Origin of the sequence: Bradyrhizobium canariense (assembly GCF_018130465.1) — a bacterium.
Lineage (GTDB): Bacteria > Pseudomonadota > Alphaproteobacteria > Rhizobiales > Xanthobacteraceae > Bradyrhizobium > Bradyrhizobium canariense_C.
Map to the genome: position 1 here is coordinate 227728 of NZ_JAFCKJ010000006.1, position 57671 is coordinate 285398.

General features: G+C 62.9%; 49 protein-coding genes, 1 tRNA gene and 2 pseudogenes (2 of these 52 only partly in view). 27 read left to right on the top strand and 25 right to left on the bottom strand.

The window, feature by feature from the left end; translation table 11 throughout:
* From JQ591_RS18525 to JQ591_RS18540, 4 genes are all read left to right on the top strand, one after another.
* On the top strand, positions 1 to 919 hold the 3' portion of the coding sequence (locus JQ591_RS18525) for a DUF1501 domain-containing protein (protein ID WP_211397446.1). The gene continues 332 nt to the left of window position 1, outside the view; only the last 919 of its 1251 coding nucleotides appear in the window; its start codon lies off the left edge, out of view; it ends in the stop codon at positions 917 to 919.
* Positions 920 to 949: 30 nt separating this feature from the next.
* Entirely contained in the window at positions 950 to 1174 is a 225-nt protein-coding gene (locus JQ591_RS18530; RefSeq protein WP_211397447.1) for a hypothetical protein, read from the top strand.
* A 94-nt stretch (positions 1175 to 1268) separates the two neighbouring features.
* Positions 1269 to 1787, top strand: a complete 519-nt coding sequence (locus JQ591_RS18535) for a septal ring lytic transglycosylase RlpA family protein (protein ID WP_211397448.1) — start codon at positions 1269 to 1271, stop codon at positions 1785 to 1787.
* Positions 1788 to 1903: 116 nt separating this feature from the next.
* Positions 1904 to 2059 carry a hypothetical protein gene (locus JQ591_RS18540; RefSeq protein WP_014493103.1) on the top strand — a complete coding sequence of 52 codons (156 nt, stop codon included), beginning with the start codon at positions 1904 to 1906 and terminating at the stop codon, positions 2057 to 2059.
* A 67-nt stretch (positions 2060 to 2126) separates the two neighbouring features.
* Here the strand turns inward: JQ591_RS18540 and JQ591_RS18545 are convergent, their stop codons facing one another.
* The 3 genes from JQ591_RS18545 to JQ591_RS18555 all read right to left on the bottom strand — a co-directional run bounded on the left by JQ591_RS18545 (position 2127) and on the right by JQ591_RS18555 (position 5610).
* Positions 2127 to 2432 (bottom strand): hypothetical protein, encoded by a 306-nt coding sequence (locus JQ591_RS18545; RefSeq protein WP_211397449.1) that lies wholly within the window; start codon positions 2430 to 2432, stop codon positions 2127 to 2129.
* Positions 2433 to 2521: 89 nt separating this feature from the next.
* Positions 2522 to 2794 carry a hypothetical protein gene (locus JQ591_RS18550; RefSeq protein WP_211397450.1) on the bottom strand — a complete coding sequence of 91 codons (273 nt, stop codon included), beginning with the start codon at positions 2792 to 2794 and terminating at the stop codon, positions 2522 to 2524.
* A gap of 125 nt (positions 2795 to 2919) precedes the next feature.
* Positions 2920 to 5610, bottom strand: coding sequence for a flavin-containing monooxygenase (locus JQ591_RS18555; protein ID WP_211397451.1), 2691 nt, complete (start codon positions 5608 to 5610; stop codon positions 2920 to 2922).
* Between the two features lie 189 nt (positions 5611 to 5799).
* On the opposite strand from JQ591_RS18555, the gene JQ591_RS18560 reads away from it, so the two are divergent.
* Both JQ591_RS18560 and JQ591_RS18565 read left to right on the top strand, forming a co-directional pair.
* Positions 5800 to 6048 carry a hypothetical protein gene (locus tag JQ591_RS18560; RefSeq protein ID WP_211397452.1) on the top strand — a complete coding sequence of 83 codons (249 nt, stop codon included), beginning with the start codon at positions 5800 to 5802 and terminating at the stop codon, positions 6046 to 6048.
* A gap of 80 nt (positions 6049 to 6128) precedes the next feature.
* Complete coding sequence (locus JQ591_RS18565; protein ID WP_211397453.1) at positions 6129 to 7589, top strand: carboxylesterase/lipase family protein; 1461 nt, start codon at positions 6129 to 6131, stop codon at positions 7587 to 7589.
* 17 nt (positions 7590 to 7606) lie between these two features.
* On the opposite strand, the gene JQ591_RS18570 is transcribed toward JQ591_RS18565, so the two are convergent.
* Entirely contained in the window at positions 7607 to 7786 is a 180-nt protein-coding gene (locus tag JQ591_RS18570; protein WP_211397454.1) for a hypothetical protein, read from the bottom strand.
* 160 nt (positions 7787 to 7946) lie between these two features.
* On the opposite strand from JQ591_RS18570, the gene JQ591_RS18575 reads away from it, so the two are divergent.
* A complete protein-coding gene (locus JQ591_RS18575; RefSeq protein ID WP_211397455.1) occupies positions 7947 to 8744 on the top strand; it encodes a DODA-type extradiol aromatic ring-opening family dioxygenase in 798 nt (265 codons plus the stop codon).
* A gap of 45 nt (positions 8745 to 8789) precedes the next feature.
* Here the strand turns inward: JQ591_RS18575 and JQ591_RS18580 are convergent, their stop codons facing one another.
* From JQ591_RS18580 to glgC, 3 genes are read right to left on the bottom strand one after another with little or no spacing between them, the layout of a single operon-like run.
* Positions 8790 to 9050: a SemiSWEET transporter gene (locus JQ591_RS18580; RefSeq protein WP_211397456.1), complete on the bottom strand. Its 261-nt coding sequence runs from the start codon at positions 9048 to 9050 to the stop codon at positions 8790 to 8792.
* A gap of 37 nt (positions 9051 to 9087) precedes the next feature.
* Positions 9088 to 10542, bottom strand: coding sequence for a glycogen synthase GlgA (gene glgA / locus JQ591_RS18585; protein WP_211397457.1), 1455 nt, complete (start codon positions 10540 to 10542; stop codon positions 9088 to 9090).
* Positions 10539 to 11801, bottom strand: coding sequence for a glucose-1-phosphate adenylyltransferase (glgC, locus tag JQ591_RS18590; protein WP_211397458.1), 1263 nt, complete (start codon positions 11799 to 11801; stop codon positions 10539 to 10541). The genes glgA and glgC overlap by 4 nt, the downstream gene beginning before the upstream one ends.
* Positions 11802 to 12145: 344 nt before the next feature.
* Between glgC and JQ591_RS18595 the strand changes: the two genes are divergently transcribed.
* A complete protein-coding gene (locus JQ591_RS18595; protein WP_211397459.1) occupies positions 12146 to 12604 on the top strand; it encodes a hypothetical protein in 459 nt (152 codons plus the stop codon).
* Positions 12605 to 12833: 229 nt separating this feature from the next.
* On the opposite strand, the gene JQ591_RS18600 is transcribed toward JQ591_RS18595, so the two are convergent.
* Positions 12834 to 13814 (bottom strand): ABC transporter substrate-binding protein, encoded by a 981-nt coding sequence (locus tag JQ591_RS18600; protein ID WP_211397460.1) that lies wholly within the window; start codon positions 13812 to 13814, stop codon positions 12834 to 12836.
* 476 nt (positions 13815 to 14290) lie between these two features.
* Here JQ591_RS18600 and JQ591_RS18605 point away from each other — a divergent pair, with 476 nt between their 5' ends.
* From JQ591_RS18605 to JQ591_RS18645, 9 genes and pseudogenes are all read left to right on the top strand, one after another.
* Entirely contained in the window at positions 14291 to 15394 is a 1104-nt protein-coding gene (locus JQ591_RS18605) for an ABC transporter substrate-binding protein (protein WP_211397461.1), read from the top strand.
* Positions 15372 to 16394: an ABC transporter permease gene (locus JQ591_RS18610; RefSeq protein WP_211397462.1), complete on the top strand. Its 1023-nt coding sequence runs from the start codon at positions 15372 to 15374 to the stop codon at positions 16392 to 16394. Before JQ591_RS18605 ends, JQ591_RS18610 begins: the two co-directional genes overlap by 23 nt.
* Positions 16388 to 17188, top strand: a complete 801-nt coding sequence (locus JQ591_RS18615) for an ABC transporter ATP-binding protein (RefSeq protein WP_211397463.1) — start codon at positions 16388 to 16390, stop codon at positions 17186 to 17188. The genes JQ591_RS18610 and JQ591_RS18615 overlap by 7 nt, the downstream gene beginning before the upstream one ends.
* Positions 17182 to 18334, top strand: a pseudogene (locus tag JQ591_RS18620) (acyl-CoA dehydrogenase family protein). The gene JQ591_RS18615 and the pseudogene JQ591_RS18620 overlap by 7 nt, the downstream one beginning before the upstream one ends.
* 30 nt (positions 18335 to 18364) lie before the next feature.
* A complete protein-coding gene (locus JQ591_RS18625; RefSeq protein ID WP_211397464.1) occupies positions 18365 to 19465 on the top strand; it encodes an LLM class flavin-dependent oxidoreductase in 1101 nt (366 codons plus the stop codon).
* Positions 19462 to 20400, top strand: coding sequence for an ABC transporter substrate-binding protein (locus JQ591_RS18630; RefSeq protein WP_211397465.1), 939 nt, complete (start codon positions 19462 to 19464; stop codon positions 20398 to 20400). Before JQ591_RS18625 ends, JQ591_RS18630 begins: the two co-directional genes overlap by 4 nt.
* A 326-nt stretch (positions 20401 to 20726) precedes the next feature.
* Positions 20727 to 21572: a CmcJ/NvfI family oxidoreductase gene (locus JQ591_RS18635; protein ID WP_211397466.1), complete on the top strand. Its 846-nt coding sequence runs from the start codon at positions 20727 to 20729 to the stop codon at positions 21570 to 21572.
* Positions 21573 to 21674: 102 nt separating this feature from the next.
* Positions 21675 to 21989: a septal ring lytic transglycosylase RlpA family protein gene (locus JQ591_RS18640; protein WP_211397467.1), complete on the top strand. Its 315-nt coding sequence runs from the start codon at positions 21675 to 21677 to the stop codon at positions 21987 to 21989.
* A gap of 48 nt (positions 21990 to 22037) precedes the next feature.
* A complete protein-coding gene (locus JQ591_RS18645; protein WP_211397468.1) occupies positions 22038 to 23207 on the top strand; it encodes a Gfo/Idh/MocA family protein in 1170 nt (389 codons plus the stop codon).
* Positions 23208 to 23426: 219 nt separating this feature from the next.
* On the opposite strand, the gene JQ591_RS18650 is transcribed toward JQ591_RS18645, so the two are convergent.
* The 9 genes from JQ591_RS18650 to JQ591_RS18690 all read right to left on the bottom strand — a co-directional run bounded on the left by JQ591_RS18650 (position 23427) and on the right by JQ591_RS18690 (position 35518).
* A complete protein-coding gene (locus tag JQ591_RS18650; RefSeq protein ID WP_249137262.1) occupies positions 23427 to 23615 on the bottom strand; it encodes a hypothetical protein in 189 nt (62 codons plus the stop codon).
* 257 nt (positions 23616 to 23872) lie between these two features.
* The gene (locus JQ591_RS18655) at positions 23873 to 25183 is read right to left on the bottom strand and encodes an ABC transporter substrate-binding protein (RefSeq protein WP_211397470.1); all 1311 of its coding nucleotides are present in this window, start codon (positions 25181 to 25183) and stop codon (positions 23873 to 23875) included.
* Between the two features lie 186 nt (positions 25184 to 25369).
* On the bottom strand, positions 25370 to 27883 hold the full coding sequence (gene uvrA, locus JQ591_RS18660; protein WP_211397471.1) for an excinuclease ABC subunit UvrA: 2514 nt from the start codon (positions 27881 to 27883) through the stop codon (positions 25370 to 25372).
* A gap of 174 nt (positions 27884 to 28057) precedes the next feature.
* Complete coding sequence (locus JQ591_RS18665) at positions 28058 to 29299, bottom strand: ABC transporter substrate-binding protein (RefSeq protein ID WP_211397472.1); 1242 nt, start codon at positions 29297 to 29299, stop codon at positions 28058 to 28060.
* A gap of 41 nt (positions 29300 to 29340) precedes the next feature.
* Complete coding sequence (locus JQ591_RS18670) at positions 29341 to 30822, bottom strand: ATP-binding cassette domain-containing protein (protein WP_211397473.1); 1482 nt, start codon at positions 30820 to 30822, stop codon at positions 29341 to 29343.
* The gene (locus JQ591_RS18675; RefSeq protein ID WP_211397474.1) at positions 30822 to 31748 is read right to left on the bottom strand and encodes a branched-chain amino acid ABC transporter permease; all 927 of its coding nucleotides are present in this window, start codon (positions 31746 to 31748) and stop codon (positions 30822 to 30824) included. Before JQ591_RS18675 ends, JQ591_RS18670 begins: the two co-directional genes overlap by 1 nt.
* Position 31749: 1 nt before the next feature.
* Positions 31750 to 32625 carry a branched-chain amino acid ABC transporter permease gene (locus JQ591_RS18680; RefSeq protein WP_211397475.1) on the bottom strand — a complete coding sequence of 292 codons (876 nt, stop codon included), beginning with the start codon at positions 32623 to 32625 and terminating at the stop codon, positions 31750 to 31752.
* Positions 32626 to 32713: 88 nt separating this feature from the next.
* Positions 32714 to 33958, bottom strand: a complete 1245-nt coding sequence (locus JQ591_RS18685) for an ABC transporter substrate-binding protein (protein ID WP_211397476.1) — start codon at positions 33956 to 33958, stop codon at positions 32714 to 32716.
* Positions 33959 to 34279: 321 nt separating this feature from the next.
* Positions 34280 to 35518 (bottom strand): SMP-30/gluconolactonase/LRE family protein, encoded by a 1239-nt coding sequence (locus JQ591_RS18690; RefSeq protein WP_211397477.1) that lies wholly within the window; start codon positions 35516 to 35518, stop codon positions 34280 to 34282.
* Between the two features lie 239 nt (positions 35519 to 35757).
* On the opposite strand from JQ591_RS18690, the gene JQ591_RS18695 reads away from it, so the two are divergent.
* The 5 genes from JQ591_RS18695 to JQ591_RS18715 all read left to right on the top strand — a co-directional run bounded on the left by JQ591_RS18695 (position 35758) and on the right by JQ591_RS18715 (position 40351).
* Positions 35758 to 36066: a hypothetical protein gene (locus JQ591_RS18695; RefSeq protein WP_211397478.1), complete on the top strand. Its 309-nt coding sequence runs from the start codon at positions 35758 to 35760 to the stop codon at positions 36064 to 36066.
* Between the two features lie 451 nt (positions 36067 to 36517).
* Positions 36518 to 38080, top strand: coding sequence for a 2-isopropylmalate synthase (locus JQ591_RS18700; RefSeq protein WP_211397479.1), 1563 nt, complete (start codon positions 36518 to 36520; stop codon positions 38078 to 38080).
* 184 nt (positions 38081 to 38264) lie between these two features.
* The gene (locus tag JQ591_RS18705; protein WP_211397480.1) at positions 38265 to 39278 is read left to right on the top strand and encodes a TRAP transporter substrate-binding protein; all 1014 of its coding nucleotides are present in this window, start codon (positions 38265 to 38267) and stop codon (positions 39276 to 39278) included.
* A gap of 197 nt (positions 39279 to 39475) precedes the next feature.
* Complete coding sequence (locus JQ591_RS18710) at positions 39476 to 40087, top strand: Spy/CpxP family protein refolding chaperone (RefSeq protein ID WP_211397481.1); 612 nt, start codon at positions 39476 to 39478, stop codon at positions 40085 to 40087.
* 188 nt (positions 40088 to 40275) lie between these two features.
* Positions 40276 to 40351: transfer RNA gene (locus JQ591_RS18715), tRNA-Lys, on the top strand.
* A gap of 61 nt (positions 40352 to 40412) precedes the next feature.
* Here JQ591_RS18715 and JQ591_RS18720 read toward each other — a convergent pair.
* Positions 40413 to 40757, bottom strand: coding sequence for a tyrosine-type recombinase/integrase (locus JQ591_RS18720; protein ID WP_249137215.1), 345 nt, complete (start codon positions 40755 to 40757; stop codon positions 40413 to 40415).
* 1134 nt (positions 40758 to 41891) lie between these two features.
* Between JQ591_RS18720 and JQ591_RS18725 the strand changes: the two genes are divergently transcribed.
* Complete coding sequence (locus tag JQ591_RS18725; protein WP_211397482.1) at positions 41892 to 43271, top strand: OmpA family protein; 1380 nt, start codon at positions 41892 to 41894, stop codon at positions 43269 to 43271.
* Between the two features lie 102 nt (positions 43272 to 43373).
* Here the strand turns inward: JQ591_RS18725 and JQ591_RS18730 are convergent.
* Positions 43374 to 43592 (bottom strand): annotated as a pseudogene (locus JQ591_RS18730) (ATP-binding protein); the annotation flags it as partial.
* Positions 43593 to 43686: 94 nt separating this feature from the next.
* Complete coding sequence (locus JQ591_RS18735; RefSeq protein ID WP_211397483.1) at positions 43687 to 43878, bottom strand: hypothetical protein; 192 nt, start codon at positions 43876 to 43878, stop codon at positions 43687 to 43689.
* A 1048-nt stretch (positions 43879 to 44926) separates the two neighbouring features.
* Here JQ591_RS18735 and JQ591_RS18740 point away from each other — a divergent pair.
* Positions 44927 to 45436, top strand: coding sequence for a hypothetical protein (locus JQ591_RS18740; RefSeq protein ID WP_211397484.1), 510 nt, complete (start codon positions 44927 to 44929; stop codon positions 45434 to 45436).
* A gap of 229 nt (positions 45437 to 45665) precedes the next feature.
* On the opposite strand, the gene JQ591_RS18745 is transcribed toward JQ591_RS18740, so the two are convergent.
* Both JQ591_RS18745 and JQ591_RS18750 read right to left on the bottom strand, forming a co-directional pair.
* On the bottom strand, positions 45666 to 46694 hold the full coding sequence (locus tag JQ591_RS18745; protein WP_211397485.1) for a hypothetical protein: 1029 nt from the start codon (positions 46692 to 46694) through the stop codon (positions 45666 to 45668).
* A 499-nt stretch (positions 46695 to 47193) separates the two neighbouring features.
* A complete protein-coding gene (locus JQ591_RS18750; protein WP_211397486.1) occupies positions 47194 to 48981 on the bottom strand; it encodes an SUMF1/EgtB/PvdO family nonheme iron enzyme in 1788 nt (595 codons plus the stop codon).
* A gap of 203 nt (positions 48982 to 49184) precedes the next feature.
* Here JQ591_RS18750 and JQ591_RS18755 point away from each other — a divergent pair, with 203 nt between their 5' ends.
* The 3 genes from JQ591_RS18755 to JQ591_RS18765 all read left to right on the top strand — a co-directional run bounded on the left by JQ591_RS18755 (position 49185) and on the right by JQ591_RS18765 (position 52938).
* Entirely contained in the window at positions 49185 to 50666 is a 1482-nt protein-coding gene (locus JQ591_RS18755) for a caspase family protein (RefSeq protein WP_211397487.1), read from the top strand.
* A 26-nt stretch (positions 50667 to 50692) separates the two neighbouring features.
* Positions 50693 to 51919, top strand: a complete 1227-nt coding sequence (locus JQ591_RS18760) for an OmpA family protein (RefSeq protein ID WP_249137217.1) — start codon at positions 50693 to 50695, stop codon at positions 51917 to 51919.
* Between the two features lie 119 nt (positions 51920 to 52038).
* Complete coding sequence (locus JQ591_RS18765) at positions 52039 to 52938, top strand: DUF4399 domain-containing protein (protein ID WP_249137218.1); 900 nt, start codon at positions 52039 to 52041, stop codon at positions 52936 to 52938.
* Between the two features lie 79 nt (positions 52939 to 53017).
* Here JQ591_RS18765 and JQ591_RS18770 read toward each other — a convergent pair whose 3' ends face one another.
* The 3 genes from JQ591_RS18770 to tssG form a co-directional block, all read right to left on the bottom strand.
* Positions 53018 to 54604: a class I SAM-dependent methyltransferase gene (locus JQ591_RS18770; RefSeq protein WP_211397571.1), complete on the bottom strand. Its 1587-nt coding sequence runs from the start codon at positions 54602 to 54604 to the stop codon at positions 53018 to 53020.
* Positions 54605 to 54609: 5 nt separating this feature from the next.
* Positions 54610 to 57249: a type VI secretion system ATPase TssH gene (gene tssH / locus JQ591_RS18775; protein ID WP_211397488.1), complete on the bottom strand. Its 2640-nt coding sequence runs from the start codon at positions 57247 to 57249 to the stop codon at positions 54610 to 54612.
* A 98-nt stretch (positions 57250 to 57347) separates the two neighbouring features.
* A protein-coding gene (gene tssG / locus JQ591_RS18780) for a type VI secretion system baseplate subunit TssG (protein ID WP_211397489.1) crosses the window boundary here: on the bottom strand, positions 57348 to 57671 show its 3' portion. It continues 741 nt past the right edge of the window; the window shows 324 of its 1065 coding nt (coding positions 742-1065); the start codon falls outside the window, past its right edge; its stop codon occupies positions 57348 to 57350.

Here is a 57671-nt window from a genome sequence, read left to right on the forward strand (position 1 = left end):
GACGCCCTATCGCGAGCGTTCGCATTTCGATGGCCAGGACGTGCTGGAAAGCGGGCTTGTCAAGCCAGGCATGACCAGCTCGGGATGGCTCAACCGTGCGCTGCTCGCGCTGGAATCCGGCGGGCGTGTCGATCCGCGCGGCAGCCGCGCGCTCGGCATTGGCTCGGTGACGCCGCTGGTGGTGCGCGGTTCGGCGCCGGTCATGACCTGGGTGCCGCAGAGATTGTTGCCGGCGAGCGAGGACACGCAGAACCGCCTGCTCGATCTCTACCAGCACACCGATCCGAAGCTTGCGACCGTGCTCCAGGCCCGCATGAAGCTCGCTTCGCTCGGCGGCGCACCGGGCGCGAGCGATCCGATGTCCGGCGATCCGACGCTGGCGCCGCCCGGCATCGCGCGCGTGCGCGCCTATTTTGCCGAAGCCGCCGGCACCGCCGCGCGCTATCTCGCAAAGCCCGACGGACCGCGCGTCGGCGCCATGGGCTTCGTCGGCTGGGATACGCACATCGCCGAGGGCGCGGCCTCGGGCCAGCTCTACAATCTGCTCGGTGCGCTCGACGGCGCCTTTGCCGCGATCGAGAGCAACATGGGCGAGGCGTGGCGAGAGACGGTGGTCGCCGTTGTCACCGAGTTCGGGCGAACCGCGCGCATCAACGGCACGCAGGGCACCGATCACGGCACCGGTACGGTCGCCTTCCTCATCGGTGGCGGGCTCAGCGGTGGCCGCGTGATCGCGGACTGGCCGGGACTGAAGCCGGCGCAACTGTTCGAGGATCGCGATCTCAAGCCGACCACGGATTTGCGTGCCGTGCTGAAGGGCCTCTTGAGAGATCATCTGTGTGTCGAGGAGAAGGTGCTCGCAGAAGCGGTCTTCCCAGGCAGCGCCGACGTCAAGCCGATGGGAGGCCTCGTCGGCTGACGGCGCGGCTCTCGCAACCGGATCGGGTTCATGATGTGCACGCTGACACAACGCGAGCTCGACTTTCTCGCCAGCCTGAAAACCGGCTGGCGGCGGCTCTATCGGCGCGAGCTCGCGCGGCTCTCGAAGGGTGGCGCCGAGCCTGGCGAGGTTGAGCCGGAGACGCGTCCGATCGTCTGGCGCGTCGTATCGGGCTTATCCCACGAGTCTGTCTCGATTCAGGACAGGCCAGTGTGGTGGAATCGTCACAGCTAGACGCGAAACGGCTGCGGCCTCAGGCGCGCTTTTGTTCCGACAAGGTTCTGCCCTCATTGCCCACCGAAACTCCGGGCCGTTCGGAGGGCGCATCATGTCTTGCTTTGCACGTGCCGAAAATGCCCGGATTTCGCTGGCAATCCCGTGCCGGGTACTGCTCGTCATCATCGGCGCGGCGTCGCTTGCGGCGTGTGCGCAATCGCCGGTCGGCCGCCAGAGGGCCGATCTGGCCGGCACCGGCCGGCAGGCCACCATCGAGCGCCCGCACAAGGTCGCGGCCCTGCATCCGCGTCCGATCAGCCGGGCGCGCGTCCCCGACGGCGACGCAAAGCAAAGCGTCTCGCACGGCGTCGCCAGCTTCTATTCGGATACGGAGACGGCGAGCGGCGAGAGGTTCGACAAGAACGAATTGACCGCGGCCCATCCCAGCCTGCCGTTCGGCACAAAGCTGCGCGTCACCGATGTCTCATCCGGTCGCTTCGTGACCGTCAGGATTAACGATCGCGGGCCGTATGTCCGCGGACGCGTGGTCGACATCTCTCCCTCCGCGGCCGAGGCGCTCGGCATGGTCGACAAGGGTGTCACCAATGTCCGGCTCGACGTGGTGCAATAAAGCGCAGTTCTCGTCGATCCGAGACGCCGCGCTTAACCGGCTGTTAGCCGCCTCCAGCGCACGATGGATACCCAAACAATTCGGGACTCCAAATCGGAGCTCTAGGGGGGCGGCGCTTGAACACGATCCAGTATCTCGAAGATCAGGCCGCACGCGCCGAGCGGCTCGCCAAACGGATCACGGATACATTGACGATCGAAAAGCTCCTGACCTTCGCAGGCGAACGCCGCCGCGAGATCGAGGTCATCGCTGGCAAGTACCGGCGCGCCTGATCCTCGTCATCCATGCGCTGAACCCATTGCCTGGCTTCCTCGTCTGCGCAATTGAAACAACGCGCGCTCAGCTGTGGCTCTCGACGAAGTCGCTGAGATAGTCGGGCAGCGTCACGCCAGCGAAGTCGCAGCGCGCCTGGATTTCGTCGGCGACGTCGGTCGAGATGTCCTTCATCCAGTGCTCGAGCGTGTTGAACGAGATGACCTTGACGGGGTCGTTGAAGCAGCCGCCGACGAGTTCGCGGATCGTGGCATCGAGATCGCTTCGCTCGACACGGATTTCGGTCGCCTTGTCGAGGCGATCGATCACCACGAACAGGGTCTGGTCTGCGCCATAGGGCACGACCGGGGCTGGCACGCCGATTTCAAGCATGTGAGGCACTTTCGCCTTCGCTTCCGATCATCACCAACGGGAAAATCCGGAAGAAAGTTCCTGCGCTCAGGCGGTGCTTTTTGCGGGGATCAGAGAAACTCCCTCAGCCGCGATAGCTCGGTGATGTGCTCGGGCGAGAGGATGTCCGTGACCAGCGGCGGCTGAGCCATCGTGCGGATCTCATAGAGATGCCTGCTCGTGGCCGGCTTCTCCATGAACGCCGAGATGCATTCGTCGAGCGTGCCCTCGCTCACCTGGTAGGACTCTCTGTCCGAGCGCCGCTGGTTCGCAAGCGACGGCCATTTATACAGCACTGCAAGGACGCCAAAATCGACCTTTGACTCCCCAACCACGTCGCCCATCGTCCCGCCTCACGCAAAAAGAACCCCAGCACACTAGCGTGCCGGGGCCTACACCCATTGCTGCATCTCAATGCCACAGCATCCAACGCGATGACCGGGAAATAGTTCCCGCCAATTGTTCGCTGTCAGCTCGCGGCCGCCGCGATCCTGTGCCCTGGGCTGGTGTGGCGGTGGCTGGTCTCATCGCCGCGGCCAATTTCGGGCGGCAGCCCGGCGAAGCGCCGCAAGGCCTCGGCCATCTGCACCCGGCCGGAGACCCCGGTGATCACCACGTCCACCATGGTGAAGGACGAATGGAAATGGCCGCGCGCCTTGAGTTGCTCGACCGGGACGCCGGCGGCCGCCATCGCCTCGGCATAGGCGATGCCTTCGTCGCGCAGGGGATCGAATTCGCAGGTGACGACGAAGGCCGGCGGCAACCCCGAGACCTTGCCGCGGAGCGGCGAGACGCGGGGATCGGTGCGGTCGGCCGGCGAGCAATAGAGGTCCCAGAACCAGTACATCAGCGAGCGGGTCAGGAAATAGCCGGTCGCATTGTCGTTGTAGGAGGGGCGGTCGAAGGTGCAGTCGGTGACCGGGCAGATCAGGAGCTGGCCCGCGATATCAGGGCCGCCGCGATCGCGTGCAAGCTGACAGGTGACGGCGGCGATGTTGCCGCCGGCACTCCAGCCCGCGACCAGCACCGGGCCCGGCCTACCGCCGAGCTCGGCAGCGTGCTCGGCGATCCAGCGTGTTGCCGCATAGCCGTCTTCGGCTGCGGTTGGGAAACGATGCTCGGGCGCATGACGATAGCCGACGCTGACGAGCATCATTCCGGTCCGCCGCACCATGTCGCGGCAGAACGGATCGTCCGACTGCTCGTCGCCGAGCACCCAGCCGCCGCCGTGGAAATAGACCACCACCGGATGCGGTCCCGGCGTTGCCGGCCGGTACACCCGGTAAGGCAGCGGGCCGTCGGCGCCGGGCAGGGTGCCGTCGACGATGTCGCCGATCGGCCGTCCCGCCGGGCGGCCCTTGTTGAACTCGTCGACGAAGGCGCGGGCGCCGAGCGCGCCCATCGACTCGATCGGCGGCAGGTTGAGCGTAGCCAGCAGGTTCAGCACCAGCCGCACATCCGGCTGCAGGCGCACCACCTCGCCGTCATTGCATTGCGCGGCGACATTGGGGCCGGTCAGCTTGAAGCCGAGCATGCCGCGGCTGACAACCTCGTCGCAGATGCTGCGATAGGGTCCGACGCCGCCGGTATAGGGCATCAGGCCCTGCACCTTGCCGGGCACGTTGGCGCCCGTGTACCAGGTGTTGGCGAGCCGGTGCAGCGTCACCATCGAGCAGTCGGCCATGTGCCGGCCCCAGCCGGCCTGCGCCGTCTCGGTCGGCTCGATCGTGGTGAAGCCGGCGTCGCGCAATGCTTTGAGCCGGTCGACGACCCAGTCGACATGCTGCTCGATCGACACCGCCATGTTCGACAGCACCGACGGGCTGCCGGGTCCGGTGATCATGAAGAAGTTCGGGAAGCCTTCGACGGTGAGCCCGAGATAGGTCTGCGGCCCCTGCGCCCAGACGTCGGTGAGCGACTTACCGCCACGTCCGGTGATCGGATGCACGGCGCGGATCGCGCCGGTCATGGCGTCGAAGCCTGTTGCGAACACGATGACATCGACCTCGACGCTGCGCTTGGACGTCGTGATGCCGCTTGCGGTGATCGCCTTGATCGGCTCCTGACGCAGATTGACCAGCGTGACGTTCGGCCGGTTGTAGGTCGCATAGTAGTTGGTATCGAGGCAGGGCCGCTTGGCGCCGAAGGGATGATCGTGCGGCATCAGCGCCGCCGCCGTCTCCGGATCCTTCACGGCCGCCGAGATCTTCTCGCGGATCAGCTCGCCGATCAGCGCATTGCCGTCGAAATCGACGCCCTGATCGGCCCAGAGCTGGGTCAGGATGTGGATGAGGTCGCCGGCGGCCCAGGCGCGTTCGAAGCGCTCGCGGCGCTCGGCATCGCTCAATTGCCAGCTTACTACCGTCTGCTGCGGATAGGGCACGCCGGCCATCGACTGGCGCGCCTGCTCGCGATAGGCCGCACGGTCGCTTTCAAAGAAGGTCTTGCGATCCTCCGGCGCCGGACCGTTACCTGCAGGCAGCGCGAAATTCGGCGTGCGCTGGAACACGGTCAGGTGTGCGGCCTGTTCGGCGATCAACGGGATCGACTGAATGGCCGACGAGCCCGTGCCGATCACGGCGACGCGTTTTCCCGCGAGGTCGACGCCGTCATGTGGCCAGCGCCCTGTGAAATAGACCTTGCCCTTGAAGTCTTTCACGCCGTCGATTTCCGGCGGCTTTGGCGCCGAGAGGCAGCCGGTGGCCATGATGTAATGGCGGCAGGAGACCGGCGCGCCATTGTCGGTGGTGAGCTGCCAGCGTTCGGTCGCCTCGTCCCATTTCGCTTCCGTGACCTTGGTCTTGAAGCGGATGTCACGCCTGAGATCGTAGCGGTCGGCGACGAAGCCGAGATAGCGCAGGATCTCGGGCTGGGTCGCGTATTTCTCCGACCAGGTCCAGGCCGTCTCGAGGTCCGGATCGAAGGTGTAGCTGTAATCGATGGTCTGGATATCGCAGCGCGCGCCGGGATATCGGTTCCAGTACCAGGTGCCTCCGACATCGCCGGCTTCCTCGAGGGCGACCGCGGTGAGGCCGGCCTTGCGCAGCCGATGGAGAAGATAGAGGCCGGCAAATCCGGCACCGACCACGGCAACATCGACCTGCTGACTGGTTCCGCGCCCCGCGTCAGAGGCACGTGCAGCAACCATTGCATCAGGCATGGCATTTCCTCCCGTGTTTTGTTTTGCCGGCAGGCTAGCGCTGCAGGCTCGGCTTGTCATCAGAGCAAGTGCAATCTTCGGTGGTCGTTTGCGGCGTGATCGTGGCGGCGCGAACGTCGCTTCAATGCACGCATCGCGATGCACAATAGCCGTGATTTCCCGGGCTAATCATGCCCGATCCGTCTGTGTATGCTTGCGGCTACAAGCCACGCGTACCGACCGGGCGTCATGACAGAGTTGAGTGAGCGAACCAAAGCGAACATGGACGTCGTCCTGGAGGAGACGTGCCGCCAACTGCCGCACGGCGGCGATCACGACAGCCGCAGGTTCATCGCCCAGCGGCTGATCGAGGCGGCGCAGTCCGGTCACTCCACGCTCGGTGAGCTCGGCATCATCGCACGCCACGCACTGGCGGAGCTCGTCGCTAAGGGGAGCTAGGCGCGGCCACGACGCTTGCCTCGCACTGGGCCACGGACATAACCTGCCTAAACCCTTCCGCGCATCGAGATGCTCCGAAGATGCGGTCCGTGTTCGCGCTTTTTGCGACGTCTCTCGTCCTCTGTTGCGCCGGCTCAGCCGTGGCCCAGCCGGTCGGCCAGTTTCCGTTTGCGCTGACGCGGGAAGGACAGATGCTTGGCGCCGTCGAAGGCGAGGTGGCGTCGTTCAAGGGGCTGGCCTATGCGGCCGCGCCAATCGGGCCGCTGCGCTGGCGTCCGCCGCAGGCGACGCCTGAGAGTTCGGAGATGCGCACCGCCTATGCCTATGGCGCGCCGTGTCTTCAGCCGTCGCTGCCGGGGGCGAGCGAGGATTGCCTCACGCTGAACGTGTTCCGTCCGTTCGGGGTCGACGGCCCGCTGCCGGTGATGCTGTTCATTCACGACGGCGCTTTCGTCAGCGGCACCGCGAACGATCCGCTGTTCGACGGTGCCAGGCTCGCGCAGGCCGGCCTCATCGTGGTGACCGTGAATTTTCGCCTCGGCGCGTTCGGCTGGCTCACCGATCCCGCGCTGTCGGAAGGCGGTTCCGGCAATTACGGCCTGATGGACCAGATCGCGGCGCTGCATTGGGTGCACGACAACATCGCCGCCTTCGGCGGTGATCCGAACAACGTCACCTTGTTTGGCAGCGGCGCAGGCGCGACCTCGATCGCGCTGCTGATGCTGTCTGCGCAATCGCGCGCTCTCTTTCAGAAAGCCATTCTGCAATCGGTCCCCGGTCGTGCGCGCCTGCGCTCGGCGCAGGAGGCCGAGATTGTGGGCCGGCAATTCGTGGCGGCGCTGGGGCGACAGGCCGATTTGCGCGCCGCCGAGCCGCGACGCCTGCTTGCCGTCGAAAAACATCTGTTGGAAAAATCGCCGCGCAGCTTCGCGCCGACGATCGATGGAAGTCTGGTGAGCGAGGAGGTCGCCGCAGGCTTCGCGGCCGGACATGAGAGCCGCATTCCCCTGGTCATAGGCTCGAACGACGACGAGACGGGTTTCGACGGCGAGCTGGATATCCGGGAAGAGCTGGCATCGTCGGGCACCACGAGCGATGAGCTGCGCAGGCTCTATCCCGACCTCGCCAGACCTTCCGGCCGCGCGGCAAGGTTCTACACCGACAAGGTCTTCTCCGAGCCAGTGAGACTGCTGGCGCGCCTGCATGCCGCCAGCGGAGCGCCGACCTTTCGCTATCGCTTCGCCTATGTGCCGGAGGCACGGCGCGCAAACCCCGAGGGCGGTCACGGGCGGGAATTGCAGTTCATCTTCGGCGTAGAAGGCATGCCAGGCGCGGGCATCTTGTCACGAGGCGATCGCGAGGTCGCAAGTCGCATGCGCGCCTACTGGATCAATTTCGCCAAAAGCGGCGATCCCAACGGTGCGGACCTGCCGCATTGGGATGCGGCCGCAGGCAGCGATCGCCTGCTGCTGATCACGAACGATCGCATCGCGAGCGGAGACGACCCCTGGTCGGAGCGCCTGGACAGTTTCGGGCGTTAGGGCAGGATGAGTTGGACTTAAGCCGCGAGCTCGACGCGCGGCGCCGGGCTCAGCCGGTCTTCCTCCAGATGGTCCATCGCGCCATCCTTCTCGACGGCATAGAACTGCTGGCCTTCCTTGGAGCGGTAGGCGGCGCGAACGACGCCGCGACGGCCCTTGTCACTGTTGACGACGTCCCCCAGCGCAAACTTCTTCATCTCACGTCTCACTTGTCTTCAGGCCGACACCCTTCGGCCACCGCTGGATTGTGGGCGGCAAATCGTTAACGACTTGCTAACCATACCCGTTTGCCTATGCTTCGGCCGATCGCGCGGGCAGCTCGCACGCGCATGTTGCCAATGAAACGAGCCTTCTCCCATGGTGCGATTTCCGACCCTCTTCCTGTCGCATGGCGGCGGTCCCTGGCCGTTCATGGAGGACAGGCGGGTGCAATATGCGAAGACCGCCGAGGCGTTCGGCCGGCTGCCGCAGCTATTGCCGGAGAAGCCCAAGGCCGTGCTCGTCATATCAGGACATTGGGAGGCCGACGCCTTCACCGTGTCCACCTCGGCGCATCCGCCGATGGTGTACGACTATCACGGTTTCCCCGAGCACACCTATCACCTCAAATATCCGGCGCCGGGCCAGCCCGAGCTCGCCGCGGAGGTGAAGGCGCTGCTTGCGCGCGCGGGCGTCGATTGCCGGGAGGATCCCAACCAGGGTTTCGATCACGGCACCTTCGTGCCGCTCGGGCTGATGTATCCGAACGCCGACATGCCGATCGTGCTGCTGTCGCTGAGATCGAGCTATGACGCGGCCGAACACATCAAGGCCGGGCAGGCGATCACTTCGCTGCGCGATGAAGGCGTTCTGATCGTCGGCAGTGGGCTGACCTATCATAACATGCGCGGATTCGGCCGGGCGGAGTCGAAGCCGGTCTCGTATGATTTCGAGGCCTATCTGAACGAGGCGATCAGCCACAAGGATGCGGCGCGCCGCAACGCGATGCTGGTTGACTGGGAGAACGCACCGAGTGCGCGCCTTGCGCACCCCCGCGAGGATCATCTGCTGCCGCTGATGGTCGCTGCCGGTGCCGCCGGCAGCGATGTGGGCCATCGCGTCTTCGTCGACGAGGTCGCGAACGTCGCGATGGCGTCTTATGTGTTCGGCGGGTGATCTCCTCCCTCTTCCCGCAAGCGAGGAGAGGTGAAGAAGAGTGGCTCACCCGTACTTCAGCTTCATGTACAGAATCCCGCCGGCGAGCACCATGGTGATGGCGTTGGCGGCGACGAGGGGCGCATCGCCCGACAGCAGGCCGTAGACGAGCCAGAGCGCCAAGCCCAGCACCATGACCAGGAACATGCCGAGCGAGATATCGCCGGTGGAGCGGGTCTTCCACACTTTGATGGCTTGCGGCGCGTAGGCCATGGTGGTGCAGGTCGCGGCGGCAAAGCCGATCAGCTTGATCACGAAGGGGTCCATGGCCGCTCTATAGCATGGATTCGACGATGGTCGCGCCTCAGGCGCGCGCCGTCATGAGGCCGCGATAGAGTGCGGCATAGTCACCGGCGCGGTTACGCCAGGACACGTCGGTCGCAAGGCCGCTCAGTTGTAGCCGCCGCCAGGTCAGCTTGTCGTGAAAGGCGGTGTTGGCCTTGCGCAGCGTGCCGGCGAGGGCATCCGCGGTCACCGGACCGAACTTGAATCCGGTGGCATCGCGGCCGGACACATCGGCCTCGCCGATATCGACGATGGTATCCTCGAGGCCGCCGACGCGCGAGACGATGGGTACGGCGCCGTAGCGCAGCGCGCAGAGCTGGGTCAGGCCGCATGGCTCGAACCGTGATGGCACGATGAGCGCGTCCGAGCCGGCCTGGATCAGATGCGCCATGATCTCGTCATAGCCGATCACGACCCCGATCCGGCCGGGGTTCGCGCGCGCTGCGGCCTGATAGCGATCCTGGAGATCGCGGTCGCCGCTGCCGAGCAGCGCGAGCTGCATGCCTTCGCGCAAGATGGTCGGAATGGCCTCGAGCAGGAGATCGAGCCCCTTCTGCCAGGACAGGCGGCTGATGACGCCGAGCAATGGCGCTTCGTCCGAGGAATCCAGATTGAACTGCTGTTGAAGCACCGCCTTGTTCGCGGCCCGGAACGTGAGGTCCTCCGCGCCGAAGCGGTAGGCGATGTGCGGATCTGCTTGCGGATTCCACACCTCGATGTCGATGCCGTTGAGGATTCCGCTCAGCACGTTCGCGCGGGCGCGGAGCAAGCCGCCGAACCCCATGCCGCCTTCGTCGCTCTGGATCTCCTGCGCATAGGTCGGCGAGACCGTGGTGATGCGATCGGCGAATTGCAGGCCCGCCTTCAAAAAACTGATGCCGCCGAAATATTCGAGGTCGTCGACGCCGTAGGCGCGCCAGGGCAGGCCAATCGAACCGATCAGCTCGCGATCGAACTTGCCCTGATAAGCCATGTTGTGAATGGTCATCACGGTGGCCGGCCGCGGTCGGTTGTCATAGTGCAGATAGGCCGGCGCGAGCCCGGCTTGCCAATCGTGGGCGTGCACGACGTCGGGCACGAAGGCGGGAACGAGGCCGTGGCCGATATCGGCCGCGATGCGCGACAGCGCGGCGAACCGCACGCCATTATCCGGCCAGTCGACGCCTTCGGCCGTCACGTAGGGGTTGCCTGGACGCGCGTAGAGATGCGGCACGTCGAGCACGAATAGATCGAGGCCGTCATGCGAGCCGGCGAGCAGGCGTCCGGGGCCGCCGAAATAATCCGGCCAGCGTCGGATTTCGTCGGCTCCCCCCAGCATCCGCATCACGTCGGGATAGCCCGGCATCAGCGTACGCATCTCGACGCCATGCGTCTTCAGCGCGATCGGCAGCGCGCCCGCGACATCCGCGAGGCCGCCGGTCTTGACGATGGGATAGACTTCAGAGGCGACCGCGAGGACGCGAACAGGCATCATGTATTGAGCCTGTCGAGCATCGGCTGGGTGATGAGCGAAATGCCCTGCTCGGTGGTGCGGAAGCGCTTTGCGTCCAACTCGGGATCCTCGCCGACGACGAGCCCCTCCGGAATCTCGACGCCGCGATCGATCACGACGTTCTTCAAGCGCGCGCCGCGGCCGACATTAACGTAGGGCATGATCACGGCGTTCTCGACATTGGCGTAGGAGTTGATGCGCACGCCGGTGAACAGCAGCGAGCGCCGCAGCGAGGCGCCGGAAATGATGCAGCCGCCCGAGACCAGCGAGCTCACCGCCTGGCCGCGCCGGCTCTCCTCGTCGTGGACGAATTTTGCCGGTGGCGTGATCTCCGAATAGGACCAGATCGGCCAGGCGCTGTCGAACAAATCGAGCTCGGGTACCACGTCGGTGAGGTCGATATTGGCGGCCCAATAGGCATCGACGGTGCCGACATCGCGCCAATAGGCGCGCGGGTCACTGCCGGTGCGGACGCAGGAGGTCGAGTACTGGTGCGCCATGGCGCGGCCGTTCTTGACGAGGTAGGGGATGATGTCCTTGCCGAAATCGTGGTTGGAGTTCGGATCCTCGGCGTCGCGCTTGAGCTCCTCGAACAGGAATTTCGCGTCGAACACGTAGATGCCCATGCTGGCGAGCGAGACGTCCGGCTTGCCCGGCATCGGCGGCGGGTCGGCCGGTTTCTCCAGGAACGACTTGATCCAGCCGTTCTCGTCGATATGCATGATGCCGAAGCCGGAAGATTCCTGGCGCGGCATCTCCAGGCAGCCGACGGTGACGTCGGCGCCGCTCTCGACATGCTGGCGCAGCATCACCTCGTAATCCATTTTATAGATATGGTCGCCGGCGAGAACCACGATGAAGCGGCAGGCGTGGGATTCGATGATGTCGATGTTCTGGTAGACCGCATCGGCCGTGCCGACATACCACATGTTTTCGGAGACGCGCTGACTCGCCGGGAGGATGTCGAAGCTCTCGTTGCGCTCGGGACGGAAGAAGTTCCAGCCCATCTGAAGGTGCCGGATCAGGCTGTGCGCCTTGTACTGGGTCGCGACCGCGATGCGACGAATGCCCGAGTTCACCGCGTTCGACAGCGCGAAATCGATGATGCGGGATTTTCCGCCGAAATAGACCGCGGGCTTGGCGCGCCGGTCGGTCAGCTCCAGGAGCCGGCTGCCGCGTCCGCCGGCCAGGACGAACGCCAGCGCCTGGCGGGCAAGCGGCTCGGGTCTCGCGGCACTCATGTCATCCTCCCACAACTCTGGCGCTCGCGAGAAGCCTCCCGGCCGCGCACATTGGAACCGATAGTAACGGCACGAATAGTAAATCGGGAAGGTGGTTGTTGGTTGCGAATGCGCGGGAAGCTTAATGCTTTGCCGCCGTGATCGGGCCTCAGACACCGTCGTGCCGGTGTCACACGCGGCCAGGTCGTCGAGCCCATCGGACACCGGTTGATCACAATGGAGGCATGCGTCTTGTGCGGTGCACGCAAATTCGAGGCCGAATTTCTGGCTTTGACCTTGCGCCAGGATGCCCGATCATGGGCTGCGTCCATGTCCAAGCGAAACGTCAGAGAGGGAGTAAGACGATGAGGATCTGGAAAACGGCAATTGCCTGCTTGCTGGCCGGCGCGGTCATGGCCGGCCAAATCGAGCAGGCCGCAGCGGGCCCGATGCCAACCAATGTCGCGACCATGAAGGCCGCGGCCGGCGATGATGTCACGCAGGTGCACTGGCGCGGCCGAGGTTTTGGATGGGGCATCGGGGGCCTCGCGGCCGGTGCGATCATCGGCGGTGCCATCGCCAGCAGCTCGCCTTATGGCTATTATGGCGGAGGCCCGTATTACGGCGGCTACGGATATCCGGGGCCGGGTTACGGCTATGCGCCCGCCTATTATGGCGGCGGCTATGGACCGGGTTACGCCTATGGACCGGGTTACGGTTACGGGTATCGGTCCTACTACCGTCCTCGTCCTTATTATGGCTACCGCTATGGCTACTACCGGCCCCGGGCGTATTACCGGCCTTACTACCGCGGCTATTGGTGATCTTGTGGTGTCCTTGCGCGGCTAGAGCGAGAGCCACACGATCAGGCTCATGCAGGCAAAATGCGCGGGCACGATCGCGGCGAGATGCGGTGGGCCAGCCTTGAGACGGAGCCCGCGCATCCCGCCGCCGCCTGGAGCTTCAGTCCTGATTGGAATCAGAACCGAAGCTCTGGATTCCTTTTGACGCGTTTTCTTCACGCGAACGGGTATCCACTTCGCTTGAGACGCTCTAGTTCGATCCCGCGGCGGCAGCGGTGAAGCTGCGATCGACGGCTTGCCTGACGTCGAGCTTCTTCGGCAGGATGCCGTAGCGCGTCGAGCGGTCGGAGGCTTCCTGCACCTCCTTCACGACGTTCTCGTCGATCGGAATCGGGCTGGTGCGCTGCGCGGTGTAGGCCGAGAGCAGCACGTCCTCCGGCAGCCTGGTCAGTTCGGCGGTGCTCTTGGCATATTCGCCGAGGTGATCCAGCGACCACAGCCGCGCATTGTTCAGCCGCCGCACGAGGTCCTGCACCGCCGCGCGCTTGGTGGCGATGGCGTTGTCTGAGGCGACGATGAAGGTGATGGTCGGCGTCAGGCCCTCGCCGTCTGCGATCACGCGGGCCTTGTCCTTCAGCGTCGCGAACGAGACGTAGGGCTCCCACACCGCCCAGGCGTCGATCGAGCCCGCGACCAGCGCGATCTTGGCATCGACCGGGCCGAGCGGCGCGAAGGTCGCGTCCTCGAGCTTGATCTGCGCCTTCTCCAGCGTGGCGTCGATCAGGAACTGGCCCCAGCCGCCGCGCGTGCCGGCGAGGCGTTTTCCCTTGAGATCGGCGGCCGATTTGATCGGCGAATCCTGGCGCACGAGAATGGCTTGCGTCTTGGCATCCGACCTGGTGCCGCCGATCGCCTTGATCGGCGCGCCGGCCGCGTAGACCGAAAGGAACGAGAGGTCGCCGGTATAGCCGACGTCGAGTGCACCGGCGTTGAGCGCCTCCAGGATCGGCGCGGCCGCGGGGAATTCAGACCACTCGATCTTGTAAGGCAGATCCTTCGCGTAGCCTGAGATCTCGAGCAGCGAGCGGTTGCCGCCCTTCTGGTCGCCGACGCGCAGCACGACGGCGTCGGCTGCGAGCGACGCCGCGGCCGTCGACAGGGTGATGGCGGCGGCAAGCAGCGATGTCGCGAGCCGGCGGGTGATGGAATGATCGAGGAAGTTGATGCTCATGTGGCCTGTCTTGTTGCCTTGCCCACGACGCGTGAGCGAACGATGCTGCGAGACGGTCAAGTCTATGATCGCGCGATGCGCAGTCAATGAAATGGCCGACCGTATTGCGCGCGCGATGGGCAAGGACGTTTTAGCGAGGCGCTGATTTCGAGAACGTGCGGCATGCGCAACTGATGCTGCGCAAGAATGAAGCAGGGGAGGGGCGCGCGCCGCACTCTGCCAATCGATGCATCGGCGAAAATCCTTTCATCGTCTCCGTACGCGCCGATGGAGAGAATGACTTCGCTTCACGCCACATTCGAAATTCCATTTCATTGACGATGCGGCAAGCGCGCCGCATGATTTGCGCATCGCATCAACGCGGCGCAGCAACCGCCGGCGAAAAGATTTTCTCTCGACGCAGCTCCGCACGGAACATGCGCAACGCAAACCGTTGTGCCGATGGCGGAGCCGTGCCAGCGCAGGAGTGGAGACGGATGAACGACGACGACAAGCACGGCGGATCGAGGCTCGACCGGCGCCATTTGCTCCAGGCGGGGCTCGCGGCCGCATTCGCCGCGCCGCTCGGTGCCCTCAGTGCGGCACAGGCCTTTGCGCCGCGCGGGATTGTGCCCGGTGTCGACTTCTCGGAGTTTCCGCTGTGCCGGACGGCATCAGATGCGCCCGCGCTCACCGGTGCGCCGCGCAAGCTGAAGCTGTCGTGGAATGCCGGCGCGGTATGCCTTGCGCCGCTGCCGGTCGCCATCGAGCACGGCTTCTTCCAGAAGCAGAATCTCGACGTCGAGCTCGTCAACTATTCCGGCTCGACCGACCAGCTGTTAGAGGCGATCGCGACGGGAAAGAGCGATGCCGGACTCGGCATGGCGCTGCGCTGGCTGAAGCCGCTGGAGCAGGGCTTCGACGTCAAGATCGCGGCGGGCACCCATGGCGGCTGCATGCGCGTGCTGACGCGCGCCGACTCCAACGTGAGTAAGCTCGCCGACCTCAAGGGCAAGATCGTCGCGGTCGGCGATCTCGGCGGCCCCGACAAGAACTTCTTCTCGATCCAATTGGCAAAACTCGGCATCGATCCCAACAAGGATGTCGACTGGCGCGCCTATCCCGGCAACCTCCTCAACGTCGCCATGGAGAAAGGCGAGGTGCAGGCGTTCCTGTCGTCCGATCCGCTCGCCTATCTCTGGCTCAAGGACACCCAGTACAAGGAAGTCGCCTCCAACCTCGATGGCGAATACCGCGACAAGAGCTGCTGCATCGTCGGCTTGCGCGGCAGTCTCGTACGCGAGGAGCCGCAGGTCGCGCGCGCCATCACGCAGGCGCTGCTCGATGCCGCGATGTTCACCTCGCAGAACCCGACGGTGGCGGCAAAATCGTTCCAGCCCTACGCGCCGAAGACGGCGACGCTTGCCGATATCGAGGGCATGGTGCGCTACCACACCCATCACCATCATCCCGTCGGCGACGTGTTGAAGCGCGAGCTCAAGGCCTATGCCGACGATCTCAAGAGCGTTCAGGTGTTCAAGCAGAGCACCGACACGGCCAAATTCGCGGAGCGCATCTATGTCGACGTATTCGCTGTCTGACGGCCTTGCTTCCGGCGCGCCGCGTCTCTCGCGCGCACCGCTGCTTACGAGCTGGGTCCGGGAATCCGGTGTCGGCATCCTCGCCAGCGTGGCGTGGATTGCCTTCGGCCTGTCCTGCCTGTGGTGGGAGGACGTCGGCGACTGGTCGCGGACCCATTCGCTCGGCATTGCCGCGTTTGTCATCGCGGCCGTCGCGCTGTTCGGGACCGTCGGCGCCGACTACCTCGGCTCGGCGGGCCGCGCCTTGCGCCAGCGCGCGCCGTGGCTCGTCGTGCTCGGCGTCGTCCTGACGTTGTGGGAAGTCGCGACGGCGAAATTCGCCTGGCTGCCATTGCCGTTCTTCCCGCCGCCGCAGTCGATCATCGAGGTCTACACCGACGATCTGCCAAAATTGCTCGACAGCGTGCTCGCCTCGGTCAAGCTCCAGCTGGGCGGCTATCTGATCGGCGCGACGGTCGGCTTCCTGACCGGCGTATCGATCGGCTGGTCGCGCGCGGTCGGCTATTGGGTGCATCCGGTGCTGCGCTTCATCGGCCCGCTGCCGGCGACTGCCTGGCTGCCGATCGCCTTCTTCACCTTCCCGTCGAGCTGGAGCGCCTCGACCTTTCTGATCGCGCTGGCAACCGGCTTCCCGGTCACCGTGCTGACCTGGTCGGGTGTCGCGAGCGTGAGCAACGCCTATTACGACGTCGCGCGGACGCTCGGGGCAAAGCCATCCTTCCTGGTGTTGAAGGTCGCGATTCCCGCCGCATTGCCGCACGTTTTCGTCGGCCTGTTCATGGGCCTCGGCTCGTCCTTCGCCGTGCTGGTCGTCGCCGAGATGATCGGCGTCAAGGCCGGTCTCGGCTGGTACCTGCAATGGGCGCAGGGCTGGGCCGCCTACGCCAACATGTATGCGGCGCTGATCGTGATGTCGCTGCTGTGCTCCGGCGCGATCACGTTGCTGTTTTCGATCCGCGATCGCCTGCTGGTCTGGCAGAAGGGGACCGTCAAATGGTAGCCGCAACTGCACTGGCTGAGATCGACGCTCACTTGGCCGCCGGTGCTGCGCTCGACATCGAGCAGGTCAGCCACGCCTTCGACATCGACGGCGCCGAGGTGCCGGTGCTCAGCGACGTCAGCATCTCGGTCGAACCGGGCGAGTTCGTTGCGCTGCTCGGCCCCTCCGGCTGCGGCAAGTCGACCTTGCTGCGCCTCGTCGCAGGCCTCGACAAGCCCAGGTCCGGAACGCTCCGCGAGGACGAGGCTCGCATCACGCGACCGTACCCTTCGCGCGTTGTCGTGTTTCAGGATCCGACCTTGTTTCCCTGGCGCACGGTCTGGGACAACGTCGCGCTGGGCCTGGAGGCGCAGGGCATTTTGAAGAGTCAGCGTCACCGCGTCGATGCCGCGCTCGATCTTGTCGGCCTCGCGTCCTTCCGCAATGCCTATCCGCACCAGCTCTCGGGCGGCATGGCGCAGCGCGTAGCGCTGGCCCGCGCGCTGGTCAATGATCCCAAGATCCTCATCCTCGACGAGCCGCTCGGAAAACTCGACTCGCTCACCCGCATCACCATGCAGGCCGAGCTGGTCTCGCTGTGGCAGCGCAAGGGTTTTACCACGTTGCTGGTGACGCATGACGCCGAGGAGGCGCTGGTGCTCGCCAACCGTGTCATCGTGTTCAGCGACCGCCCGGCGCGGGTGAAGGCCGACATCCGTGTCGACCGGCCCTATCCACGCCATCGCGGCGATCCGTATCTGGCCGATTTGCGCCGCCAGATCCTTGGCCTGCTGGGATTGGACGCCACATGGTGACTTCGATAGCCAAGGGCCGCACGGCCCGTAGCGAGCCCGATTACATCGCACATGCCGAGGCTCTGGCCGAAGGCTTCGTCGCGCGCGCGGCCGAACACGACCGTACCGGCAGCTTCCCCTTCGAGAATTTTCGTGAGCTGTCCGAGGCAGGCCTGCTCTCGCTGACGGTGCCTGCCGCCCATGGCGGGGCCGGAGCGGGCGCACGATACGCCGCGCGCGTCATCGGGATCGTCGGCAAGGCCGATCCGTCGACCGCGCTGGTGCTGTCGATGCACTACATCAACCATCTGGTGATGGCACGGAGCCCGACCTGGCCGGCGCGGCTGTCACGCAAGCTTGCGCGCGAGAGTGTCGAAGGCCTTGCGCTCGTCAACGCGCTCCGCGTCGAGCCCGAACTGGGCTCGCCTGCGCGCGGCGGCCTGCCAGCGACCATTGCACGCCGGACCGAAACCGGCTGGCGGCTGTCGGGGCACAAGATCTATTCGACGGGATCGCCGATCCTGAAATGGTATCTGGTCTGGGCGCGGACGGACGACGCCGAGCCGCGCGTCGGACAGTTCCTGGTGCCGGCGGGCCTGCCGGGCACGCGCATCGTCGAGACCTGGGATCATCACGGCCTGCGGGCCAGCGGCAGCCACGACGTCATCTTCGACGACGTCGTGGTTCCTCTCGATGCCGAGATCGACGTGCGCAAGCCGGCCGACTGGCGCGTACCCGATGTCGCGCAGGCGACCGTCCACACGATCTTCGTCGCCGCGATCTATGACGGCGTTGCGCGGGCTGCACGCGACTGGCTGGTTGCGTTCCTGAAGGGGCGCGCCGCTTGCGACCTTGCCGCGCGCGCAGGAGATCCTTGGCGCGATCGAGGCACGGCTCACCGTCAATGCGCGGCTGATCGCATCCTTCGCCGGTGATTTCGATGACGGTGTCGAGCTTTCCGCGGCCGAGTCCAACGTCATCAAGCTGACCGTGACCAACAACGGCGTCGCCGCAGTCGAGGATGCCTTGTCGCTCAGCGGCTATCACGGCCTCTCCCGCGCCAATCCGCTGGAGCGGCACTATCGCGACGTCCTGTGCGGCCGCGTGCACACGCCGCAGGACGATTCCACGCGCACCGGCCTCGGCCGTGCCGCATTGGGCCTCTAGCTTTTTCGCCAAACAATCAGGGAGACGATTATGTCGATCGAGTTCATCGGCTTCATCAGCAACAACAATTCGTCCGAGACCGTGGTCCGCGAGGGGCCGATTCTCAACCCGACCCACATCGAGACGGTGGCGAAGGCGCATGAGAATGCCGGCTTCGATCGGGCGCTGCTGGCGTTTCATTCGACCTCGCCGGACGCGCTCCAGGTTGCCCAGCACGTGCTGAGCCACACCGAGCGCCTCAACGTGCTGATCGCGCAGCGCCCGGGTTTCACCGCCCCGACCCTGCTGGCGCGGCAGTTCGCGGCGCTCGACCAGTTCTCCCGCGGACGCGTCGCGCTCCACGTCATTACTGGCGGCAATGCCACCGAGCTGCGGCAGGACGGCAATACGCTCGACGACAAGGACGAGCGCTACGCGCGCACCTCCGAGTTCCTCGACATCCTCAAGCTGGAATGGACCAGCGACAAGCCCTTCACCTACAAGGGCAAGCACTATCAGGTCGAGAACGCCTTCTCGCAGGTGAAGCCTTATCGTCCCGAGGGCATCCGGATCTATTTCGGCGGCGCCTCGGATGCGGCGATCGACGTCGCCGGCAAGCATGCCGACACGTTCGCGCTGTGGGGGGAATCCTATGCGCAGGTGCGCGACGTCACCTCGCGCGTTCACAATGCGGCCGTCAGGCAGGGCCGTCCGACGCCGCGCTTCAGCCTCTCGGTGCGGCCGATCATCGCCCCGACCGAGAAGCAGGCCTGGGAAAAGGCGGAAGAGATTCTTGCGCGCGCCACTGCGCTGCAGGACAAGACCGGCTATCGCAAACCTGCCGATGGTCATGCCACGGCCGGCGCGCGGCGCCTGCTCTCGCTCGCCGACCAGGGCAGCCGCATCGACAAGCGGCTCTGGACCGAGATCGCAAAACTCACCGGCGCCAACAGCAACACCACCGCGCTGGTCGGGACGCCCGAGCAGGTCGCGGAAGTGTTCGGCGACTATTACGACCTCGGTATCACCCATTTCCTGATCCGCGGCTTCGATCCCCTGATCGACGCCATCGAATATGGCCGCGAGCTGATCCCGCTGACGCGCGAACTGGTCGCCAAGCGCCAGGCCGTTCGCGGCGAGGCGGCGGAATGATCCGCCTCATGCTGGCCGGCGCGCTGCTGTTCGGCTCGTTCGAGCTGGCGGCGGCGCAAACCACCCTGCGCGTCGGCGACCAGAAGGGCAATTCGCAGGCCGTGATGGAAGCGGCCGGCGTGCTGAAGGACGTCCCCTACAAGATCGAGTGGAAGGAGTTTCCGGCGGCAGCTCCACTGCTGGAAGCGCTCAGCGCCGGGGCGATCGAGACCGGGCTCGTCGGCGATGCGCCGTTCACCTTCGCCGCCGCCTCCGGGGCGCCGGTGAAGGCGATTGCCGCGATCCGGCAGACCCGCGAGGGGCTCGCGATCCTTGTGCCCGAGAACTCGCCAATCAAGAGTTTTGCCGATCTCCGCGGCAAGAAGATCGCAACCGGCCGTGGCTCGATCGGCCATCAACTGATCCTCGCTGCGCTGGAAAAGAACGGCTGGGCTGCAGCTGACGTGCAGATCGCGTTCCTGGCGCCTTCCGACGCCAAGATCGCCTACACGCAGGGCTCCGTCGACGCGTGGTCGACCTGGGAGCCTTATGTCAGCCAGGAGGAGGTGCTGTTCAAGTCGCGCCGTGTCATCACCACCGAGGGCCTGACGCCGGGGTTGAGCTTTCAGGTCGCGCGGCCCGACGCCATCCGCGACAAGCGCGCGGAGCTGACCGACTTCGTCCGGCGCCTCACCGCGGCGCGGGCGTGGTCGCTGAACAATCTCGACAGCTACGCCGCGACCTGGGGCCGACTGATGAATATCCCGACAGCCGTGCCGCAGAACTGGCTGTCGCGCGCAAAAATCCGGATCGCACCGATCGATGACGGCGTGGTCGCGGACGAGCAGAGCACGATCGATCTCTACTTTCGCTGGGGCCTGATCAAGCAGAAGCTCGATGCGGCCGAGATCGTGGACCGCTCCTTCTCGGATGCGATTGCGAAGGCGGTGTTGTAGGCCTCTCGTGTCCCGGACGCGCTGCAGCGTGCAACGCTGCTGCGCAGAGCCGGGACCCATGCCACACAGAACACACTCTCGGTTAGATGGGCTCCGGCTCTGCGGCGCACCACTGTGTGATGCGCCGCGTCCGGGGCACGAGACCTCACAAACATTCAAGCGTCCGTGAAGCGGAAAGACCGCGTTCCAATTCAAGCCGCTTCTTCGATACGTTCCTTCTGCATTTTCCGCTCGCGACAATACCCTCATTGCTATTTGCATCTCCCCCTTGCACGACGCTCGATCCCGGCAAAAGTCATAACGACGACCACATCGGGAGACCGGCCATGGGCCTGCAAGAAACAAAAATCGAATCGCTTCCCTTCGTCACCGCTGAACTGAACTATCTGGCACCGGTTTCTGGCAAACCGCGCACCTACGCCTTCGATCCACCGCCTGGCGAGCCCAAAAGCACGTCGCTGCCGGAGCCGCATCAGGTTCCGATCTTCGATGCGCGCCTGATCGCGCAAAATTTCTCGCTCGACCGCGAAGGCTTTGCGTTGGTGCGGCATCCAACCCAGGTGAAGGACTTCAGCAACGACGAAGAGGTGAAGGCGGTCTACTATCCCGCCGTCGAGGCCTTCCTGCGCGCAACGCTGAAAGCCGATCGCGTTGTCATCTTCGACCATACCGTGCGCAGGCGCGTCGAGGGCGCTGCGGACATTCGCCACGGTGGCCCGCGTCAGCCGGCAACGCGCGTCCACGTCGACCAGACCGCCGTCTCGGGCGCCAACCGCGTGCGCGAACATCTGCCCGATGAGGCCGAGGAGTTGCTGAAAGGCCGCGTCCAGGTGATCAATCTGTGGCGGCCGATCCGCGGTCCGCTACGAGATTCGCCGCTCGCGATGGCTGACGGCACGACGGTGGTGCCCGACGATCTCGTCGCCTCCGATCTGATCTATCCCAACCGTCGCGGCGAGACTTATTCGGTGAAATACAATCCAAACCATCGCTGGTTCTATTTTCCCGAGATGACGGCCGAGGAAGCGTTGCTGCTCAAGTGTTACGATTCCGCAACCGATGGCCGCACGCGCTTCGGGCCCCACACGGCATTCGTCGATCCGACCACGCCGTCGGATGCGGCGCCGCGCGAAAGCATCGAGGTCCGCACACTGGTCTTTCACAAACAGTAACAATGTGTGATGGCACTGCCGGGCGCGGCCCGGCAGTGGCTTGGAACCTCGGGGAACTGGGAACGATTGTAGCGTCGGGCAGGGCCAACCCGGAGCGGTGCCGTGCGAGGACAGACCACGCTATTTTGTTGCCTTGCGACTTTTTCGCTTTCAGCCTTTTCAGTTGCTCACGCCGAAAGCGGACTTGCTTCTTACTACGGATACGGAAAGGCGGGCAAAGGCAGCGAGTTGACCTGCGCGCACCGGACGCGCCCCTTCGGAAGCGTGTTGAGGGTGTCCTACGGGAGCCGCTCGATTCAATGCCGCGTCAACGATCGCGGCCCGTTCATCCGCGGCCGGATCGTTGACCTCTCCGTTCCCGCCGCCCGCGCGCTGGGCATGATGAGCGCCGGCGTGGTGCGGGTCTCGGTGGAATAGGCCTGCCAGCGCGCTATAGTGCCGTCCGAAGCAAGGGGAAGGGGCACTATGTCCAGGATCAGGGTGGGACTCGTCGGCTGCGGCTTCGTGTCGGAGCTGCACATGTATGCGTTCCGGCGCGTCTATGGAGTGGATGTCGAAGTCGCGGCAGTCGCTGCGCGTGGAGACCACGTCGTCGAATTTGCGCACCGCCACCAGATCCCACGGGTCTATCGCAGCTTCGCCGAGCTCATCGCAGACCGCGGGCTCGATGTCATCGACATCTGCACGCCGCCCAATCTGCATGCGGGGATGATCGTCGCCGCCATGCAGGCCGGCAAGCACGTGATCTGCGAAAAGCCGTTCGCCGGCTATTTCGGCCGCGACGGCGACCGGCAGCCGATCGGCAAGCATGTGCCGAAGGCGCTGATGTATGAGCGCGTGCTGGAGGAGATGGACGCCACGCGTGCCGCGATCGAGCGCACCGGAAAGCTCTTCATGTATGCCGAGGACTGGATCTACGCACCGGCCGTGACCAAGACCGCGGAGATCATCAAGGCGACGAAAGACAAAATCCTGTTCATGAAGGGCGAGGAGAGCCATTCCGGCTCGCATGCGGCGCATGCCGCGCAATGGGCGATGACTGGCGGCGGCTCGCTGATCCGGATGGGCTGCCATCCGCTTTCCGCCGTGCTTTATCTCAAGCAGGTCGAGGCCAAGGCGCGCGGCGAAACCATCCGCGTCGCCAGCGTCAGCGGCGATGTCGGCAACGTCACGGCCGTCCTGAAGCCGGAGGAGCGCACCTACATCAAGGCCAATCCGGTCGACGTCGAGGATTGGGGCACGCTGACCGCAACGTTTTCGGACGGCACCAAGGCCACCGTGTTCTCCGGCGACATGATCATGGGCGGCGTGCGCAATCTGATCGAGACCTATACGTCAGGCGGCTCGCTGTTCGCCAACATCACCCCGAACACGCATCTGATGAGCTACCAGACCTCCGAGGAGAAGCTCGCCTCCGTCTACATCACCGAAAAAGTCGACCGCAAGACCGGCTGGCAATATGTCTGCCTCGAAGAGGAGTGGACGCGCGGCTACTTGCAGGAGATCCAGGACTTCATGGAATGCGCCGCGACGGGGCGGCAGCCGCTGTCGGATCTGGCGCTGGCGTACGAGACGATCAAGGTGAACTACGCCGGCTATTGGGCGGCGGAGGAGGGGCGGCGGGTGGTGTTGTAGCGAGCGCTCTTACCGCCGGTACTCGCCAATGCTTCTCCCACGAGTGAAAGGGGAAGTCCGAGCGATACTGTCGCCTACCAGGCTCCGACGGCCATCATGATCACAATGGTCATGCAAGAGAGGCAGGCGATCGACGCGGTATAGAATTCGGGTGTGTTCAATGTTGCCTCCTGAAAAACTGCTCGCTTCCTGAAATGTTGCCGACGCCAGGAGAGGCGTCTATTTCTTGACACGCTTCAGCTCTGCCTCGTGCGAAGCGTCTGTCTCGCCAACGCCGTCCGGATCAGAGCGATTGTCCGCTGCCTGCAAGAGTTCGGGATGCTTGCCCGTGAGCAGAAGCTGTTTGCGCATCTCGGCGAGGCGGGCGCGGCAAAATTCCTTGTAGAGCAATTCGAATATGGCGGGCATTTTCACCCCCGTCGCTGGAATTCACGATCCGAAGATTGCTGATCTCTGCTGGTTGGCTCCGCAATGCGAGCCGGTCCTGTGCCTGATGATCGTCGGCCAATAATCGAATTATCGCGTGAAAACAGCGTGAAACGAAACGACGGCGGGTAAGGCAGCACCAATAGCGAGAGAGAGGTTCGCGCGTCGCGCGAACCTCTCTCTCGTTTTCGCTGGTCTGGCGAGTGAACCGGAAGGAGCGACCGCACGCGGTCGTCGCGTCAGGCTCCGTAAGTCGACCCCTTCGGCAGCGGAAACACCGGGTCTTGCGTCCTGATGTTCGTCGGCCACACCACCGAGATGTGCTCGCCGGCGTTCTGCATCACCACCGGCGTCGAGCGCTCGTTCTGGCCGGAGAGCGGCGTGCCCGGCGGGAAGAATTTCACGCCATAGCCCTGGATGGTGCCGCCGGCGGGAATGTCGACGTCGAGCGCGGCCTTGCGAATGGCCTCGGGCTCGAAGCTGCCGTACTTCTCCTTGGCGACCGGCAGCACGTTGTTGAGCAGCACCCAGGTCTGGTTGAAACCCATCGAGCAGTGCGGCGGCACGTCAGTGGCGCCGGTCTTGGCCTGGTAGCGCGAGACCATGGTCTTGGTCAGATCGCCGATGCCCGGCGCAAGCTTGGCGGCATCGAGCAGTTGCGCCGGCACCGGATCGATGTTGCAGAAATTGTCGATGTCGGGGCCGAAGGTCGCGCGCAGCTTGTCGAGCTGGCTGTAGCCGGCGCCCGCGCCGAACAGCATCTTGAAGCGCAAGCCGCTCTCGCGGGCCTGACGCAGGAACAGGGTGATGTCGGGGTTGTAGCCGGCATGCGAGATCACATCGACCTTGGCGCGCTTGAGCTTGGTCACAAGCACCGAGAGGTCGGGCGCGGAAGCCGAATAGCCTTCGCGCATCACCACCTGGATGCCCGCCTGCTTGGCATAGGCCTCGTCGGCTGCCGCGACGCCGACGCCATAAGGGCCGTCCTCGTGGATTAGCGCAACCTTGACGTCCTTCGGGTCCATGCCGAGCTTGCCTTGCGCGTGCTCGGCGACGAAGCCCGCGAAGGCCTGGCCGTACTGATCGGAATGGATCTGCGCGCGAAACACATATTGCAGGTTCTTGTCCTTGAACACGGCGGTCGAGACCGCGGTCGTGATCCAGAGAATCTTCTTCTGCTGCTCGACCTTCGCCGCCATCGGCACAGCATGCGCGCTGGAATAGACGCCGTTGATGATGTCGATCTTTTCCTGGCTGATCAGCCGCTCGGCCTCGTTGATCGCCACGTCCGCCTTGCTCTGCGAGTCCGCCGCGACCGGCACGATCTTGGTCTTGCCGCCGATGCCGCCCTTTTCGTTGACGAGGTCGATGGCGATCTGTGCGCCGACCGAGGAGGCGACCGAGCCTCCGGCGGCAAAGGGTCCGGTGAGGTCGTAGATCAGGCCGATGCGTAAATTCTCGGCTTGCGCCTGGGCCCGTGTCCAATCGAGGCTGAGTGCGGCGGCGGCAGCCGCCGAGCTCTTCAGCAGCTGCCTGCGTGAAGTCGGCATCCTATCCTCCCTCAAAATCGTTTTATGACTTGGTCTTGTTATCTTTTTTCGAAGTATGGGGAGCGGGGCGGCGGAAAGTCAACATCGCGAAAGTCGGGGTCTGACCTCTGCGATGCAGAACGCAATTGCGAAATGGGTGACGAGACCGCGCCGGGTGATGATCCAGGCAAAGCCACGAGACCCGCGCTATTGTTTCAAGCGACGGGCGAGATAGCCAGCGGTCTTCCCGCCGGCCTCGGCGACCTCTCGCGGTGTCCCCGACGCCACGATACGGCCGCCTTCGTCGCCGGCGCCAGGGCCGAGATCGATGATCCAGTCGCTGTGAGAGACGACATCCATGTCATGCTCGACCACGACCACGCTGTTGCCGGCGTCCACGATACGTTCGAGCTGGGCGATCAGCCGCTCGACATCCTTGGGATGAAGACCGGTGGTCGGCTCGTCCAGGACATAGAGCGTGTGACCGCGTTGTGGACGCATGAGCTCCGTCGCGAGCTTGATGCGTTGGGCTTCGCCACCCGACAGTTCGGTGGCGGACTGACCGAGGCGGATATAGCCGAGGCCGACCTCGCGGACGACCGATAGCGACCGGTTCAGTGTTGCATCTTCGCGGAAGAATTCGAAGGCCTCGTCGACGCGCATCGCCAGCACATCGGCGATGGATTTTCCACGGATCTTCACCTCCAGCGTCTTGTCGTTGTAACGCGCGCCCTTGCAGGTCGGGCAGGGCGCGTAGACGCTGGGCAGGAACAGAAGCTCGACGCAGACGAATCCTTCGCCTTCGCAGGTGCTGCATCGGCCTTTCGCGACATTGAAGGAGAAGCGCCCGGCATCGTAGCGGTGGGATTTGGCCTGCGGCGTTGCGGCGAACAATCGCCGGACATGGTCGAACAGGCCGGTATAGGTCGCAAGGTTGGATCGCGGCGTGCGGCCGATCGGCTTCTGATCCACCACGACGAGGCGATTGATCTGGTCGAGGCCGGCGACAATCTTGCCGCCCAATGTCTCGACCGCGGGTGCCAGGTTGTCGTCGTCGGCATCAGTGGTAAGCGTATGGCCGAGATGCCCGGCCACTGCGTCGACGAGAAATTGGCTGATCAGGCTCGATTTACCGGAGCCCGACACGCCGGTCACGCTGGCGAGAACGCCCAGCGGGATATCGACGTCGAGGCCACGAAGATTGTTGCGGGTCACACCCCGGACCTTCAGGTGCCCCTTCGGCTCGCGGCGGACCGTCGGCAGTGGATTGCGTGGATGCGCGAGATAATGGGCGGTTCGCGATTGCGCGACCTCACCGATCCCTGCGGGCGGCCCACTATAGAGAATCAGTCCGCCGCCTTCGCCGGCATCCGGCCCGACGTCCACCAGCCAGTCGGCATGCCTGATCAATTCGATCTCGTGCTCGACCACGAAGATTGAATTGCCCGCGCGTTTCAGCCGGTCCAGCGCCCGCAGCAACGCCTCGGTGTCGGCGGGATGCAAGCCTGCGGACGGTTCGTCGAGCACGTAGACGACGCCGAACAGGTTGGAGCGGACCTGGGTCGCAAGACGCAGCCGCTGCAACTCGCCCGGCGACAGCGTCGGCGTGCTGCGCTCGCAAGCGAGATAGCCGAGCCCGAGGTCGAGCAGGACGGCTAACCGCGCCGATAAATCCTCACAGATGCGCCTGGCGACGATGGTCTTCTCCGATGCCCCATCCGTCGAAGCCTTCGCGAATGGCTTCATCAATTCTTGCAGCTTCTTGAGCGGCAGATGAGACATCTCAGCGATATTGAGGCCGGCGAATTTGACCTTGAGCGCCTCAGGCTTCAATCGCGTGCCGTGGCAGGTCGGGCAGTCCTGGGTGATCATGAATTGCGCGACGCGGCGCTTCATCATCGCACTCTCGGACTTGGCATAGGTCTGCATCACGTAGCGCTTGGCGCCGGTGAAAGTGCCCTGATAGCTTGGTTCCTCCTTGCGGCGCAGGGCCCGTTTGACTTCGGCTGCGTCGTAGCCTGCATAGACCGGAACGGTCGGCTGCTCCTCCGTGAACAGGATCCAGTCGCGGTCCTTCCTGGGCAGCTCACGCCAGGGCTTGTCCACGTCGTAGCCGAGCGTGGTCAGGATGTCCCGGAGGTTCTGTCCCTGCCAGGCACTCGGCCAGGCCGCGATGGCGCGCTCGCGGATGGTCCTGGTGTCGTCGGGCACCATGGACTTTTCGGTGACGTCGAGCATCCTGCCGATACCGTGGCAGGTCGGGCAGGCGCCTTCCGGCGTGTTCGGCGAGAACGATTCCGCATAGAGCATCTTTTGTCCGCGCGGGTAATCGCCGGCACGGGAATAGAGCATCCTGAGCAGGTTCGAGATGGTGGTCACGCTGCCGACGGACGACCTCGTCGTCGGCGCGCCGCGCTGCTGCTGCAGCGCTACGGCGGGCGGCAGGCCTTCGATGTCGTCAACCTCCGGGATCTGCATCTGGTGGAACAGCCGTCGCGCGTAAGGCGACACCGATTCCAGATATCGACGTTGCGCCTCGGCGTAGATCGTTCCAAAGGCGAGTGAGGATTTCCCTGATCCCGACACGCCCGTGAACACGACGAGGGCGTTGCGGGGAATGCGGACATCGACGTTCTTGAGGTTGTGCTCGCGCGCGCCCCGCACGCGAACGAAGCCGTCGTCCTGCATCAGGCCATCGGGTTGTCTTGGTCGGTCGTCCATCTGGCTCCTCCAGCCGCACATGGGAGGTTAACGGCAGGATCGCAGGATGGGTCCTCCGATGCCAGCGTACCAGTTGCGTTCTGCACAAAGCGAAGGCCCGTCGGCGGTTGCCGCGACGGGCCTTGCAAGGGGGATGGAGGCGCGCGGTACCGAGCCGGCGCCCGGCCCGACGTGTTACTGCGACAGCTTGACGAAGCTCGGAAACTTCAGCTTGCCCTCCGCGATCTTCTCGGGCCAGACCACGACCTGCTTTGAGTCCTGCCACTGGAACACCAGACCGGATACCGTCGTCGGACCGGACTTGATGCCGTGGGTGAACTCGTCGTCCTTGCCGTAGAACTGGATGCGGCCGATCGTGCCCTCGTAGTCGGTCTTTTCGAGTTCAGTGACCATCTTGTCAGGATCGGTCGAGCCCGCACGCTTGATCGCCTCGGTGATGAAGTAGACCTCGTCATAGGCGGTGTAGCCGGTATAGGCCGGCGGCGAGCCGAACTTGGCCTTGAAGGCGGCCGCGAACGGCTTCGTCTTGGAGGTCACGGCGACATCGGGCGTTGCCACCGCCAGCGAGGGGACGCCGTCGGCGGCGCCATTGGTATCCTTCCAGAAGGTCGGGCTCAGCGCCTGCGCGCTGATGCCGAACATCGGGATCGGCACCTGCTGGTTCTTCCACTGCACGGTCGGCTGCACGCCGACATGCGAGATGCCGGTGACGATCACGTCGGGCTTCTTGGCCTCGATATTGTTGAAGATCGGCGTGAAGTCTGTGGTGTCAGGCGAGAACCGCACGTGCTCGACGACCTTGAGGCCCGCTTTCGGAAGACAGGCCTCGTAGCCGACGTCGAGCGGCTTGGTCCATGCGGCGTCCTCGCTCATGATCGCGACCGTCTTGAACTTGAGCTTGTCGACCAGCAGGTCCTTGGCGGCGTCGCAGACGAGCTGGGCCTGGGCTGCCGAGGTCAGATAGCCGTGGAAGGTGTACTTGTTTTTCTCGTAGTCGTTATGGATCGCCTTGGTGATCTCGTTCGAGGCGGCACCGGGGGTGATCAGCGGCATCTTCAGCCGCGCCGCCCAGGGTTCGAGCGCCAGCACGACCTCGCTGATATAGCTCGCGATCACGGCCGACACCTTGTCCTCGCTCACCGCGCGCTGGAACGCACGCACCGAGTCGGCCGATGAGCTCTTGTTGTCGTAGGTCACGATCTCGATCTTGCGGCCGAGAATGCCACCCTTGGCGTTGATCTCGTCGGCGGCGATCTGCGCGCCGCCGGGCGTCGCGGCACCTGCGATCGACTGCACCTCGGCGATGACGCCGATCTTGATGGGGGCGTTCGACTGCGCGTAGGCGGGAGCAGCGAGGCATAGCGCCAGCGCGGAGGCGAGGAGGAAGCTGCTGCTCAAATTCGTCGAAGGTCGCATGGTCGTTTCCCTTTGCTTGTTTTGTTGTTGATATGCGCGAACTAGAGAAAATCGGCGCCAGCCTCCGCGGCGAAGCGGCCGGGATCGCCCTCCCAGACGATCCTTGCGTGTTCGAGCACATAGACGCGGTCGGCATGCGGAAGCGCGAAGGTCACGTTCTGCTCGCCGAGCAGCACCGTGATCGACGTCGTCTGCCGCAGCCTCGTTAGTGCCTTGGACAAGAGTTCGAGGATGACGGGAGCGAGGCCCAGCGTTGGCTCGTCCAGGATCAGGATCTGCGGCTGCATCATCAGCGCGCGGCCGATCGCAAGCATCTGCTGCTCGCCGCCGGAGAGCGTTTGCGCCATCTGGCCTTGACGCTCTTTCAGGATCGGGAACAGCTCGAACAGCCAGGCGAGCTGTGCCGCGCGCTTGTCGTCGGCCAGATGTTGCCCGCCGAGATCGAGGTTTTCGCGCACGCTCATCTCGCCGAACAGCTCGCGCGATTCCGGGCACTGCACGAGACCGCTGCGGGCTATCTTCGCCGGCGTCGTGCCGCGTAACTTCTCGCCGTTGCGCACGATCTCGCCGCTATAAGGCAGGAAGCCGGAGATGGTGTTGAACAGCGTGGTCTTGCCGGCGCCGTTGAGGCCGACGATCGAGACGAACTCGCCCTCGTGGACATGGATCGAGACGTTCTCCAGCGCCTGTGCCTTGCCGTAGAACACGCTGACATTCTCGACCTGGAGCAGCGGCACCTTGTCCTTGAAGCTGGTCTCGGGCCGCGCGTGGGTCTCGATGGCGCCGCCGAGATAGACCCGCCGCACCGTCTCGTTCTTCATGACGTCCTCGGCCTTGCCGGTGACGATCTCCTCGCCAAGATACATCGCGAGCACGCGGTCGACCAGCGCCGCGACACTCTTGACGTTGTGGTCGACCAGCATCACCGCACGGCCATCGTCGCGAAAACTGCGGATCAGGTCGGAGAAGATTTCGACCTCGGCCCGCGTCAGCCCGGCAAAGGGCTCGTCCACCAGCACGACCTTGGGATCGCGCGCGATCGCCTTGGCGAGCTCGAGCCGGCGCAGATCGGCGAAGGGCAGCGTCGGCGGGCGGCGGTTCATCACGCTGCCGAGCCCGACGCGGTCGGCGATCCATTTGGCGCGCTCGACCAGCGCCTTGTCCGGAAACAGCATGAACAGGCTGTCCGGCAGCAGCGCGACCATGATGTTCTCCAGCACGGTCTGCCGGTTCAGCGGCCGCGAGTGCTGGAACACCATGCCAAAGCCTTTGCGCGCGATCTTGTGCGCGGGAAGGCCGGCGACGTTCTCGCCTTCGAAGATCACCTCGCCAGCGGTCGGGCGCTCGATGCCCATCACGCTCTTCATCGCGGTCGATTTGCCCGAGCCGTTCGGCCCGATCAGGCCAAAAATCTCGCCGCTATTGACCTCGAAGCCAAGGTTCTTCACCGCCGTCAACCCGCCGAAGCGCTTGGTCAGGCCGCGGACTTCGAGCACGGCCCTGTTTGAGGTTCGCATATCCATCACGAGCGCGCCTCACGCGAGAGGGCCGCTCCGAGGAAGCCGCCGGGGAAGAACAGCACGACGAGGAGCGCGACCGCGGAGACGATGAAGGTCGCGAACTCGCCGGTGGGCCTGAGGAACTCGCCGGCGACGATCAGGAAGATCGCGCCGAGTGCCGCGCCAAGCACGGTGCGCCGGCCGCCGAGCACGGCCGAGACGATCACGTTGACGCCGACCGCGACGTCGACGACGGTACCAACCGAGGCGGTGCCGAAATAGAACACCAGCAGCGCGCCTGACAGCCCCGAGAAGAACGCGCTGACGATGAAAGCGGCGAGCTTGTGCTTGACGATGTTGAAGCCGAGCGCGCCGGCCTGCACCGGATCCTGGCCGCTGGCTTGCAGCACCAGCCCGATCGGCGATTGCGACAGGCCATAAAGAATGGCCGCCGAGATCGTCATGAAGCCGAGCGCGATCCAGTAATTGGCGCCGGCGTTGATCGTGATGACGTCGGGGATGGTCAGGCCGATCTCGCCGCCGGTGAGGTCGGCAAATACCACGATGAAATTCTGCAGCATCAGCACCGCGACCAGCGTGGTCAGGCCGAAATACGGTCCGCGCACCCGGAGCGCCGGCAGCGCCAGCACGAGGCCGGCAATGACGGAGGCGAGCGCGCCGAGCACGATGCAAGCATAAACCGACCAGCCGAACTGGGCATTCAGGATGCCGGCGGTGTAGGCGCCGACGCCGATCAGGAAGGTCGGTCCGAAATTGACCTCGCCGGCGAAGCCGAACAGCAGGTCCCAGGCCATCGCGAACACGCCGAAATAGAAGGCGACGGTGAGGAGCCCGAGCACGTAGCCGGAGACGTAGAGCGGCAGCGTCGCCGCGATCACGACGAGCGCGAGCGAGATGAAGAACAGGCGGGTCGTAAAGAAGCTGGCCATTTCAGCGCCTCCCCAGAAGGCCCTGGGGCCGGATGTACATCACGAACACCAGTAGCAGCAGCGCCGGAATGGTGCGGTAGGCCGGCGAGACCAGATAGGCCGTGAGGGTTTCGAGATAGCCGACCACGAAGGCGGCGATCAGCGAGCCGGAGACGCTGCCGAGGCCGCCGAGCACGACGATCGAGAACGCGCTCGCGGTCAGCGGTCCGACGCTGTAGGAGCTGACGCCGAGGAACATTCCGAGCAGCACGCCGGCGATGCCGGCGAGGATGCCGTAGATCGCCCACACCACGACGTAGATGTTGGTGAGCTCGAGGCCGAGCAGGGTGACGCCGCGCGGGTTCATCGAGGCCGCCAGGACCGCCTTGCCGGTGCGGGTGCGGTTCACCAGGAGCCACAACAGCGCGATGACGAAGCAGCACACGATCGCGGTAAAGATCTCGTTCCTGGGCGTGCGTACGCCGAGGATCTCGACGACGCCCTCGACGATTGGCAGCACAGTCTTGGCGTTGTTGGTGAAGAAATAGGCGATCACCTCCTGGACCATGATCCCCCACAGCAGCGTGCCGGTGAGGACGAATATCTCCTTCTCTTCATTCGGGATGCGCCGGGAGTCCTGGATCGGCTTCACCACCGCGAAATAGGTGGCGAAGGATGTGAGGAGGGCGACACCGACGCCGATCAGTGCGCCGGCATAGGTGCCGACATTCAGGATGCTGGCGGCGGCCCAGGCCGCCACCGCTGCCGCCACCATGATGGCCCCGTGGGAGAGGTTGAGGACGCCGGAGACGCCGAAGATCAGCGTGAAGCCGGTGGCACCGAGAGCGTAGAGAGCGCTGATGGCAAAGCCATCGATCAGAATTTGGAAAGCTCGCATCTATGATTGGCAATCTGATTTAGGAGAGACGATCTTGCTAGAGCCGCATGTGGAAGCTCCCGGGAGTTGGTCCCGGGAGCATGTCCTGCTAGTTCGAGAGCTTGATGAAGCTCGGGAACTTGATGTCGACCTTGGCCACGTCCTTGGGCCAGACCGCGCTCTGCTTGCCATCCTGCCATTGCAGCATCAGGCCGGTGATCAGGCCCTTGCCGTATTTGATCGAGTGCGTGAACGGATCGTCCTTGCCGTAGAACTGGACGCGGCCGATCGTGCCTTCCCAGTCGGTCTTCTCCAGCGCATCGACGAGCTTGTCGGCGTCGGTCGAGCCGGCGCGCTTCACCGCGTCGGCGATGTAGTAGACCTCGTCATAGGCGGTGTAGCCGGCATAAGAAGGATAGTTGCCGAACTTCTTCTTGAAGGCTTCGGCGAACGGCACCGATTTCGGCGTCACCGCGACGCCTGGGCCGGAGACGCCCTGGTAGAGCACGCCCTCGGCCGCCTGATTGGTGTCCTTGCCGAAAGTCTCGTTGGTGGCCTGCGAGGAGATGCCGAACATCGGGATCGGCACCTGCTGGTTCTTCCACTGCACCGTCGGCTGCACACCGACATGGGAGATGCCGGTGATGATCACGTCGGGCTTGGAGCCCTCGATCTTGTTGAAGATCGGCGTGAAGTCGGTGGTATCAGGCGAGAAGCGGATGTGGTCGAGCACCTTCAGCCCGATCTTGGGCAGGCATTCCTCGTAGCCGATGTCGAGCGGCTTGGTCCAGGCGGCGTCCTCGCTCATGATGACCGCGGTCTTCATGTGCATCTTGTCGACCAGCAGATCCTTGGCGCCGTCGCAGACAGAGAGCGCCAGCGCGGCGGAAGTCAGGTAGCCGTGGAAGGTATACTTGTTCTTCTCGTAGTCGGAATGGACGCTCTTGCTGATCTCGTTGGAGGCCGCACCGGGCGTGACGAACGGCGTCTTCAGCCGCGAGGCCCAGGGCTCCAGCGCCAGAACGACCTCGCTGATGTAGCTGGCGATGACCGCATTGACCTTGTCCTCGTTCACCGCGCGCTGGAACGCCCGCACTGAATCTGCCGAGGACGAGTGATTGTCATAAGAGACGATCTCGATCTTGCGGCCGTCGACGCCGCCATTGGCGTTGATCTCGTCGGCGGCGAGCTGTGCCGCCTGAGGGATGGAGGCGCCCGCAATCGCCTGCGCTTCCGCAATCACGCCGATCCTGATGGGATCGGCGGCAAGTGCCGCGCCTGACGCCGTCATCAGCGCACCGGCCGCGGCCGCACCGAGCGCTATTCGCAACGCAACAGAGAGTACTTTTTTCATGTTGTTTTTTCTCCCTTGAACAGGCCTCTTGTGAGCCATTGGGGCGCGACTATACCGAGGGAGACATTCTCGGCAAGTGAAACCGCGTTCATGATTGTGAGAGACGGACTAAAGTCTAGCGCTGCGCACATAGAGAGCAGCGTTGGATGTTCCGGCAAATCAGGCATGCAGATTTCGTCGGAGACAGCGCGCGCCAGTAGACTAGGGTAAGAGGAAGCGAGCTAGGCTTAAACGTAGCTAGCCTTAAACGTAGCTAGCCTTAAACGTAAAGGGCGCCGGCATGATGCCGACGCCCTTGCGCGTGTTTTGCGTCTTCGTGCTTCAGCCGGGTCCTGCGCCTTGCGTGGCCGTATACACCGCATAGAGCGACTGGCTCGCGGCCATGAACAGACGATTGCGCTTGGGGCCGCCGAAGCAGATGTTGCCGCACACTTCGGGCAGCCGGATGCGGCCGAGGAGCTTGCCGTCCGGCGACCACACCGTCACGCCGCTGTAGCCGACGGCGCGGCCGGCATTGCTGGAGGCCCAGACATTGCCGTTGACGTCGCAGCGCACGCCGTCCGGCCCGCACTTCACGCCGTCGATCACGCACTCGCTGAACCGCTTTTGGTTGGTGAGCTTGTTGTCGCCGCCGACGTCGAACACGAAGATCTCGCCCTTGCCGCCGGGCCCGGTGTCGCCGGGTCCCTTGCCGGTTGACACGACGTAGAGCTTCTTGAAGTCCGGCGAAAAGCACAGGCCGTTCGGATCTGGCACCTGCTCCTCGGTGACGACGAGATCGACACGGCCGGAGGGATCGATGCGATAGCAATTGGTCGGCAGCTCGCGCTTGCCCGGTGCGAAGCCGGCCGGCTGTCCAATCTTCGGATTGAGCTTGCCACTGGTGTTGCTCGGACCGCCCGCGGCATCGGGCTCACCTTCGTAGAGCTGGCCGCCATAGGGCGGGTCGGTGAACCAGTAGCTGCCGTCGGGATGCGCGACGACATCGTTCGGCGAGTTCAGCTTCTTGCCGTTGTAGTTGTCGCAAAGCACGGTCGCGGTGCCGTCATGCTCATAGCGCGTCACCCGCCGGGTCAAATGTTCACAGGAGAGTTGGCGGCCCTGGAAGTCGAACGAGTTGCCGTTGGAGTTGTTGGACGGTGCGCGGAACACGCTGACGCGACCGTCGTCCTCGCTCCACCGCATCTGCCGATTGTTGGGAATGTCGCTCCACAACAGATAGCGGCCTTGTGCACTCCACGCCGGACCCTCGGCCCACAGCACGCCGGTATAGAGACGCTTGATCGCCGTGTTGGGCTGCGCGAGATCGTTGAAGGACGGATCGACCGCGACGACGTCGGGGTCCCAGAAATAGGTAGTCGGTGCGCCATTGGGACCGAAATCGCGTGGCGGGGTGGTGATCGTCGTCGGCGGCGCGGCAGGTCCGGTCTGGGCCAGCGCGGAGCCGGCGCCGGCCATTGTGGCGGCGGCGCCGAGCGCAAGCCGCTGAACGAGTGTTCGTCGTGAAAGCGCAGCATCCTGGTCACGCTGCTCGTGGTCACGAGCTTCATGGCGTGTCATCGCGTCCTCCCGGTCTTGTTCGGCTAGCCGGTTGATCCGGCCGAGCAGGGGAAGGTTAGTCCGGTCCGATGACGGTTGCGAGGGGGAGGTACGCATCCTCAGCGTGATATCGGGCCGGCAAAAGCGCTGCAGCATCGAACATGGAAACGACAAATTCGTCCCACGTGACGGGGGCTACCGGAACTGGCTTCGGGGCATTGCCAGGCTGTGGAGCATGTCAAGCCTTGACCTCCTGCGCGATGCTGGCAGAACGTCATTCGGGGTGTAAGTCGGAGTTCACTGTGGCAATCGCTATCGTCGTACTGGTTTTGCTGCTCGGGATTGCATTTGCGGCCGGCTATTTCACCCGCGACCACGTCTCCCGCAAAAGGCGAGCCGAGGCGCGCCGCTGGCGCGAGTACACCGAGCCGGATTGGCTCAGTGCCAACGCACCGGCCAACACCAACGAGATCGCGATCGCCGGCAACGCTGCGCCGGTCGCCACCGGCGAGCTCGGTCAGATGCTGAACCGCTGGGAGAGCAGGGCTCGCGCCCGCCGCACGGCGTAGCTTGACGGTCTCGCCGGCGTCCGACCGGCGAAACACACCGGCACCGCGACGTTGCAACGCGTCCGGCGATCGCGCCGGCGCTGCGATCATGTCAACCCTTCTGTCCATCTTTTGGCGTTGCAGTTGCTGCCATTTCTCGTCTAGAAACGGCGCATCGAGCCTCCCGGCAACCAACCGTCAACGGTTTTGACCGAGGATTTGAGGGCTCAAAAGGGTCTGGCAATGCTGATTCGCGGCCAAATCGATGGGATTTCGGGGGAGGTGGCTCTGGCCGCCGCCACGATCCCGGCCGCGCTGCTGCCCACCCTCCTTATTGGCGGGCTTCTTCTTACTTGCCCCTGAGGGCCGGCTGGGCGCCATGCGCCTGGGCGCTCAGGGGCTGGTCGAGATCACCGGACACCTCAAGCGCCCAGAAGACTGACGGCGCAAAAGCTCAAAAGGAATTTTCTAAATGACCTCCGTGAACAAGTCCGAGAAGGACCGCGTCATCATTTTCGACACCACCCTGCGCGACGGCGAGCAGTGCCCCGGCGCCACCATGACGTTCGAGGAAAAGATCGAGATTGCCGAGATGCTCGACGATATGGGCGTCGACGTCATCGAAGCCGGCTTCCCGATCACGTCCGAAGGCGACTTCCAGGCCGTCAGCGAGATCGCCCGCCGCTCCAAGAATTCCGTGATCGCCGGCCTGTCGCGTGCCAATCCAAAGGACATCGACCGCTGCGCCGAAGCGGTGAAATTCGCCAGGCGCGGCCGGGTCCACACCGTGATCGCGACTTCGCCGCTGCACATGCGCGTCAAGCTGAACATGACGCCCGAGCAGGTGATGGAGCTCTCGATTGCCAATGTCACCCGCGCGCGCAACCAGATCGACGACGTCGAATGGTCGGCCGAGGATGCCACCCGCAGCGAGATGGACTACCTCTGCCGCATCGTCGAGGCCGTGATCAAGGCTGGTGCCACCACGGTGAACATCCCGGACACCGTCGGCTACACCACGCCCGACGAATACACCCACTTCATGCGCACTTTGATCGAGCGGGTGCCGAATTCCGACAAGGCGGTGTTTTCGGTTCACTGCCACAACGACCTCGGCATGGCGGTGGCGAACTCACTGGCCGGCATCGCCGGCGGTGCGCGCCAGATCGAATGCACCGTCAACGGCATCGGCGAGCGGGCCGGCAACGCTTCGCTCGAGGAAGTCGTGATGGCCATCAACGTCCGCAACGACGTGTTTCCGTGGTGGAACAAGATCGACACCACGCAGCTCACCCGCGCCTCGAAAGTGGTGTCGGCGGCGACGTCATTCCCGGTGCAATACAACAAGGCGATCGTCGGCCGGAACGCCTTCGCGCATGAGAGCGGCATTCACCAGGACGGCGTGCTGAAGGACGCTTCCACCTACGAGATCATGCGGCCCGAGATGGTCGGCCTGAAGCAGTCCTCGCTGGTGCTCGGCAAGCACTCCGGCCGCCATGCCTTCGTGCACAAGCTGGAAGAGATGGGCTACAAGCTCGGCCCGAACCAGCTGGAAGATGCGTTCACGCGGATGAAGGCGCTCGCCGACCGCAAGAAGGACATCTACGACGAGGACATCGAGGCGCTGGTCGACGAGGAGATGGCGGCGTCGCACGACCGCATCAAGCTGACCTCGCTGACCGTGATCGCCGGAACCCATGGCCCGCAGCGGGCGACCATGAAGCTCGACGTCGACGGCCAGATCAAGATCGAGGAGGCCGAGGGCAACGGTCCGGTGGACGCGGTGTTCAACTGCATCAAGGCGCTGGTGCCGCACGAGGCCAAGCTGGAGCTGTACCAGGTCCACGCCGTGACCGAAGGCACCGACGCGCAGGCCGAAGTCTCGGTGCGGCTGTCGCATGAGGGACGTGCGATGACGGCGCGCGCGGCGGATCCGGATACGCTGGTGGCCTCGGCAAAGGCCTATCTCGGCGCGCTGAACAAGATCGTCATGAAACGCCAGCGCGACACCGTGACGACCGCGGCGGCGAGCTGACGTTGCTGCCTTCGCCTCTCCCGCACGCGAGAGAGGCGGTGCGGCGGTGCTTGCGGCGTTCACCATGAATGGCTGCCCTGCTAACGGCCAATAGCAGGTGCAGGCGCCGACCTGTATTGATGCTGACGGCATGAAGATTGGCCGCCCGTGCGCCGGGCGGCCCAAATAACAACAGGGAGAGATCATGCGCACCTTCGCGATCGCGGCGTCCGTCGCGGCATTGGCCTTGGCGTGGGAATTGGGCCTTGCCGGCCCCGCCAGCGCCGACCCGATCATCATCAAGTTCAGCCACGTGGTGGCCACCGATACGCCGAAGGGCAAGGCGTCGGAGAAATTCAAGGAGCTCGCCGAGAAGTACACTGGCGGCAAAGTCAAGGTTGAGGTCTATCCGAACTCGACGCTTTACAAGGACAAGGAAGAGCTCGAGGCGCTTCAGCTCGGCAGCGTGCAGATGCTGGCTCCGTCCAACTCCAAGTTCGGCCCGCTCGGCATCCGCGAATTCGAGGTGTTCGATCTGCCCTACATCCTTCCCGACCTGAAGACGCTGCGGAAGGTGACGGAAGGCCCGCTCGGCCTTCGGCTGCTCAAGCTGCTGGACTCCAAGGGCATCACCGGCCTTGCCTATTGGGACAACGGCTTCAAGCAGATGAGCGCCAACAAGAAGCTGGTCTCGCCGGCCGACTATCAGGGCGTCAAGTTCCGTATCCAGTCCTCGCGCGTGCTCCAGGCGCAGTTCAAGGCGCTCAGCTCGCTGCCGCAGGTGATGGCGTTCTCGGAGGTCTACCAGGCACTGCAGACCGGCGTCGTCGACGGGCAGGAGAACACCTGGTCGAACATCTATACCCAGAAGATGCACGAGGTGCAGAAGTACATCACCCAGACCAACCACGGCTATATCGGCTACGTCGTGATCGTGAACAAGAAGTTCTGGGACGACCTGCCGGCCGACGTCCGCGACCAGCTGACCAAAGCGATGAAGGAAGCGACCGACTTCAACAATACGCAGTCGCAAAAGGAGAACGACGACGCGCTCGCCGAGATCAGGAAGAGCGGCAAGAGCGAGATCATCAAGCTCACGCCGGAGCAGGACGAGGCGATGCGCAAGGCCATGGAGGCGGTCTACAAGGACGCCGCAGGCCGCATCGGTCAACCGTTGATCGACGAGTTCCAGAAGGAAGCGAAGAGCACGACGAACTGATTTGAACGGACGATGAATGGAGGGGCTTCCGTGCCGGGCGCGGAAGCCCCTTTTGTTGCAAATGATTTCCGATTGCGACTGAATTAAAATTCCGGAGCGTTACATCTTCGAAAGAACGCGCTCCCTGTCCAAGTTGTAAGTTGCGCGTAAGCCGCACTGCGCCCATCTTCGCGACATCCTTCCAGAGGAGAGTTCGCATGAGGAAGTTCACCATCGCCGCCATCGCCGTGCTCAGCATCGCCGGCTCGGGCGCGGTCTATGCCCAATATCATCGCCCGTGGATGCACGAGCACATGCGCCACATCCGCATGAACCCGGAAGACCGCGCCGCCATGGTCGATGCGCGGATCGCCGCCGTCCATGCCGGGCTGAAGCTCAACGCCGACCAGGAGAAGCTGTGGCCGCCGGTCGAGGCCGCCGTGCGCGACTTCGCCAAGCTGCGCATCGACCGCGCCAATGCGCGGATGAATGCCGGTCCCGGCGATGCCAACAAGGATGCCGACAAGCCGGAGGATCCGATCGCCCGCCTGCGCCAGCATGCCGAGGACATGGGGGCGACGTCGGGGGCTCTGAAGAAGATCGCCGATGCCGCCGATCCGCTCTACAAGACCCTGGACGAGGGCCAGAAGCGGCGCCTCGCCGTGCTGACCCGCCACCGCGGCCCGTTCGGCGGCGGCGAAGACGGCCCGCCCCGCCACTTCATGGAACGCGGCATGGACCGCATGATGGAGCGCGGCATGGACCACTTCCACCGTGACCGTTTCGACCGCGACGGCGGCCCGGACCGGGACCGCGAGGGCCGGCTCTAAGCCTTAAGGGTTGCCCCGGATCAACCCTGGCGAAGCCGCTGGAATCCAGCGGCTTTTCGCTTTTTGGGGGATGTGGACAAACCCTCGGCAAACCGTTGGCAAACCCTTGGAAAACTTACGTACCATCGCTTGCCAGACCCGGATCGCTTTGCTAAACGACCGACCTCGCAAGGCATTGACCGCCTTTCGGGCGCATAGCTCAGTTGGTAGAGCAGCTGACTCTTAATCAGCGGGTCCCAGGTTCGAGCCCTGGTGCGCCCACCATATAAATCAAGCACTTAGCGGTTTGAGCACACGGCGAAACCAGCGCCGTTTACACCACCGTTTACAGTTTTGTTCGCGCTTCGAGCTTCAGCACCGCAGCTTCGGCGAGCTGAATATCTCGCCCGAGATAGTGCGCATCGAGAATGGCCTCGACGTCCTTCAACGAGTGACCAGTAACGGCCGCGATTTGCGGTACGCTCGCGCCTGCGATCGCAAGCCGAACCACCGCTGTGCCTCGTAAGTCATGAAAGGTCAGGCCGTCGATGCCGGCACGCTCGCAAGCCTTTCCCCAAGACGTCCGAAAGCCATCGGAGGTCCACGGGCGGCCCAGTGTGTTCGTCAGGACCAGCGGCCCCCGGCGGTGCGTAGCATCAAGTAGGGCTCTTAGGGGCGCGCCAGCGGGCATCGCAACCCTGCGACAACCTTTCGATTGCCGAAGGCGAATGTAGGGGGTCTCGTAAGCCGACCAGGGAGGCGCAGAAGGTCGCCCTCACCTGACAGCCAAGGTGCGAGACGCTGCACCAAAATTCATCCAGTCGTCGATGGATCGGTCAGCGGTGGGTGCAACTGATAGACCGGCCATCTGTCGAGCGGTTTTTCAAAGGCTGTTCGCTCATGTCGGCTAGGAAAAAGCGCGAATGGAGTTCGTCGACCACTGATAAGGTTTCATACGAAAGCTTATCAGTCTGGCTGCGACGAGGCGATCGGTGCCGGCTACCGCGGTTAGGCTGTGATAGTGAATAACTCGCCTGTCGGGGGTTCGAGTCGCTCTCCCGCTATCAAATCCAGCGTAACCCTTTGATTTCCCAGACTTGGCCGATCGATGTTTCGACGCGAGGGATGTCTCATAGATACATCCGGAAGGGGTCGCGGATCAATCCTCGCCGTGAACGATCAGCATCGGCGCGGAGAGCCGACGTGCGGGACTGCAATTTGCGAAAGTGTTGCGGGTTGAGGGGGGGCGAATCCCTCCCTCTCCGCCACTTTATCCCACCATTTCGTATCTTGAGACGCGCCCGAAAGTCGCCGTTTTAGTGTCGTTTTCCGCCTTGAAGAATGCCCGCCAATCGACCCTCTTGAGAGGTCGGTTACCGGTCAAGCCTTTTCATCGTGCTCCTGTTTTGCTCGACGTGTCAAACGACGCGCGAGCCCATCCGAAGTCGCCGACGCTGCGGTGACCACCTATCTCTGCGGACCTCCGAAAGTGTGACCGGAACCGGGCGGCTCGCCGCGCAACGCGCTCCGGTGTCGAGTCTGAGCCACCCCTACCCAGAGTAATCCGCTCTCGAAATTTCACCCGTCGCTTCAGATAGTTCTCCGGCTGCAGCGCACCTCGCACCCGCAGCCGCCGTCTACTGTGCATGGGGTTGTTTTCGACTTTTGTCGTTCGGCCGCGGATTGCGCATTCGCCGGAGCGCCGAATCGCATCGCGACCGCAGCCGCGAAGCCTGCAGATCCGCCCCGGGTTCATTGAACGCCGTCGCCCTTCGCCGCGACCAAGAGGCGCATCCTGCGGTCGAAACCTCTGTTGGAGGAGCCCATGGCACCGTCCTACAAACCTGTCCCGCTCGTCGGCGCGGCATTCAGCTCAAATTCCAGGACCGGCGGCAGCGTTCCGGCCGCGTTCGACACCTTCCTCTACCAGCCGACTGGCGGCTTCAAACACGTCAAGCTCACGATCAAGCTCAAGATCAGCCTCAAACAGGTGAGGGGATTTCTGCCGGTCCAGCTGGACGCCGACAACAAGCCGTTCCTCACGACGCCGTGGACCGACGCCCAGTGGTCTGCGTTCGTCAACAGCGCGTCGGCGCAGGCCAACCTATGGAATAACAGGTTCTGGCTCGTTCCGCCGCCCGCCTTTTCGGGGCTCGACGAGGTCTACCAAAAGGATCCGTTCTTCAACAAGTTTCCGAACAAGATCTTTCGGCCGAACCTGCTGTGTGCACTAGAGGTCGACTTCTCGCCCGCAAGCGGTGCCCACAGGACCATCGAGGTCACCAACCTCAACGCCGCCTTTATCACCGCAACCGGCAGGGTGCCCGATCCCGGGGTATTTCGCTCCCACGCGTTTCTTTACGACTCGTTCGACGCGACCCCATGGGCGTTCCCTCTCGGCCACGCCCCCGGCATGCCGGCAAGCCACCCCGTGATTGCTCACGAGATCGGCCATGCCATCGGGCTCGACCACATCGGTGTGCTGACGAAGGCGCCGATCTGTCAGCTGGCCGCGAATCTCAACACGGCAAATGTCGACCGCTATCTGCCCGCGGGAAGCCCGCTCGCGGGCGGCACGAACGCGCTGGTCTGCTATGGCTCAACGAACGCGGCACTCGCGGGCAACATCATGGGCGCCGGCCAGGCATTCTCGAGCGACAACGCGAGGCCCTGGCTGTGGGCCCTGTACACGCTGCTGGACAAGCTGCTCGACAAGCCCGAGCCGATCACAGAAAAGGCCAAGTGGAGGGTGGTCATGACAGATCCAGGGCCCGGCCGCTGGATCGATAACGGCTTGGACATCATCACGTCGGATCCCGGCCCCGTGCGAGTCTCCGCCAATGATGACTCGCTGATCAGGATCAGCGGCGACGTTTTGTTCGATACCGACAAATCGAACATCAAGCCGGAGGCCAACGCGGCGCTGGAGAAGGCCGCAGCGGATATCAAGGCGAGAATCGGCCCGCGCCTGAGATATGTCCTCATCAACGGGCACACCGACGCGAGAGGTTCGGCAGACTACAACCAGCGCCTGTCGGAAGCGCGCGCCAAGGCGGCCGCCGATTGGTTCGTCACGCGCAAATATCTCGAGCGCGCCAAGATCCGGACGCAGGGTTTCGGCAAGACCCAGCCCCTTTCGCCGAACACGGATGAGCCGGGCCGAGCCAAGAACCGGCGGGTCGAGCTTCACATCGTGAACAGCTGACGCGCTGATGCGCGGACTGTTAATCGTCGATCGGAGTTCGAAATCGTGGAGAGGAGTTCCACTCTCTCCGCAACTGACGCCTGCGCAGGGACGGGGCCAGTGTCAATCGGCTTGCAGATTTGACCCCTCATCGGCGTCCAATTTTGACCCCTTTGCGCGGCGGGGTTTGCTGGTAGCGCTCGTCTCGTCGGAGCTGGCCGGGATAGCGGAGGCGAGACGAGCGCGGGTGGCGTGATCGTCGTCTCGGCTTTTGAACCGCCAGCTATCGTTGCCGGTCTCGACGATGTCGCAGTGATGGGTCAACCGGTCGAGCAGCGCCGATGGACAAGGGTCTCGTCGGCACGCTGCTGCGGCGTACGAAGTGCGGACTGGTCACGCGCCAGTTGTCACTATGCAGTTGATCACAGACTGGTAATCACTTTGCTCCTGTAAGCGAATGAATTCTTTGATTGCACGATAACACGTCGGCATCGACGCGCTTCCACTCATGCTTTGGTTCGCCCAACGATCCAACGACATGCGTCTTCACAATTTCTGCGTTCGCCGCGCGCAGGATGCCGATGGAAGGCGAAGCCGCTTCAAACAGATACTTGTGGAAGCTGATCACGAAAGTGTCGCTTCTGGGTAACCCGTTGCCATACGGGAGAGTATCCACAATCTCGCACAGTCTTTATTTTATTATAGAGCCACTGCGAATCGATCAACGCTTTCCCAATCCCTCTTCCATCAACGCCAAGCGGAGCAACCCACTCGGGGCCCGGGGCTATGTCGGACCAAAAGATCACGCGATCATCACGGCGGTTCTCCATCGCCTTCAGCATGCAGAGGAATCGTTCCTTTTGTGGATCGTTCGAATGCTCCACCTCGTACTGGAGCTTCTTGAGTTTGTCGGGCCAGGGTATGAGTGCAGGTGGGGCGGAGGCGGCACAGCGGGAAGATAGATTTTGCGCGGCTTCGGGTCAGCCCCGACAAACGCGTAGTTGCGCCCCCCGTCAATGCTGTGGCGGCAACCCACGAGTTCTCGCAAATACCAATTCACCTCCTCAGGAACGTGCGTTTGGAAATTGAACTGGATTAACGCCCACGCATCGATGTGCTCTCGCGACGCGATTTTCCACCAGTCGTCCGTATCTAAGACCGGATATTCGCGCCCGCCTTTAGGCGGCCACAAGCCGCGTTTCTGCACTGGATTAAGAGGAACTTTGATATTGACCGTTTGACGCCTCCCGCACGGTCCGAACCGTCGCGCGACGCAGCGGCCACGGTAGCGAATGAAATGAAGTTTCGCCGGACACATCGGAATGGCAACACATCGGCGACGCGCCAAGTATGACCTATCTCACATTTGTTCGGGCGCCAGCCACTCGCGGACAATGCCACATGGAGAGCTCATGCATATCGGAGACACCGAAAGGATCATCCGTCAGCATCGGAACAATAGCTCGATGCTGCTCATCGCCAAGGAATGACTTTTGCGTGCACCTCACCTTTGAACTTCCCCGACCGCTCACGTCACTACAGTCATAGCCGTGGTGGGAGCCGACGCTCCCTCCAGTCCTTAGCTGGGCAGGCCACGCCAGCAACGGGAAAAATTGCCATGGGGGCGCGCGCCGCAGTCACCGCCGCAATACACACCGCCGGGCCCGGTGGAATAGATGCCGAATATGGCGGCGCCGCAATTGCAGTGCTCGGCGCTTGCTAAGGTTCACAGCGCCGCCATCTTTTCCTACCTGGCCAATGAAGTCGCGACGTCCCGCACCGAGGTCGGCCATCTCGGTGTGGACGTCAGTCTGGTTCCGCCGGCGGGCATCTGCCAATATCTCATTATCTGGGATTTCGGCGTCGACTGGCGGCATCTCAAGAACATCGCCAGGCGCGATCCGCTGTTGGCAGCGCAACTCATCCGATTCGAGACCGACAAGTCGCTACAGTTCCAGATCGTCGGATATAGCGACAGCACCGGCGGCCAACGGAACGACATTTTCCTGCGCACGGGCCGGGCCAAGAACGTCTTTCACCTATTCGGCCCAAGCGCCCGCTCGCGCGTCTTCTCCGTCAAGCCCGCTTCGCACTACGAGTATCTGCAGGACAACACGACCGCGATGAACAGGGCCGCCAATCGCGCCGTTGTCGTTGAAATCTTCGCCGGCGCCGGGACGATCTAACTATCTTCCACAATGCGAACGGAGGTCGGGTGGCTCCTGTTAGTGCAGTACAGTATTTCAGTGCTTGACGCTCACGCCCGGGTTGAGATGCTGCTCTTGGCCCTTCGCGACCGTCTGGGCGGTGCTCGGCCATCTCCGAAGTTGCTGCCGACGCCGAAACCGGCGCATTGACCCAAAGGTGCTATTCAACGTCTAGCGTGATGTCCGGCTTCTGTCCGTTCTTCGGATGCTAACCGGGGAAGTCGCGGAACTCCTTGACGAGATTAAACGGAATTTTCCACCCGGCGCCTCCGTCGCGCATCAGCATCTTGATGTCCTCCGTCCTGTTTTCTTTTCCGGTTTTTGGATCGGTCTCCAGTGTGTGGCCGTTGCTGTCCCAAGGTTTGGTCGCGCTCTTCGAGTAGTAGCCGAGAAAATGCCCGGCTTCATGGGCAGACGTGTTAGGCCCGCGTTGCGAGCTGATAAAGGCAAGGTCCAACGATCGAGCAAATGAGCCATTGGGGAAGGAGCCATTGGACAGAAGCTTGTCGACACAGAAAATGGTTAAGTGGGCGCCCCGGACTTTGTGTTTGGCGAAGAAGCCCTTCAGTTTTTCGACATCGATCATATCGGGAAAGGTCGCCAGGCTCGCATCCTTCATGCCAGTCGCGTTGGCGAGCTCCTGTTTGACGGCAGCCTGCGCGTCGTCGATGAAGAGCCAGTCGCTTGGCACTCGCTCGAAGCGGATGTTGGCCTGCGGCTTCCATATATTGTTCATCGTCAGCAATTCATCTTGCTCGCTGCAAGGCTTCTTGGCGTGAAACATCGGAGCGCCGCCACTGCCCGGAACCATGACATTGCGGAACGCCACCTTGATCTTGATTTCCGGCAGCACGACGACATGGAGCTTGGCTTCGATCTTCCGGTCGGCCGACCGGGCCACCACCTCCAGACCGGGAAAGCCAATCGGCTTAATCCGGCCATTGATTTCGAAAAACCGTGCATCGCCATTGAATGTGGCGGGAAGTGACGCCGCCCTGAGCTGCGGATCGATATCGGGTGCGGAGAATGCATCTCTGGCCTGCATGACGCGTCTAAGGGTATCGGCGCCATCGATCTCCTTGATTGCGAGGGCATGGGCGTTAGGATCGACTTTGAGCTTTCTTCCGGGATCGATCAGGGCCACGATGTTGGAGCCGCCGAACGGCACCACCACGCCTGGCGGGCTGCGGCGCTCATCGATGCCGGAGCGGCGGAAAACCTCCTGGAAAGCGGCCATGTCCGGTTCTCCTGTTCTAGTTCGGCGCGTCAACGCGAAGTTTTGCGCGCGGGCGGTTTGAATCAAAGCGCCGGCTCGGCCGAAAGTGTATGGTGTCGGGTCCGTCTGGGTCGTCAGGCCCGACAGGACGAGCTACAGCACGAAGGAGGTGCGAAAATCGGCTAACCAGCTCGTTTTCACTTACCTTTGCATACCCTCAAGGCCCTGCGGGCGCTCGTGGCTTCGAAACCGGCAAGAGGAATCCCACCTTGCCGGGTCCCGCCGATAACCGTTGAGTCCTATTGTGAAAATATCTTGTCCACAGCACCCAGATCGCGCTTCACGTGGTCAGCCTCGCGCCTCGGCACGAATTGGTCGCATCCGAACTGGGACGGGTTCAAATGCCGGAATGTTCAATGAAGTTGCCGGTGGTCCAGCTCAATTCTGGTCAGAGTCACACGTCAACGGTACCTGGGCTAAGGCGGTTTGAACCTGCCGACCGGAAACTCCGATCACCGTCCTAGTCGCCGTCCTTCTCGCGAACGACTCGAAATCCATTCGCCTGATAGCGAACATTGAAATCATATCTAAACCGTGCGGCTGAGCGCAGATATTTAGGGTCATTATTAAACGAGCCGCCCCGAAGCACCCGCTCGGGACAACCCGGTTTGACCGAAGCGGATCCATCAGTGGGCGTCCCTCGATAGCCCTCGGTCCAGCAATCCTCGACCCACTCTGCGGCATTGCCGGCCATGTCATAAATATCGAACGCATTTGGTTTGAATGATCCAACCTGCATGGTGGCATGGTGCGGTTCACTGGTGCAGCCCGCACAATTTGCGCGGTCCTTCTCCACTGACCGGCCCCAAGAGTAGGGTGAATTGGTGCCGCCTCGGGCGGCGTACTCCCATTCACTTTCCGTTGGCAGTCGGTAGGTCTTCCCGGTCTTTTGCGACAGCCATGCGGCATAGGTTTTTGCGTCGTTCCAATCGACATCAGTGACGGGACGGCGGCCGCGTCCCGCTCCGGCATCGGCCGGCCGATAGGTGCAGCCTCTGTCCATGACACAGGCGTCCCACTCATCGTATGTGACTTCGTACTTACCGATGTAGAACGGCTTGCGGATCGACACCTGATGCACAGGGCCTTCAAAAGGGAAGACCTCAGTCGAACCCATGTTGAAATTGCCTGAAGGTATCAGCACCATTTCCGGGCATTGGGAACAGTCACGAATTGTAGACCTCGGTGGCGGCGAGACCGGCGGCGCGGGCGTGTTGGTCACAGTCGGTGTTTGCGGCTTTGCCGGGCTGGCTACCGCGCCAAGGCGTTGCAGGCCTGACCGCGCCTCGGAGGCATACGGACCGTTCGGATAGGCATCGAGATAGGCCTGAAAATCGGCCGCGTTGTTGCTGCTCTTGATCGTATCCCAGAAACCTTGTTCCACCGTATCCGGTGGGTTGCCCAATCTCGCGACCGCGCGCGACGCCGTGTCTGTTGGTTCGTTGCGGCCTGTAACGACAAAGTCAGCGGCCTCGAGCGACGCTTCCCAGGGAAGTTGCTTGTTGCGGCTTCCCTTCGCGACCGCAGCCCGGGTTTGGCCAAATGCTTCCTTGAAGGTTCGACCGGGGGGCTTGGCGGCTTTCACGAACTCGTCAGCAAACAGACTGAGCGCTCCCTTTTGATCCTCCACGACCTGCCCGGGGAGTGCGGGGTAAGCTTGAGTGATGCCCTGGATAGGACTGACGTTGGCGAGCCCAATTGCCTTGACCGATGTTTTTTGCTGCCATGGATTTCTCCTCGCCGCATCAAGGATGACGGCTGAACCTCTGGGCCGGGCAACGATCAGCGGATCGAGAATGAGATCGCCATCCACGGCATTGGAGTGAATATCGCGGTCCGATGCAATGGTACCGTCGATCGGGATGAGGAAATTGCGGCCTTCATACTGGATGGCATGACCGGCGAAGTAGACGACGGCGGTGGCACCGCGTTCCAGTTTTTGGCTGAATTGTTGGATTGCCGCATCCATATCGGCATGTCGCGCATCCTGAGCATAAACCACGTCAAAACCACCAGCCTTCAAAAGCTCAGCGATCGCTTTCGCGTCCGAAACCGCCGTACGGACAGGCGACTGCGGATAAGATCCATTTCCGATAACGAGAGCGACCCTCTTGTCGGCCTGCGCAGCACTCGCGTTCTGGCCCCGGGCGGCCGAAAGAAAAAAGAGCTGTGGGATGAACGCGCCAGCCGCAAAGGCGCAAATAACAACGAGCACCTTTAAAGTGCGGCCCATGCCTGACAGTTTCATCGCTTCATCAGCCCTGGACCTGGATCAACGCAAAATGCCCCAGACTTGGATCAGCGCAAAAAACTCCGGTTCATATGCGGTCTGCTCAGCCTGAAGCAAACGAACGGGCGCAGTGTGCAAATATGTTGGTGAGGCTAACACGCTGGCTGAATGGAAACAAGAAGTTGCGAGATTCGGCGATTGCACCTAGTCTCAGATTATCGGTGCCGCTCGGCAAGCCATTTGGCGGAACTCCGTTCGTGAAATTCGTTTGCACACTTTGCTTGATTGCTTGTTCCATGTGCCTGTCTCTGCTTCTTTCGCCAGAGGCGCGCGCTGACGGGCGTGTCGCGCTGGTCATAGGCAATGCGGCATATGCCAATGCCACATTGCTCCGCAACAGCCGCAACGATGCTGACGACATATCCGATCAATTGCGTCGCCTCGGGTTCGAGGTCATCGACGGTCGCGATCTCGATGGCCGCGGGATGCGCGCTGCATTGGCGCGTTTTGCGCAGAAGCTGCGGGGCACTGATGCTGCGTTGTTCTATTATTCTGGCCATGGGCTTCAGATTGAAGGTCAGAACTACCTTGTCCCTGTCGATGCCCAAGTCGATCCCGATTCAATCGTGACATTCGATTTGGTGAAGCTTGACGACGTTGTCGAAGCGCTCGGATATAGCTCTGGAACGCGACTTATGGTTCTGGATGCCTGCCGGACCAATCCGTTTGCGAAAGCTATTGCCCAACGCAGCGGCAATCGCGGCGGGGAAATCACCCGAGGGCTTGCCCGGATCGACCGGACCCAGGGCATGCTGATCGCCTATGCGACCCAGGCCAACGCTGTGGCGGCTGACGGTACCGGCCGCAACAGTCCGTTTACAAACGCGCTGGTTCGCGAGATGCAGGAACCAGGGATCGAGGTCGGCGCGCTATTCCGGCATGTCGCCGTCAGTGTTAACCGTGAGACGCGCGGGCAACAAACACCGGAGCTCTCGGTCTCCCTGCTGGGGGATTTCTATTTGAATCCCCAAGAGAGCGATCTGGACGCATGGAAGAAGATGGGGCCGCTGTCTTTCGCGAGCGTTGCGACGTTGAAGGCATTCATCACGAAGTTTCCGTCGAGCAGTCTTGTCGACGCGGCCCGCGCCCGGATCGACACCATCGAGAATGCCAACGAGCGTGACCGACTGGTCAACGAATACAATGAGAAGGAGCGGCAGCTTCGGGTTGATCTTGAGCAGGCCGAAGCTGGCTTCCGAAAAGCCAGCGCGGAATTGGCCCAATTGCGTGAGCGCAACGAGGTCAGGCAAGCCGACGAGGAAAAGCGATTGAGTTCGAGCGCTCCCGCGCAACCGTCCACGCCTTCGCCTCCCGAACCTGGCGCCGAGGAAAAAGATCGGCGTGATCAGCTCGCGAATGAAGTGGCGGCACTCGAGGCAAACAGGGTCAGATTGGCCGAGCAACGCGCCACGCTGGAGCGCGCGATGACGGAGAAACTGTCAAAGGCGCAATCCGATCGTGAGCGCGCCGAGCAGCGCCTTGCGATCGAGACTGCCCGGCTGCCGTCGGTCGCGGCTGACTCGCGGGCAGCCCCTGCACCGACTCGGCAGAAATCGACGCCCCGTTGCCAGGAGATTAATGCACGCGCGCAACTGGGTGACATATCGGAATCCGATCGCATTGCCCTTCACCAATGTCGCTAGTTGATTTGAATCAAGGTTGAGCAGACATGATTGACCGCGCTCCAATCGTCACCTGCTTCGCGATCGGCTTCCTGATGACGTCCATCCAGGCTTGCTATGCGCAGGCGACCCCGTCAACGCCTTCGCCGCCACAAGCCTCTTCGGCTCCGCCGCCACCGCCCACGCCGATCCCTTTCGACGACGCTCTGTTGCGGGCCGCCAACGATCTCTTTTCCAAGGCTACGGTGCCCGCGGGGTCGGACAAGGTCGAACTCGTCATCGATCCGTTGATTGACGCTGCGACCGGCGCGCAATCAGCTACAACCCGCCTGATGCAGGAGCGCATCAAGGACCTCGTAGCCAAGTCATATCCCCGTTTCGCCGTGTTGCCATTTTCCAGCGAGGCCCTGAGCCGCGCTCCTGTTGTCCTGATCGGGACCTTTACAGCGATAAACAATGCCGGTGCGCCTGACGGTGCTCGAGACGCCTATAGGATCTGTCTTGCATTGGCAGACCTTCGCAGCAAGAGCATCGTATCGAAGGGCGTTGCGAGGGCAAAACCCGATGGCGTTAAAGCCGACCCCACGCCGGCATTCGCCGACGCTCCGATCTGGAGCAATGATCCGGCGATTGCCGTCTACATCAAGACCTGCCAGGGGACGAAGCCGGGCGACCCGATCGATCCCCTATATGTCGAGAGGGTCGCCACGTCGGCATTTGTGAGCGACGCAATCCTCGAATACGACGACAAACGCTATCGAGAGGCCCTGGCGTTCTACCGGACGGCCCGGCAAATGTCGGGCGGCGACCAACTTCGTGTTCATTCTGGTATTTATCTGTCCAGCTGGAAGCTTAATCGCCGGACCGATGCCACCGAGGCATTTGGCAGTCTCGTCAAGTATGGCCTGACGGTCAATAAGTTGTCCGTACGGCTTCTGTTCAAGCCGGGCACGACGCAGTTCCTCGACGACCAGAATATCACCGGTCCATACCCGATGTGGCTAAGTCAGATCGCGTCGCAGGCGATGCAGAACGATTCCTGCATCGATGTCGTTGGGCACACATCAAATACCGGACCGGCGCAAATCAATGAACGCCTGTCGGTGCTAAGGGCGCAGTTCATCAAGGATCTTCTGCAGAGTGCTTCTCCCAGCCTGGCTGACCGGCTGAAGGCGGTCGGCGTCGGATCTCGAGAATCGATCGTCGGGACGGGCCGCGATGACGCGAGCGATGCGATCGACCGCCGCGTCGATTTCAACGTACGCCGATGCTGAATGCGCATTGAAGTCTCGACGCTGCCGCGCACTCTCTACTTTTGTCTTGTTTGGCCACGTTCGTTTTCCTTCAATCCAGAGCGCACCGCGCTCCAAATTATAGGCCTTAGGGGTCTCTCATGGTATCGAAAGCCTTGGTCGCAATGACGACGTCCCTCCTGATTTTAGCGGGAGCGTTCGGCTCAGCGCATGCACAGCCAAAGCCCGCCGGCGGTCCTACAACCTCGCCTGCTGGTGCTGCGGTCTATTTCGTGGACATCAAGGACGGGCAGACCGTCCCGACGAAATTCACCGTTCATTTTGGTTTGAAGGGAATGGGCGTAGCGCCGGCCGGATCCGACAAGGGAAACTCCGGTCACCATCATCTCTTGATTGATGCCGAGCTGCCGCCGATGGACAGTCCCATTCCGAGCGACTTCAATCATCTGCATTTCGGTGCAGGTCAGACCGAAGCCGAAGTTACGCTCACGCCGGGAGACCACACGCTACAGCTGCTGTTGGGCGACAAGAATCATGTGCCGACGTCACCGCCGCTGTTCTCTGATCGCATCCATGTTCACGTCGTCGATCAGGCTGCAGCCCCGTCGGCCCAGGCCACGCCGCATTCGGGACGTCACCCGTCGCCCTCCGGAGCGAAGGTCTATTTTGTCTATCCCGTGGACGGGGCGTACGTCACGCCAACGCCTGTTGTCCGTTTCGGCCTGGTCGGCATGGGCGTTGCTCCCGCCGGCTTCGAAAAGGCGAATACGGGGCACCACCATTTGCTGATCGATACCAACCTGCCGCCATTTGATCAGCCAATCCCCAATGATTTCAACCATCTTCATTTTGGCGCGGGTCAAACCGAAGCCAAAATCAATCTGCCGCTGGGTCGTCACACGCTGCAGCTGATCCTGGCCGACGAAAATCACATACCACACGATCCCCCGGTTTTTTCGCAGCTTGTCAATGTTGTGGTGACCGCCAACGGTCGCAAGCCGCCGACGCGGAAACATCACCGAACATCGCACTATCATTAGGCACGAGACGGATGCACGCGAACGCGCGCAGCCCCACGGCAGTGGTCTCGCGTCTCGCTTTGAGTTGAGATCGATCGCCTCAGGCGACCAACAGGCCCAGCTTGCCGACCATCGCAAGCGAGCGTTCAACGCTCTCTCGAGTTGAAAGCAGCAGCGGCTCTACTGGCTTTCCGTCCTTGTCCTTTTGTTCGATCCGGATGCTGGAGCCAAATGCTTCGGTCACCTCGGCCGTGATCTGGTCGATCGTGTGAAGGCCGTCGAGCAATTGCAGGAAATGCCGGGTTCGATCGTCCTCCAACTGCACTGTTTGGTGGAGCAGGTTGGTGACGTGCGGACTTGTCTGCGACTGTTTGCGGGCCAGTAAGCTCGCTTGCGGCCGGTCGGTAATTTCCTTCAGCAGGAAGGGCGGTGATACCAGGAAGGAGACCTCGCCGCTGCAGCACAGGATGTACATCGCATCCGTCAGGACCCGTTCGTCATCGTCGGCGTGACGGCCATCCAGCAGCGCGCGCGCACCGTGCAGCAACTCGCCGAATGACAAGGCGCGCGGCCACGCCCGGCCGAGGCACAGATGCGCTGCCTTCAGGAGGGGATTGGTCACTGTAATCCTGCTGCCGTTCTGGATCTCGAATTCCATTGCAGAATCGTCTGTCACACAGGCTTCGGGATCGACGGCGCTGGTCGTGCTCAAGAGGTGGTACCGCCTGACGAAATCTGTGTCGATCTGCCGGTCGAGGGAAACATTGTCGTGGCAAAACAAGGTGCGCCGGAAGCCGTTGCCGTCGATGAAATCCTGATACTGGTCGCGTGCCATGAACTCGCTTTCCGGGAAACGCTGCAGCGTGGCACGGACCTCCTCGGAATAGCCGGCGAGATAGCGGCGCGAAAAATCGGAATCGCCCAGATACTGCAGGCCACGCTGGGCGGCATCCTCTGCGACTTCGTGCAACAGGAAGGCGGTCGCGCCATCGTCGAGATCGTCGTGAAACAACAATTCGTCGGGAGACTTGAGAACGCGGTTGTACTGATCCCGCATGATCGCGCCGTGAACCGTGTTGGCCTTCGAGCCTTCGCTCAGGAACTTCAGGATCGCGCGAGCCTGTCCGACCTTCTCCTTCATGCCGGTGAGGCGGCGGGTGTGATACCGCATCATGTCGCGGGCCATGTCGCGGAGGTGCGAGAATGGATGCGCATTGTAACTGACGTAGCAGATCCCGCGCGGCGACAGGTTCTGCTTGAAGATCGTCATCATCTTCTCACGCACGGGCGGTGGCACCCATGAGTACACGCCGTGCGCGATGATGTAATCGAACTGTCCGAAGCTTGGATCGACATTCATGATGTCGCAATGGAGGAGCTTGATGTTGTTCAGGCCCAGTGTCGCGATATTTTTCTGGCCGCGCTCGATCGTCACACCGCTCAGGTCGACACCGACGAACTCGCTGTCCGGATATTGAAAGGCCATTGGCAAAAGATTGCCGCCGACGCCGCAGCCGAGTTCCAGTACTCGGCAGCACTCGACCGGAGCAGGTTGCATGCCGTAGATGGTGGCAATCGTTGCAAGATGGTTGGGGTGGGTGAGCCCGTAGACGTGGCCGGGATAGTAGACCTCGTCGTACCGTGTTGGGCCGGTCGTCGAAGGGCGATGCTCAGTGTGAACATTCATCGTGCTCAGTTCCACGAATATGCGAACTTGTCGTTCGCGATTGAGACGCGTGTCTGCTTGATCTCTTCCTTGGCAAGCGATTTTCTCAGGAACTCGCGCGACAGCTCCGGCAGCAATGTGTTGGTGATGATGTTGTCGATCATGCGCCCGCCGGAATCCGGATCGTTGCAGCTTGACACGATGTGCTCAACGACGGTGTCGTCGTAGCTGAAGGCCGCGTTGTGATTATCGCGTAGCCGACGGCCGATGCGGTCGAGCTGCAGCCGGACAATGCCGCCGAGCATCTCGTCCGAGAGCGGGAAGTAGGGGATCGAGACGATACGCCCGAGCAAGGCGGCCGGAAATACCTTCAGCAGTTCCGGCCTGAGCATCTTCCCGAGCTCTTCCGGTTCATTGCGGTACTTTGGATCGCGGGACAGCCCCATGATCAGATCGGTACCGACATTGGTCGTCAGGATGATCAAGGTGTTCTTGAAGTCGATCCGTCGTCCGTTGCCGTCCTCCATGACTCCCTTGTCGAACACCTGGAAGAAAATCTCATGGACGTCGGGATGGGCCTTCTCCACCTCGTCGAGCAGGATGACGCTGTATGGCTTGCGCCGGACCGCCTCGGTGAGGCGGCCGCCTTCTCCGTAGCCAACGTAACCGGGAGGTGCTCCCTTCAGGGTCGAGACGGTGTGCGCCTCCTGGAATTCCGACATGTTGATCGTGATCATATTCTGCTCGCCGCCGTAGAGCGTCTCGGCAAGCGCCAACGCGGTCTCGGTCTTTCCGACGCCGGATGGTCCGGCCAGCATGAAAACGCCGATCGGCTTCGACGGGTTGTCCAGCTTGGCGCGGCTGGTCTCGATACGTCTGGCGATCATCGTCAGCCCGTGGGACTGGCCGACGACGCGGCGGTTGAGTATCTCCGGTAGCTTGAGCACGGTTTCGATCTCGTCCCGCATCATCCGACCAACCGGGATGCCGGTCCAGTCGGACACGACGGACGCTACCGACTGCTGGTCCACATGGGCATAGACCATCCGTTTTTCCGGATTGATCCCCTCCAGCGTCTCGAACTTGCCGCGCAGCTCCGCTCGTTTTGCATCTGAATCTTGATCTTCCTTGGGCCCGGACAGGATGTCACGAATGCTGCGGATGTCCTTGACGAGCTCCTGCTCCTTGGCCCAGTCGGCCTCGAGCGCGGTTAGCTTTTCTTTCAACTCGGCGATATTGCTGTCGATCGTAGCGACGCGCTCGCCGTCCTCGATGCCCAGATCGCGGTCGCTGACCAGCGCGGATTTCTCAGCTTCGCGAGCCGTGATCGCGATACGCGTGTCCTCGATCAGGGCCGGCGTGGTGCTCTGGCTGATCGCCACGCGGGCCGAGGCGGTATCGAGCAGGCTGACGGCCTTGTCCGGCAGCTGTCGGGAGGGAATGTAGCGGTGCGAGAGGTTGACGGCTGCAATGATTGCGGCGTCGGAAATGCGGACACCGTGGTGCTTTTCCATTGGGGCAAGAAGGCCGCGCAGCATCACGCAACAGGTCTCGACATCCGGTTCGTCGATCTGGATCGGCTGGAAGCGTCGCGCGAGCGCCGGGTCCTTCTCGATGTACTGGCGATACTCTGCCCAGGTGGTAGCTGCGATCGTGCGCAGCGTGCCACGGGCGAGTGGAGGTTTCAGGAGGTTTGCCGCATCGCCGGTGCCGGCTGCACCGCCGGCGCCAATCAAGGTATGGGCTTCGTCGATGAACAGGATGACCGGGGTGGGCGAGCTCTGCACCTCGTCGATCACCGAGCGCAGCCGCTGCTCGAACTCGCCCTTCATCGAGGCGCCGGCCTGCATCAAGCCGATGTCGAGGGCGCAGAGCCGGACATTGCGCAGCGGCGGCGGCACGTCCCCGGCGGCGATGCGTTGCGCGAATCCTTCCACCACCGCCGTCTTGCCGACGCCGGCTTCGCCGGTAAGAATCGGATTGTTTTGCCGCCTTCGCATCAGAACGTCTATCAACTGGCGAATCTCTTCGTCCCGACCCAGGATCGGGTCCATCTCGCCCGATTTGGCCTTCGCGGTGAGATCCTGCGAGAAACGGTCGAGCGGTGTCGTGCCTTTCGGGCTGGTCTGATCCGCGCCGTCCGTGCCAGCGCCTACAAGACCCGAGCCGTCCATGGGCCGCATGGTCTCCTCGTCGGAGCCGGCCCAGATGGCGCGACGCTCGGCGGCCAATGCTTCGACGTTGACCTTGGCGAATTCCTGGGAGAGGTTGTTCAGCGCGCGACGGATGTCGTTCGACTTAAGCCCAGCCACGAGCAGGTGGCCGGTGCGGATCTGAGTTTCGCCGAAAAAGAGCGTGGCGTAGTGCCAGCCACGATCGAGGAGATCGATGACCGGATTGGCGACACCCGGCATGTCTGTTTCGTTCTTCCGAAAGCCGTTGATCGCGCCGGCAAGTTCCGATAGCAACCGCCCCCGGTCGAGCTTGTAATGGTCCACCGAGAGGCTTACGTCTGTGCGCTCCTGTTGCAGGATATGAAACAGCCAGTGCGCAAGCTCGACGTTGCGGTTCCCGGCGCTCTTGGCATGGCGAAGAGCCTGTATGAAGGCGTCGTAACCGGCGCGGTTCAGTTTGCCCGTTACGGCTTCAATACTGATGTCGGTCACGGCGGCCCCTCCTGCTCAATTGCTCCGCCGATGTTTGACACCCAACGGAAATTGGCGCGAATCCCATGATATTGGGACGATCGGCGCGGTCGATAGGTTCAAATCGCCGAGGCATCGGCTGCGGCGTTCGGGCGGGCTCGCAGGCGCTCCCCGAGCTGAAAGCGGGCATCGCGGCGATATTCTTCAGTGGAGGTCCAGTTCGGGGAGACCCAGGTGGTCCATCCAAGCCGTCCGCTCTGCCCTAGTCTGACGGGGACGACCTCTCCTGCTGGAATCGCGAGCTCGACCTCCCACTCCAGTTCGTCGCCAATGTAGAAGAAAACGGCGTCGGCCAGCGGCTCCGACAAGTTGCGCGCTTCGGTCGGCAGGAACTGCTCGTACTGGACAAAATTCTTGACGAAGACCCGAACCCTGATCTTGTC

Coding starts and splice junctions, on each gene's coding strand:
- JQ591_RS18530 (WP_211397447.1), top strand. CDS start 950: ATGATGTGCACGCTGACACAACGCGAGCTCGACTTTCTCGCCAGCCTG.
- JQ591_RS18535 (WP_211397448.1), top strand. CDS start 1,269: ATGTCTTGCTTTGCACGTGCCGAAAATGCCCGGATTTCGCTGGCAATC.
- JQ591_RS18545 (WP_211397449.1), bottom strand. CDS start 2,432: ATGCTTGAAATCGGCGTGCCAGCCCCGGTCGTGCCCTATGGCGCAGAC.
- JQ591_RS18550 (WP_211397450.1), bottom strand. CDS start 2,794: ATGGGCGACGTGGTTGGGGAGTCAAAGGTCGATTTTGGCGTCCTTGCA.
- JQ591_RS18555 (WP_211397451.1), bottom strand. CDS start 5,610: ATGCCTGATGCAATGGTTGCTGCACGTGCCTCTGACGCGGGGCGCGGA.
- JQ591_RS18560 (WP_211397452.1), top strand. CDS start 5,800: ATGCTTGCGGCTACAAGCCACGCGTACCGACCGGGCGTCATGACAGAG.
- JQ591_RS18565 (WP_211397453.1), top strand. CDS start 6,129: ATGCGGTCCGTGTTCGCGCTTTTTGCGACGTCTCTCGTCCTCTGTTGC.
- JQ591_RS18570 (WP_211397454.1), bottom strand. CDS start 7,786: ATGAAGAAGTTTGCGCTGGGGGACGTCGTCAACAGTGACAAGGGCCGT.
- JQ591_RS18575 (WP_211397455.1), top strand. CDS start 7,947: ATGGTGCGATTTCCGACCCTCTTCCTGTCGCATGGCGGCGGTCCCTGG.
- JQ591_RS18580 (WP_211397456.1), bottom strand. CDS start 9,050: ATGGACCCCTTCGTGATCAAGCTGATCGGCTTTGCCGCCGCGACCTGC.
- glgA (WP_211397457.1), bottom strand. CDS start 10,542: ATGATGCCTGTTCGCGTCCTCGCGGTCGCCTCTGAAGTCTATCCCATC.
- glgC (WP_211397458.1), bottom strand. CDS start 11,801: ATGAGTGCCGCGAGACCCGAGCCGCTTGCCCGCCAGGCGCTGGCGTTC.
- JQ591_RS18595 (WP_211397459.1), top strand. CDS start 12,146: ATGAGGATCTGGAAAACGGCAATTGCCTGCTTGCTGGCCGGCGCGGTC.
- JQ591_RS18600 (WP_211397460.1), bottom strand. CDS start 13,814: ATGAGCATCAACTTCCTCGATCATTCCATCACCCGCCGGCTCGCGACA.
- JQ591_RS18605 (WP_211397461.1), top strand. CDS start 14,291: ATGAACGACGACGACAAGCACGGCGGATCGAGGCTCGACCGGCGCCAT.
- JQ591_RS18610 (WP_211397462.1), top strand. CDS start 15,372: ATGTCGACGTATTCGCTGTCTGACGGCCTTGCTTCCGGCGCGCCGCGT.
- JQ591_RS18615 (WP_211397463.1), top strand. CDS start 16,388: ATGGTAGCCGCAACTGCACTGGCTGAGATCGACGCTCACTTGGCCGCC.
- JQ591_RS18625 (WP_211397464.1), top strand. CDS start 18,365: ATGTCGATCGAGTTCATCGGCTTCATCAGCAACAACAATTCGTCCGAG.
- JQ591_RS18630 (WP_211397465.1), top strand. CDS start 19,462: ATGATCCGCCTCATGCTGGCCGGCGCGCTGCTGTTCGGCTCGTTCGAG.
- JQ591_RS18635 (WP_211397466.1), top strand. CDS start 20,727: ATGGGCCTGCAAGAAACAAAAATCGAATCGCTTCCCTTCGTCACCGCT.
- JQ591_RS18645 (WP_211397468.1), top strand. CDS start 22,038: ATGTCCAGGATCAGGGTGGGACTCGTCGGCTGCGGCTTCGTGTCGGAG.
- JQ591_RS18650 (WP_249137262.1), bottom strand. CDS start 23,615: ATGCCCGCCATATTCGAATTGCTCTACAAGGAATTTTGCCGCGCCCGC.
- JQ591_RS18655 (WP_211397470.1), bottom strand. CDS start 25,183: ATGCCGACTTCACGCAGGCAGCTGCTGAAGAGCTCGGCGGCTGCCGCC.
- uvrA (WP_211397471.1), bottom strand. CDS start 27,883: ATGGACGACCGACCAAGACAACCCGATGGCCTGATGCAGGACGACGGC.
- JQ591_RS18665 (WP_211397472.1), bottom strand. CDS start 29,299: ATGCGACCTTCGACGAATTTGAGCAGCAGCTTCCTCCTCGCCTCCGCG.
- JQ591_RS18670 (WP_211397473.1), bottom strand. CDS start 30,822: ATGGATATGCGAACCTCAAACAGGGCCGTGCTCGAAGTCCGCGGCCTG.
- JQ591_RS18675 (WP_211397474.1), bottom strand. CDS start 31,748: ATGGCCAGCTTCTTTACGACCCGCCTGTTCTTCATCTCGCTCGCGCTC.
- JQ591_RS18680 (WP_211397475.1), bottom strand. CDS start 32,625: ATGCGAGCTTTCCAAATTCTGATCGATGGCTTTGCCATCAGCGCTCTC.
- JQ591_RS18685 (WP_211397476.1), bottom strand. CDS start 33,958: ATGAAAAAAGTACTCTCTGTTGCGTTGCGAATAGCGCTCGGTGCGGCC.
- JQ591_RS18690 (WP_211397477.1), bottom strand. CDS start 35,518: ATGACACGCCATGAAGCTCGTGACCACGAGCAGCGTGACCAGGATGCT.
- JQ591_RS18695 (WP_211397478.1), top strand. CDS start 35,758: ATGCTGGCAGAACGTCATTCGGGGTGTAAGTCGGAGTTCACTGTGGCA.
- JQ591_RS18700 (WP_211397479.1), top strand. CDS start 36,518: ATGACCTCCGTGAACAAGTCCGAGAAGGACCGCGTCATCATTTTCGAC.
- JQ591_RS18705 (WP_211397480.1), top strand. CDS start 38,265: ATGCGCACCTTCGCGATCGCGGCGTCCGTCGCGGCATTGGCCTTGGCG.
- JQ591_RS18710 (WP_211397481.1), top strand. CDS start 39,476: ATGAGGAAGTTCACCATCGCCGCCATCGCCGTGCTCAGCATCGCCGGC.
- JQ591_RS18720 (WP_249137215.1), bottom strand. CDS start 40,757: ATGCCCGCTGGCGCGCCCCTAAGAGCCCTACTTGATGCTACGCACCGC.
- JQ591_RS18725 (WP_211397482.1), top strand. CDS start 41,892: ATGGCACCGTCCTACAAACCTGTCCCGCTCGTCGGCGCGGCATTCAGC.
- JQ591_RS18740 (WP_211397484.1), top strand. CDS start 44,927: ATGCCGAATATGGCGGCGCCGCAATTGCAGTGCTCGGCGCTTGCTAAG.
- JQ591_RS18745 (WP_211397485.1), bottom strand. CDS start 46,694: ATGGCCGCTTTCCAGGAGGTTTTCCGCCGCTCCGGCATCGATGAGCGC.
- JQ591_RS18750 (WP_211397486.1), bottom strand. CDS start 48,981: ATGAAACTGTCAGGCATGGGCCGCACTTTAAAGGTGCTCGTTGTTATT.
- JQ591_RS18760 (WP_249137217.1), top strand. CDS start 50,693: ATGATTGACCGCGCTCCAATCGTCACCTGCTTCGCGATCGGCTTCCTG.
- JQ591_RS18765 (WP_249137218.1), top strand. CDS start 52,039: ATGGTATCGAAAGCCTTGGTCGCAATGACGACGTCCCTCCTGATTTTA.
- JQ591_RS18770 (WP_211397571.1), bottom strand. CDS start 54,604: ATGAATGTTCACACTGAGCATCGCCCTTCGACGACCGGCCCAACACGG.